Source organism: Afifella sp. IM 167, assembly GCF_020144925.1.
Taxonomy (GTDB): Bacteria; Pseudomonadota; Alphaproteobacteria; order Rhizobiales; family Afifellaceae; genus Afifella.
Map to the genome: position 1 here is coordinate 221,839 of NZ_NSLC01000003.1, position 57,157 is coordinate 278,995.

49 protein-coding genes, 1 tRNA gene and 1 pseudogene (2 of these 51 running past the window's edge) are annotated in these 57,157 nt (G+C 66.4%); 18 read left to right on the forward strand and 33 right to left on the reverse strand.

The window, feature by feature from the left end; translation table 11 throughout:
- Window positions 1–29 carry the 3' end of a pyridoxal phosphate-dependent aminotransferase gene (locus tag CLD20_RS06295; RefSeq protein ID WP_224405747.1) on the forward strand. 1,147 nt of this gene lie to the left of the window's left edge, so the window shows 29 of its 1,176 coding nt (coding positions 1,148–1,176); its start codon lies off the left edge, out of view; the stop codon is at window positions 27–29.
- Here the strand turns inward: CLD20_RS06295 and CLD20_RS06300 are convergent.
- From CLD20_RS06300 to CLD20_RS06330, 7 genes are all read right to left on the reverse strand, one after another.
- On the reverse strand, window positions 16–1,617 hold the full coding sequence (locus CLD20_RS06300) for a TRAP transporter large permease (protein WP_224405748.1): 1,602 nt from the start codon (window positions 1,615–1,617) through the stop codon (window positions 16–18). The genes CLD20_RS06295 and CLD20_RS06300 overlap by 14 nt on opposite strands.
- Window positions 1,618–1,638: 21 nt before the next feature.
- Window positions 1,639–2,385, reverse strand: coding sequence for a TRAP transporter small permease (locus CLD20_RS06305; protein WP_370636818.1), 747 nt, complete (start codon window positions 2,383–2,385; stop codon window positions 1,639–1,641).
- A 138-nt stretch (window positions 2,386–2,523) separates the two neighbouring features.
- Window positions 2,524–3,528, reverse strand: coding sequence for a DctP family TRAP transporter solute-binding subunit (locus CLD20_RS06310; protein WP_224405749.1), 1,005 nt, complete (start codon window positions 3,526–3,528; stop codon window positions 2,524–2,526).
- Between the two features lie 192 nt (window positions 3,529–3,720).
- Window positions 3,721–4,848: a molybdenum ABC transporter ATP-binding protein gene (gene modC / locus CLD20_RS06315; protein WP_224405750.1), complete on the reverse strand. Its 1,128-nt coding sequence runs from the start codon at window positions 4,846–4,848 to the stop codon at window positions 3,721–3,723.
- Between the two features lie 7 nt (window positions 4,849–4,855).
- Window positions 4,856–5,542 carry a molybdate ABC transporter permease subunit gene (gene modB, locus CLD20_RS06320; RefSeq protein ID WP_224405969.1) on the reverse strand — a complete coding sequence of 229 codons (687 nt, stop codon included), beginning with the start codon at window positions 5,540–5,542 and terminating at the stop codon, window positions 4,856–4,858.
- A gap of 6 nt (window positions 5,543–5,548) precedes the next feature.
- Entirely contained in the window at window positions 5,549–6,307 is a 759-nt protein-coding gene (gene modA, locus CLD20_RS06325) for a molybdate ABC transporter substrate-binding protein (protein ID WP_224405751.1), read from the reverse strand.
- 16 nt (window positions 6,308–6,323) lie between these two features.
- Window positions 6,324–7,115, reverse strand: a complete 792-nt coding sequence (locus tag CLD20_RS06330) for a TOBE domain-containing protein (RefSeq protein ID WP_370636836.1) — start codon at window positions 7,113–7,115, stop codon at window positions 6,324–6,326.
- Window positions 7,116–7,199: 84 nt separating this feature from the next.
- On the opposite strand from CLD20_RS06330, the gene CLD20_RS06335 reads away from it, so the two are divergent.
- The gene (locus CLD20_RS06335) at window positions 7,200–7,415 is read left to right on the forward strand and encodes a molybdopterin-binding protein (protein ID WP_224405753.1); all 216 of its coding nucleotides are present in this window, start codon (window positions 7,200–7,202) and stop codon (window positions 7,413–7,415) included.
- A gap of 62 nt (window positions 7,416–7,477) precedes the next feature.
- Here CLD20_RS06335 and CLD20_RS06340 read toward each other — a convergent pair whose 3' ends face one another.
- The 5 genes from CLD20_RS06340 to aroA form a co-directional block, all read right to left on the reverse strand.
- Entirely contained in the window at window positions 7,478–8,971 is a 1,494-nt protein-coding gene (locus tag CLD20_RS06340; protein WP_255599507.1) for a trehalose-6-phosphate synthase, read from the reverse strand.
- Between the two features lie 172 nt (window positions 8,972–9,143).
- Window positions 9,144–9,857, reverse strand: a complete 714-nt coding sequence (otsB, locus tag CLD20_RS06345) for a trehalose-phosphatase (protein ID WP_224405755.1) — start codon at window positions 9,855–9,857, stop codon at window positions 9,144–9,146.
- A 203-nt stretch (window positions 9,858–10,060) separates the two neighbouring features.
- Window positions 10,061–11,791 (reverse strand): 30S ribosomal protein S1, encoded by a 1,731-nt coding sequence (rpsA, locus tag CLD20_RS06350; protein WP_224405756.1) that lies wholly within the window; start codon window positions 11,789–11,791, stop codon window positions 10,061–10,063.
- Between the two features lie 183 nt (window positions 11,792–11,974).
- Window positions 11,975–12,634, reverse strand: coding sequence for a (d)CMP kinase (gene cmk / locus CLD20_RS06355; RefSeq protein ID WP_224405757.1), 660 nt, complete (start codon window positions 12,632–12,634; stop codon window positions 11,975–11,977).
- A complete protein-coding gene (gene aroA, locus CLD20_RS06360) occupies window positions 12,631–13,989 on the reverse strand; it encodes a 3-phosphoshikimate 1-carboxyvinyltransferase (RefSeq protein ID WP_224405758.1) in 1,359 nt (452 codons plus the stop codon). The genes cmk and aroA overlap by 4 nt, the downstream gene beginning before the upstream one ends.
- Before the next feature lie 190 nt (window positions 13,990–14,179).
- Between aroA and CLD20_RS06365 the strand changes: the two genes are divergently transcribed.
- The gene (locus CLD20_RS06365; protein WP_224405759.1) at window positions 14,180–14,635 is read left to right on the forward strand and encodes a TIGR02300 family protein; all 456 of its coding nucleotides are present in this window, start codon (window positions 14,180–14,182) and stop codon (window positions 14,633–14,635) included.
- Window positions 14,636–14,818: 183 nt separating this feature from the next.
- Window positions 14,819–14,894, forward strand: a tRNA-Ala gene (locus CLD20_RS06370).
- A gap of 87 nt (window positions 14,895–14,981) precedes the next feature.
- Here CLD20_RS06370 and CLD20_RS06375 read toward each other — a convergent pair.
- Window positions 14,982–16,535, reverse strand: a complete 1,554-nt coding sequence (locus CLD20_RS06375; protein ID WP_224405760.1) for an alpha/beta hydrolase — start codon at window positions 16,533–16,535, stop codon at window positions 14,982–14,984.
- 493 nt (window positions 16,536–17,028) lie between these two features.
- On the opposite strand from CLD20_RS06375, the gene CLD20_RS20360 reads away from it, so the two are divergent.
- The 3 genes from CLD20_RS20360 (at window position 17,029) to CLD20_RS06390 (ending at window position 18,283) form a co-directional block, all read left to right on the forward strand.
- Window positions 17,029–17,304, forward strand: a complete 276-nt coding sequence (locus tag CLD20_RS20360) for a DUF1127 domain-containing protein (RefSeq protein ID WP_224405970.1) — start codon at window positions 17,029–17,031, stop codon at window positions 17,302–17,304.
- Window positions 17,301–17,870, forward strand: a complete 570-nt coding sequence (locus CLD20_RS06385) for a YgjV family protein (RefSeq protein WP_224405761.1) — start codon at window positions 17,301–17,303, stop codon at window positions 17,868–17,870. Before CLD20_RS20360 ends, CLD20_RS06385 begins: the two co-directional genes overlap by 4 nt.
- Window positions 17,871–18,001: 131 nt before the next feature.
- The gene (locus tag CLD20_RS06390; RefSeq protein ID WP_224405762.1) at window positions 18,002–18,283 is read left to right on the forward strand and encodes a DUF1127 domain-containing protein; all 282 of its coding nucleotides are present in this window, start codon (window positions 18,002–18,004) and stop codon (window positions 18,281–18,283) included.
- Between the two features lie 64 nt (window positions 18,284–18,347).
- Here CLD20_RS06390 and hutC read toward each other — a convergent pair whose 3' ends face one another.
- Both hutC and CLD20_RS06400 read right to left on the reverse strand, forming a co-directional pair.
- Window positions 18,348–19,094: a histidine utilization repressor gene (gene hutC, locus CLD20_RS06395; protein WP_224405763.1), complete on the reverse strand. Its 747-nt coding sequence runs from the start codon at window positions 19,092–19,094 to the stop codon at window positions 18,348–18,350.
- Window positions 19,091–20,443 (reverse strand): formimidoylglutamate deiminase, encoded by a 1,353-nt coding sequence (locus CLD20_RS06400; protein ID WP_224405764.1) that lies wholly within the window; start codon window positions 20,441–20,443, stop codon window positions 19,091–19,093. The genes hutC and CLD20_RS06400 overlap by 4 nt, the downstream gene beginning before the upstream one ends.
- A gap of 57 nt (window positions 20,444–20,500) precedes the next feature.
- Here CLD20_RS06400 and hutI point away from each other — a divergent pair, with 57 nt between their 5' ends.
- The 5 genes from hutI to CLD20_RS20365 all read left to right on the forward strand — a co-directional run bounded on the left by hutI (window position 20,501) and on the right by CLD20_RS20365 (window position 26,446).
- A complete protein-coding gene (hutI, locus tag CLD20_RS06405) occupies window positions 20,501–21,751 on the forward strand; it encodes an imidazolonepropionase (RefSeq protein WP_224405971.1) in 1,251 nt (416 codons plus the stop codon).
- Window positions 21,748–23,298 carry a histidine ammonia-lyase gene (hutH, locus tag CLD20_RS06410; RefSeq protein ID WP_224405765.1) on the forward strand — a complete coding sequence of 517 codons (1,551 nt, stop codon included), beginning with the start codon at window positions 21,748–21,750 and terminating at the stop codon, window positions 23,296–23,298. The genes hutI and hutH overlap by 4 nt, the downstream gene beginning before the upstream one ends.
- The gene (hutG, locus tag CLD20_RS06415) at window positions 23,295–24,095 is read left to right on the forward strand and encodes an N-formylglutamate deformylase (protein WP_224405766.1); all 801 of its coding nucleotides are present in this window, start codon (window positions 23,295–23,297) and stop codon (window positions 24,093–24,095) included. The genes hutH and hutG overlap by 4 nt, the downstream gene beginning before the upstream one ends.
- 18 nt (window positions 24,096–24,113) lie before the next feature.
- The gene (gene hutU / locus CLD20_RS06420; RefSeq protein WP_224405767.1) at window positions 24,114–25,781 is read left to right on the forward strand and encodes a urocanate hydratase; all 1,668 of its coding nucleotides are present in this window, start codon (window positions 24,114–24,116) and stop codon (window positions 25,779–25,781) included.
- A 71-nt stretch (window positions 25,782–25,852) separates the two neighbouring features.
- Complete coding sequence (locus CLD20_RS20365) at window positions 25,853–26,446, forward strand: sce7726 family protein (RefSeq protein WP_224405972.1); 594 nt, start codon at window positions 25,853–25,855, stop codon at window positions 26,444–26,446.
- Here CLD20_RS20365 and CLD20_RS06430 read toward each other — a convergent pair.
- From CLD20_RS06430 to CLD20_RS06450, 5 genes are all read right to left on the reverse strand, one after another.
- The gene (locus tag CLD20_RS06430) at window positions 26,409–27,545 is read right to left on the reverse strand and encodes a beta family protein (protein WP_224405768.1); all 1,137 of its coding nucleotides are present in this window, start codon (window positions 27,543–27,545) and stop codon (window positions 26,409–26,411) included. The two genes, CLD20_RS20365 and CLD20_RS06430, sit on opposite strands and share 38 nt — an antisense overlap.
- Before the next feature lie 86 nt (window positions 27,546–27,631).
- A complete protein-coding gene (locus CLD20_RS06435) occupies window positions 27,632–28,423 on the reverse strand; it encodes an ABC transporter ATP-binding protein (RefSeq protein ID WP_224405769.1) in 792 nt (263 codons plus the stop codon).
- A 27-nt stretch (window positions 28,424–28,450) separates the two neighbouring features.
- Complete coding sequence (locus CLD20_RS06440; RefSeq protein WP_224405973.1) at window positions 28,451–29,224, reverse strand: ABC transporter permease; 774 nt, start codon at window positions 29,222–29,224, stop codon at window positions 28,451–28,453.
- Window positions 29,225–29,370: 146 nt separating this feature from the next.
- Window positions 29,371–30,321 (reverse strand): ABC transporter substrate-binding protein, encoded by a 951-nt coding sequence (locus CLD20_RS06445; protein WP_224405770.1) that lies wholly within the window; start codon window positions 30,319–30,321, stop codon window positions 29,371–29,373.
- A gap of 194 nt (window positions 30,322–30,515) precedes the next feature.
- Window positions 30,516–31,007 carry a GFA family protein gene (locus tag CLD20_RS06450; RefSeq protein ID WP_224405771.1) on the reverse strand — a complete coding sequence of 164 codons (492 nt, stop codon included), beginning with the start codon at window positions 31,005–31,007 and terminating at the stop codon, window positions 30,516–30,518.
- A gap of 321 nt (window positions 31,008–31,328) precedes the next feature.
- Between CLD20_RS06450 and CLD20_RS06455 the strand changes: the two genes are divergently transcribed.
- The 3 genes from CLD20_RS06455 to CLD20_RS06465 all read left to right on the forward strand — a co-directional run bounded on the left by CLD20_RS06455 (window position 31,329) and on the right by CLD20_RS06465 (window position 34,395).
- Window positions 31,329–32,111, forward strand: a complete 783-nt coding sequence (locus CLD20_RS06455; protein WP_224405772.1) for a response regulator — start codon at window positions 31,329–31,331, stop codon at window positions 32,109–32,111.
- 515 nt (window positions 32,112–32,626) lie between these two features.
- Entirely contained in the window at window positions 32,627–33,661 is a 1,035-nt protein-coding gene (locus tag CLD20_RS06460) for an HWE histidine kinase domain-containing protein (protein ID WP_224405773.1), read from the forward strand.
- Window positions 33,662–33,870: 209 nt separating this feature from the next.
- Window positions 33,871–34,395 (forward strand): flavin reductase family protein, encoded by a 525-nt coding sequence (locus CLD20_RS06465; protein ID WP_224405774.1) that lies wholly within the window; start codon window positions 33,871–33,873, stop codon window positions 34,393–34,395.
- Here CLD20_RS06465 and CLD20_RS06470 read toward each other — a convergent pair.
- Window positions 34,330–36,381, reverse strand: coding sequence for a tetratricopeptide repeat protein (locus CLD20_RS06470; RefSeq protein WP_224405775.1), 2,052 nt, complete (start codon window positions 36,379–36,381; stop codon window positions 34,330–34,332). The genes CLD20_RS06465 and CLD20_RS06470 overlap by 66 nt on opposite strands.
- Before the next feature lie 388 nt (window positions 36,382–36,769).
- On the opposite strand from CLD20_RS06470, the gene CLD20_RS06475 reads away from it, so the two are divergent.
- On the forward strand, window positions 36,770–38,209 hold the full coding sequence (locus CLD20_RS06475) for a homospermidine synthase (RefSeq protein WP_224405776.1): 1,440 nt from the start codon (window positions 36,770–36,772) through the stop codon (window positions 38,207–38,209).
- Between the two features lie 24 nt (window positions 38,210–38,233).
- Here the strand turns inward: CLD20_RS06475 and CLD20_RS06480 are convergent, their stop codons facing one another.
- The 4 genes from CLD20_RS06480 to CLD20_RS06495 form a co-directional block, all read right to left on the reverse strand.
- On the reverse strand, window positions 38,234–38,812 hold the full coding sequence (locus CLD20_RS06480) for an HD domain-containing protein (RefSeq protein WP_224405777.1): 579 nt from the start codon (window positions 38,810–38,812) through the stop codon (window positions 38,234–38,236).
- A gap of 33 nt (window positions 38,813–38,845) precedes the next feature.
- A complete protein-coding gene (gene pbpC, locus CLD20_RS06485; protein WP_224405778.1) occupies window positions 38,846–40,939 on the reverse strand; it encodes a penicillin-binding protein 1C in 2,094 nt (697 codons plus the stop codon).
- Window positions 40,940–40,961: 22 nt separating this feature from the next.
- Window positions 40,962–46,430, reverse strand: a complete 5,469-nt coding sequence (locus tag CLD20_RS06490; protein ID WP_224405779.1) for an alpha-2-macroglobulin family protein — start codon at window positions 46,428–46,430, stop codon at window positions 40,962–40,964.
- A gap of 104 nt (window positions 46,431–46,534) precedes the next feature.
- Window positions 46,535–47,203: a 5'-methylthioadenosine/S-adenosylhomocysteine nucleosidase gene (locus CLD20_RS06495; protein ID WP_224405780.1), complete on the reverse strand. Its 669-nt coding sequence runs from the start codon at window positions 47,201–47,203 to the stop codon at window positions 46,535–46,537.
- A gap of 127 nt (window positions 47,204–47,330) precedes the next feature.
- Between CLD20_RS06495 and CLD20_RS06500 the strand changes: the two genes are divergently transcribed.
- Window positions 47,331–49,508, forward strand: coding sequence for a malate synthase G (locus tag CLD20_RS06500; protein WP_224405781.1), 2,178 nt, complete (start codon window positions 47,331–47,333; stop codon window positions 49,506–49,508).
- 109 nt (window positions 49,509–49,617) lie between these two features.
- Window positions 49,618–50,124 (forward strand): MgtC/SapB family protein, encoded by a 507-nt coding sequence (locus CLD20_RS06505; protein WP_224405974.1) that lies wholly within the window; start codon window positions 49,618–49,620, stop codon window positions 50,122–50,124.
- 69 nt (window positions 50,125–50,193) lie between these two features.
- On the opposite strand, the gene CLD20_RS06510 is transcribed toward CLD20_RS06505, so the two are convergent.
- The 8 genes and pseudogenes from CLD20_RS06510 to CLD20_RS06545 all read right to left on the reverse strand — a co-directional run.
- Window positions 50,194–51,183 (reverse strand): ABC transporter substrate-binding protein, encoded by a 990-nt coding sequence (locus tag CLD20_RS06510; RefSeq protein ID WP_224405782.1) that lies wholly within the window; start codon window positions 51,181–51,183, stop codon window positions 50,194–50,196.
- 31 nt (window positions 51,184–51,214) lie between these two features.
- Window positions 51,215–52,351 carry an ABC transporter permease gene (locus CLD20_RS06515; protein ID WP_370636837.1) on the reverse strand — a complete coding sequence of 379 codons (1,137 nt, stop codon included), beginning with the start codon at window positions 52,349–52,351 and terminating at the stop codon, window positions 51,215–51,217.
- 17 nt (window positions 52,352–52,368) lie between these two features.
- Window positions 52,369–53,310, reverse strand: a complete 942-nt coding sequence (locus CLD20_RS06520; RefSeq protein WP_224405784.1) for an ABC transporter permease — start codon at window positions 53,308–53,310, stop codon at window positions 52,369–52,371.
- Between the two features lie 18 nt (window positions 53,311–53,328).
- A complete protein-coding gene (locus CLD20_RS06525) occupies window positions 53,329–54,123 on the reverse strand; it encodes an ABC transporter ATP-binding protein (RefSeq protein WP_224405975.1) in 795 nt (264 codons plus the stop codon).
- A 169-nt stretch (window positions 54,124–54,292) separates the two neighbouring features.
- A complete protein-coding gene (locus CLD20_RS06530) occupies window positions 54,293–54,643 on the reverse strand; it encodes a hypothetical protein (protein ID WP_224405785.1) in 351 nt (116 codons plus the stop codon).
- A 3-nt stretch (window positions 54,644–54,646) separates the two neighbouring features.
- Complete coding sequence (gene hydA / locus CLD20_RS06535; RefSeq protein ID WP_224405786.1) at window positions 54,647–56,101, reverse strand: dihydropyrimidinase; 1,455 nt, start codon at window positions 56,099–56,101, stop codon at window positions 54,647–54,649.
- Window positions 56,102–56,332: 231 nt separating this feature from the next.
- Window positions 56,333–57,004, reverse strand: a pseudogene (locus CLD20_RS20370) (endonuclease domain-containing protein).
- Window positions 56,938–57,157, reverse strand: the 3' end of a protein-coding gene (locus CLD20_RS06545; protein WP_224405787.1) for a Zn-dependent hydrolase. Its footprint extends 1,022 nt past the window's final position; 220 of the gene's 1,242 nt are visible here — the last part of the coding sequence; its start codon lies beyond the right edge, outside the window; it ends in the stop codon at window positions 56,938–56,940. Before CLD20_RS06545 ends, CLD20_RS20370 begins: the two are co-directional and overlap by 67 nt.

The following is a 57,157-nucleotide window of genomic DNA, read 5'->3' on the forward strand; positions in this document are numbered from 1 at the left end:
GGATCGGCGCCTTCCTCAGCGCGTCGTGACGATCTCCGGCCCCATCAGGGATGTCGGCAGCCAGGTGGAGATCCACGGCACGTAGGTGACGATCACCAGGAAGAGGAGAAGGATGCCCGTGAAGGGCATGGCCGCCTTCACCACCCGTATCAGGTCCATCCCGGTGATGCCGGAGGTGACGAAGAGGTTGAGCCCGATCGGCGGCGTGATCATGCCGATCTCCATGTTGACGATCATGATGATGCCGAGATGGATCGGGTCGATGCCCAACTGGATGGCGATCGGGAAGACGACCGGCGCCACGATGAGCAGAAGGCCCGACGGCTCCATGAACTGGCCGCCGAGAAGCAGCAGAAGGTTCACCGCGATCAGGAAGGTGAACCAGTTGAAGCCGGCGCCGAGCATCCAGTCGGTGATTGCCTGCGGGATGCGCTCGGAGGTGAGCACATGGGCAAAGAGCAGCGCGTTGACGATGATGAACATCAGCATGATCGTCGTCTTGCTGCTGTCGACGAGCACCTTTCGCGTGTCCGGGTGAAAGCAGGCGGCCGGAAAGCGGACGAGCATGTCCTTGAGGCCGCGACCCCAGATCGGGATGCTCGCCAGAAGCGCGCGCGGCGCCCCAGCGCCTTCGCGCCAAGCGAGGTAGGCGACGAGGGCGAGACCGGAGGCGCCGAGCGCCACGAGCTGGCGCTCCTCCAGAGGCGTGTCGGGAGCGAGGAAGAAGCCGAAGATCAGGATGAGGGCGCAAAGCGTCAGCGCGTAGACGAGGCCGAAGAAGCCATTGCGCGCCGCGTGCCCGTCTTCCTCCGTCACCCAGTCCCGACCCTTCAGGGGACCCATGTCGCGGTAGATGAAGAGGGCGACGAAGAAGGCATAGACCGCGGCCACGGCCGCCGCCTCGGTGGGCGTGAAGGCACCCCCATAGATGCCGCCAAGTATGACGACGATGAGGAAGAGGCCGGCGGCCGCATCCTTGCCGGCATGCATGAACTCTCCGAAGCCCGGGAAGGGCTGCGGCTGCAATTTGCGTATGCGGGCGTTGATGTAGATGCCGATCATCAGCATCACGCCGGCGAGAATGCCGGGCAGGACGCCGGCCAGGAACATGCGGCCGACCGAGACATCCGTCGCGGCGGCATAGACGACCATGACGATGGAGGGCGGGATCAGAATGCCGAGCGTGCCGGCATTGGCGATGATGCCGGCGGCGAATTCCTTCGAATAACCGCTCTGGCGCATCGCCGCGATGGCGATGGAGCCGATGGCGACGACGGTCGCCGGCGAGGAACCGGAGAGCGCGGCGAACAGCATGCAGGCAAGCACCGAGGCCATCGCGAGGCCGCCGCGCAGATGCCCGACCGTGGCGACGGCGAAGCGGATGATGCGCCGCGCTACGCCGCCCGTCGACAGGAAGGCGGAAGCGAGGATGAAGAAGGGGATCGCCAGCAGCGTGTAGTTCTGCGAGGCGGTGAAGAGCTGCAGCGCCACCGAGGACATGGAATCGCTGGAGAAGAACGCGATGACGATGACGCTCGACAGGCCGAGCGATATCGCGATCGGAACTCCCAGAAAAAGGAAGGCGATGACGAGGATAAAGAGGATGCCTGATTCCATCGGGATGTGCTCGTTGGGGCTTTAGCGCCGGTGGTGCCAGTGCAGCCTGTGGGAATCCTCGATCGATTCCTCAAAGGGCTCCAGGTGTTCGTAGTCGTCGTCTTCGGGGTCCGGTGGATCGTCGCCGGGCGGATCGTCATCGGGCGGGTCGTCGTCCGCGGCGATGCCTTCGTGCTCGGCAACGAGCTCCTCGGCCTCGTGAGCGGCGACGATGAGGTCGCGCCGCCCGGTGATGATGGCGAACATCGCCTGCACCGAGCGCAGCGCCAGCAGGAAAAGGCCGACGGGCAGGATGAGATAGGCGATCCAGCGCTGGACGCGCTCGGGCGCGCCGAAGCTCTCCTGCACCCAGACGGGATAGCGTAGGTCGTCGAGGCCGAGCGGCAGCTTGTAGAAGCGGATCCAGTAATCGACGGCGCCGCCTCGGGAATTGGCGCCGAGATACTGCAGCCAGTCCGATTCCAGCAGGATGACGGCGTAAAGGACGGTGGCCAGCGCGCCGAAGACGGCGGCGACGCGGAAAAGCGGGCGCGGGAACATGCGGATGAAGGCGTCGACGCCGAGATGGGAGCCGATCTTCACGCCATAGGCCATGCCGAAGAGGATGAGCCAGGCAAACAGGATGCGGGTGAATTCCAGAGCCCCGGTCCAGCCCGAATGGAAGATGTAGCGGGCGACCACCTGGGTGAACTGGGTCAAGGTCATCGCGGCCAGCAACAGCGCGATGAAGCCCTCCTCAAGCGATGTGACCCAGCTCTTCTTGCGCATCAGAGCCCTCCCCAGGCCCTTTCCGGATAACAGAGAACCGCGGGGCCGCAAGCATTCTGCGATACTTGCGGTCCCGCGGAAATCTTTCTGTCAGGCATATCCCGCGCCTTCCGAGAAAGGCGCGGGCAAAGTCGCCGATCAGCTGTTGCCGGCAGCAACCGCCGCGTCGATCACGTCCTGGCCGACATCGTCGCGGAACTGGTCCCAGACCGGCTTCATGGCATCGACCCAGGCCTGACGCTGCTCGGGCGTGAGCTCACGCACCGTGCCACCGGCCGTGATGATCTTCTGCTTGGCCTCTTCGTTGATCTCCTCGGCGCGCGCATTGTACTCGTCGCTGACCTCCTTGAAGATCGACAGGAACTGCTCGCGCACGTCAGGATCGAGACCGTCGAGCCATTCCGTCGAGGTGACCGCCAGATAGGTCAGAAGCTGGTGGTTGGTCTCGGTGATGCCGTCCTGCACCTCGAAGAACTTTTGGGTGTAGATGTTGGACCAGGAATTCTCCTGACCGTCGACGACACCCGTCTGCAGGGCGCCGTAGACTTCCGAGAAGGCCAGCTTCTGGGCATTGGCGCCGAGCGCCTCGATCATCGCCTCGGCGACGTCGGAGGTCTGGATACGGAACTTCAGACCCTTGGCGTCGGTCGGCGCGATCAGCGGCTTGTTGGCGGAAAACTGCTTCAGGCCGTTGTAGATGTAGCCGAGGCCGATGAAGCCCTTGTCCTCGATGGCGTGGAGCAGCTCCTCACCCTTTTCGGAGTTGGAGAAGTTGTTCACGGCCTTCATGCTCGGGAACAGGAACGGAAAGTCCCAGATGCGGAATTTCTTGGTGTAGGCCTCGAACTTCGACAGCGACGGCGCGGCAAGCTGCACATCGCCGAGAAGCAGGGCTTCCATCACCTTGTCGTCGTCGAAAAGCTGGGAGTTCGGGAAAACCTGCATGCAGGCCTTTCCGTCCATCTCCTTGTTGACGCGCTCGGCGAGCGCGGCGGCCATTTCACCCTTCGGATGGCCCTGTGCCGCGACGACGTGGCTGAACTTGATGACCATCTCGCCGTCGTCGCAGCCTTCCTGCGCGAAGGCAGGCGCGGCGCCGACGAGCAACGCTGCAGCGGCAATACCGCCGATAAACTTCTTCATTGGATTCCTCCCTCAGGACCAACTCAAACACAAAGCGTAAAAGCGAGGCCCGGGGCAAGTCTCCCTGCCCGCGGGCCTCTCCCCTTCGCCCTAAGTACTTATACGACTGGGGATTGTGGATTGGCCAGCCCGGTTGTCGCAGCCCTACTAACGTCTCATACGCTTGGGGATGGACGAAAGGTGGAGCCCTTTTCAGGCCGGGGTTGTGCGCTCGGGGGTTGCGGCGGAGGGGGCGAGGGCGACACCCTTCACCTGCGCGTAGACGAGCATGCCCTCGGCAAGCGCCAGATGGTCGAAGGAGCGCAGGGTGACGCGCGAGAGGAGCCGCGCACCGCTTCCATCCTCGCCGAGGCCGAGCACGATCAACCTCTCGTGCGGTCCGACCGGCCGATGGGCGAGGATGCGGGCCGGCAGGATGTTGATGATCGTGGTGCTTTCCGGCGGCTTGCGCGCGAGGCTGACGTCGCCCGCGCCGACCCTGAGGCGCCGTGGCGTGCCGGGCCGGCCCGCCGGGGAGGGGATGACGATCTCGCCGCCGTCTACAGCAAGCGTCGCGATGCCATAGGCGGGGTCGTAGCCGGTGACGATCGCATCGAGACTGACGGCCGCCTCGCGCGAGGTGGCGAGCGGCAGGGCGGGATCGCTCTGCAGCTCGGAGAGCTTTCCCGAGGCGATCACGCGGCCCTCCTCCATCAGGACGAGATGGTCGGCGAGGCGCTCCAGCTCGCCGATGTCGTGGCTGACATAAAGCACGGGGATGGCGAGCCGCTCGTGCAGCCGCTCCAGAAAGGGCAGGATTCCGTCCTTGGTCTGCCGGTCGAGGGCGGAGAGGGGCTCGTCCATGAGGAGAAGCCTGGGCTGGGAGAGGAGAGCCCGGCCGATGGCGACGCGCTGGCGCTCGCCGCCCGAGAGCCTGGCGGGCGAGCGATCCAGAAGATGCCCGATGCCGAGGAGTTCGACGACCTCTTCAAGGCCCGTGCCCTCGCCTGGACGGGGAGGGCGGCGGCGCGGGGCGCCGTAGAGAATGTTGCGGCGGACGGAAAGGTGCGGAAAGAGGCTCGCTTCCTGGAAGACGTAGCCAATCGGGCGGCGATGTGCCGGGCGAAAGGTCGCAGCGTCCTGCCAGACCTCGCCGGCAAGCGATAAGTACCCTTCCAGGCGCTGGAGCCCCGCCGCGCAGCGCAGCACCGAGGTCTTGCCGCAGCCGGATGGCCCGAAGATGCCGATGACGCCCCGCGCCGGGACGCAGAATGCGGCATTAAGCGCGAAGCCGCCGAAACGGCCGGTGAAGGCGAGGTCGATGGTGCCGGGTTCTTCCATGCCGCCCTCAATCGCCCGAGCGGGCGACGCGCTTTTCGACGATCGTCATGGTCAGGATGACGATGAAGGCGAAGGCCGCCATGCCTGCGGCAAGAAGGTTCGCCTCGCCCCATCTCAGCGTTTCCACATAATCGTAGATGGCAACCGAGAGCACCTTGGTCTCGCCCGGAATATTGCCGCCGATCATCAGGACGACGCCGAACTCTCCAACGGTATGGGCGAAGCCGAGAACGGCGCCGGTCAGGAAGCCGGGGCGGGCGAGCGGCAGGGCGACGCTCCAGAAGGCGCGGGCGGGCGAGGCGCGCAGCGTCGCCGCCACTTCCATCGGCCTTTCGCCCATCGCCTCGAAGGCGTTGCGGATCGGCTGCACGACGAAGGGCATGGAATAGATGACGGAGCCGATGACGAGCCCCTCGAAGGTGAAGGCGAGAGTGCGCCCGCCCCAGAGGCCGGCGAGCGCCCCGCCCGGCCCGGAAGGGCCGAGCGCCACGAGGAGGTAGAAGCCGAGAACCGTCGGCGGCAGGACGAGCGGCAGTGCGACGACGGTCGCGACCGCCTCCTTCCACCAGGCCCGCGAGCGGGCAAGCCACCAGGCGATCGGTGTGCCGATGAAGAGCAGGATCGCCGTCGTGATGGCCGCCAGCTCGACGGTGAGGCGGATCGCCGAGACCGTCTCGGAGGAAAGGACCGGCACGGGCAATCAGCTTCCGGCGGCGGTGCCGTAGCCGTATTTCTCGATGATGGCGCCGGCTTCCGGGCCCCTCAGGAAATCCAGAAAGGCCTTCGCGCCGCTGCTTTCCTCACCCTTCTTCAACAGGACGGCATCCTGGCGGATCGGGGTATAGAGATCGGCGGGCACTTCCCAGCGCGAGCCTTCGCTCTTGCCTGCGATTTGCGACAGGGCCACGAAGCCGAGCTCTGCATTGCCGGTCTGCACAAACTGGAACGTCTGGGCGATGTTGTTGCCCTGGACGATCTTCGGCTCCAGGGCGGCGTAGACGCCGATCGCCTTCATGGCCTCGACGGCGGCTGCGCCGTAAGGCGCGGTCTGCGGATTGGCGATGGCGAGCTTGTCGAAATCGCCCGCCTTCAGCGTCTCCTCCCCCGCGATGAGGCCCGCGTCGGTGCTCCACAGGACGATCTTGCCGATCGCGTAGGTGAACTCGGTTCCCTCCACCCCGTAGCCTTCCTTCACGGCCTTGACCGGGCGCGCATCGTCGGCGGCAAGAAAGATCTCGAAGGGCGCTCCCTGGCTGATCTGGGTGTAGAGCTGGCCGGTGGAGCCGAAGGACAGGATCGCCGCCTCGCCGGTCTTCTCCTTGAAAGCGGCGGCGATCTCCTTGGCGGCCTCGGTGAAGTTGGCGGCGACGGCGATATTCGTGTCCGCCGCGAGCGCGGCCTGCGCGCCGGAAAGGACAAGGGCGGCAAGGCCTGCCGCGAGCATTCTCAAAGGCTTCATTTGGTCCCCCAGATGGTCAGTCGATTGCAAGGATGACATGTGCCGCGTCGAACAGGGCGCAGGCGGGCTTTCCAGGCTCAAGTCCCAGCTTGGTCGCGCTCTCGGCGGTGATGGTGGCGGCCAGGCTCTTGCCGCTGCCGATATCGAGAACGACCTCGGCGGTGACCTCCGAGCGTGTCATGCGCCGGATCGTGCCGGGCACGCAGTTGCGCACCGAGATGCTCGGCCCTTCCAGGCCGGGCGCGATGATGACAAAGGGCGCCTTGATGAGCGCAATCGCCTCGCGCCCGACGCAAAGGCCGAGCTCCCTCACGCTCTCCTGCGTGACGAGAGCGTGGATCGTCGTTCCCTCGCCAAGCGCAAGCGCCACCTCGGCGGAGAGTTTGTCGGAGCGGATGTCGGCTATGGTGCCGCGGAGCGCGTTGCGGGCGCTGGTCTTCATGAGCATTCCCGAGACGAGGTTGAGCGGCGAGATGCCGGTGCCGGAAAGATGCGGCTCGAGCGAGCGCACGACGCGCGCCATCTCGGCCTCAAGGCGGTGATAGGCCTCGATGACCTTGACGCCCGTCTCGGTGAGGCTCGCCCCGCCGCCCGCCTTGCCGCCAGTACGCTTTTCGAGAAGCGGCTGGCCGAAGAGGTTCGCCATGGCGTCGAGCGCGTCCCAGGCGGCCTTGTAGGTGAGACCCGCCGCCTTGGCCCCGGCGGTGATGGAGCCCTCTCGCGCCACTGCCTCCAGAAGTCGAATCCGCTCGCGCCCCACGGCCGGGGAATCCACGCTCCGCAGCGTCACGAGGGCTTCGATCTCCATCGTCTCGGGCCTCATCTAACGTCGTATAGTCAGGCTATATAGCGAGCAGATAGAGAAGGCCAGTACGACGAACGGGGGAGAGCGATGAAGCTCAGTGCACGCAACCAGCTGAAGGGAAGGATCGTGGCAATCGTGAAGGGCGCCACCACCACGCATGTTCGGATCGACACCGGCGGGGCGATCGTCACTTCGGCGATCACCAACGAGGCGGTGGAGGAACTCGGCCTTGCCGAGGGGCAGGAGGCCTATGCGGTGATCAAGGCTTCCGACGTGATGATCGGCATTGCCGATCCGGCCTGACATGAAAAAGGGCGAGGCCGCCGGCCTCGCCCTTCAATTCAACGCGATAAGGCGCCGGCATTCTACAACATGAAGAAGCTGCGCAGGGAGTGCAGCGCTCCCCGGCGCTCCTCGCTGCGGCGAGCGGGGGCAGAGGTGGTGCCCGGCAGCTTGGTGGTGACCATCGCCTCCTTCTCCGGTCGCTTCGGCGCCACCGCATTGGGCGGCTTGCCGCTCGCCGTCGGGGCGGAGGAACGGCCAAGTCCCTTGTCCGCGCGCTCTTCCAGAGCGTGAAGGATGGCTTCGCACCAGGCCTGCGCCGTGCCCTTCTTGAGGCGGGCGAACATCGCGTCCCAGCGCTGCTTGCGCTCCTCCAGCGGCATGTTGAGCGCCTGCTGCAGGGCGCGGGCCAGCGAGGCCGTGTCGTAGGGATTGACGATGAGCGCCTCGGGCAGCTCCTTCACCGCGCCGGCAAAGCGCGAGAGGACGAGGACGCCCGGATCCTCCGGATCCTGCGCGGCGACGTATTCCTTGGCGACGAGGTTCATGCCGTCGCGCAGCGGCGTCACGAGGCCGACGCGGCTCGCCCGGTAGATGCCGGCAAGGGCCCGGCGGGTGAAGCCCCGCGTCATGATGCGGATCGGCACCCAGTCGAGCGCCGAATAGGCGCCGTTGATGTGGCCGGCGAGCTCCTCCAGCTCGCTCCTGAGGTCGGAATAGGCCTCAAGGTCGGAGCGAGACAGCGGCGCCACCTGCATCAGGCTGACGCGCCCGCGGTTCTCCGGATAATCCTGCAGGAGCCGCTCGAAGCCGCGGAAGCGCTCCGGGATGCCCTTGGAATAGTCCAGCCGGTCGACGCCGATGATCTGCTCACGGCCGCGCAGCAGGACCTTCAGCTGCGCCTCGTGCTCCTTCGCCTCGTCGGAGACGGCGAATTCGGCGAAGCTCTCGGTGTCGATGCCGATCGGGAAGGTGGAAGCGCGGAAGATGCGGCCATAGGCCGTCAGCTCGTCGTTCTCGCCCTCGCTGCCGCCGAGCTCCTCGACGACGTAGCGGGCGAAATTGCGCCGGTCATTGTCCGTCTGAAAGCCGATCACGTCATAGGCGGTGAGGGCGCGAATGAGCGAATGCGAGTTCGGCAGCGCCGTCATGATTTCCGGGCTCGGGAACGGCACGTGAAGGAAATAGGCCATCGGCCCGTCAAAGCCGGATTCGCGCAGGCGCTCGCCGAGGGGAATGTAGTGGTAGTCGTGAACCCAGACCATGTCGCCGGGCTGGGTCTGCGGCATCAGCCTTGCCGCCATGCGCTCGTTCACCCTGCGATAGGCGTTCTCGTAACGCTGGTCGAACTCGGCGAGATCGAGACGGTAATGCAGAAGGGGCCAGAGGGTGCGGTTGGCGTAACCGGCGTAGAACTCCTCGACGTCCTCTGCGGTCAGATCGATGGTGGCGAGGCGTACCTTGCCATGCTCCTCGACCTTCATCTCGCCGAAGGTGCCCTCCGAGCTCTTGTCGCCGGACCAGCCAAACCAGATGCCGCCACGCGAGCGCAAAGCATCGCCGAGGCCAACTGCCAAACCGCCGGCCTTGCCGCCGTCTGTCAGCGGGCCCACGCGATTTGATACAACGATCAGTCGCCTCATGTGACTGGTGCTCCCTCCCCGAGATTCGGTGTCTCGATCTTCGACTTCTTTTCGTCTGGCAAAACCCGGAAGGCATCCTCCCGGTTCCTCGGCCAGTCACGAATCTTCACTTCGCCACCTCCTCGAGCCAATGGTGCACCGCCGGCACATCGGCCAGTCTGTAAGCCGCTTCCGTTTCCCCGCTTCCAACCTTCACGCCGAAGCCGCCACGGCCCGCGGCAAAGCGAAATCCGTCTTCATCCGTGGTGTCGTCGCCCAGGAAGACGGGAGCACGCCCCGCAAAGGGCGGACGGGCCATGAGGCGCTCGATCGCTTTTCCCTTGTCGACATTATCGGGCCTGATCTCGACGATAGCATGACCCTTGACGAGGCGAAGACCGCCAAGGCCGGCAATCGCCGCCTCGCCGAGCTCTCCGGCGCGGGTCTCCGCTTCGGGTGCGGTGCGATAGTGGATGACGAGGGCGGCGCCCTTGTCCTCCACCTTCAGCCGGTCGCCCTCGCCGATCTCCTTCGACAGCCTCTCGCGCGCCACCGCCATCGCCTCGGGCGGCGGCGCGGCCTCGATCCCTTCTCCGGGATGGAAACGGATCTCCTGGCCGTGCACGCCCGCGGCGGGGAAGGCGAGGGGGGCCAGAAAGCGGTCGATGGAGGAAAGTGCCCGACCGCTGACGAGGGCGACGGCGCCATCCTGGCGCACTTCCAGCGCCTTCAGGCGCTCCACGGTTCCCGGCTCCAGGCGGATGCCGTCTGGGTCGTCGGCAAAGCCGACCAGCGTGCCATCGAAATCGAGGAAGAGGGCGTGTCGGGACTTATCGAGCAACGGCGGTTCGGTAAGATCACGCATGGAGAAGGTGTAGGCCGATTCCGAAATTGCGTCAAACTTCGCTGCGGTGCAGCACAGTCGGCGCGCTCCCTCCCACAGCAAGGCGCAAACAAAAAGCCCGCGGGAGGAAAATCCCGCGGGCTTGTGTCTCAGCCTAGCTAAACTTCTACGAGCGCGACGGCTCGCAGAGGCAGGATCGACTATTCGTCGCCCTTGTCCTTCTCGTCGGCGTTGCGCTTCTTCAGCGCGGCACCCAGGATATCGCCGAGCGAAGCGCCGCTGTCGGTCGAACCGTACTGAGCGACAGCCTCCTTCTCCTCGGCGATCTCCAGCGCCTTGATCGACAGGGTGATGCGACGCGCCTTCTTGTCGATATTGGTGACGCGGGCATCGACCTTCTCGCCGGCCGCGTAGCGCTCGGGGCGCTGCTCAGAGCGATCGCGCGACAGCTCGGCGCGGCGGATGAAGGCCGTCATCTCGGTGTCGGCGAGCTTCACCTCGATGCCGCTGTCCTTCACCTCGACAACCTCGCCGGTGACGATGGCGCCCTTGCGGATGCCTTCGACGGCCTCGGCGAAGGGATCGCCCTGCACCTGCTTGATGCCGAGCGAAATCCGCTCCTTGTCGACGTCGACCTCAAGGACGACGGCCTTGACCATCTCGCCCTTCTTGTACTCCTCCATCGCCTCTTCGCCCTGGCGGTCCCAGGAGAGGTCGGAGAGGTGCACCATGCCGTCGACGTCGTTGTCGAGGCCGAGGAAGAGACCGAACTCGGTCTTGTTCTTGACCTCGCCTTCGACGGGCGTGCCCACCGGATGGTTCTCGGCGAACTCTTCCCACGGATTGCGCATGGCCTGCTTGAGGCCGAGCGAGATGCGGCGCTTCTGCGGATCGACCTCGAGCACCATCACCTCGACCTCCTGGGAGGTGGAGACGATCTTGCCGGGATGGATGTTCTTCTTCGTCCAGCTCATCTCGGAGACGTGGATCAGGCCCTCGATGCCCGGCTCCAGCTCCACGAAGGCGCCGTAATCGGTGATGTTGGTGACACGGCCGGTGAACTTGGCACTGACCGGGTACTTCGCCTCGATGCCTTCCCAGGGATCGGCTTCCAGCTGCTTCATGCCGAGCGAGATGCGGAACGTCTCCGGATTGATCCGGATGATCTGCACCTTCACGGTCTCGCCGATGGAGAGGATCTCGGAAGGATGGTTGACGCGCCTCCAGGCCATGTCGGTGACATGCAGGAGACCGTCGATGCCGCCGAGATCGACGAAGGCGCCGTACTCGGTGATGTTCTTGACCACGCCGTCGACGACCTGGCCTTCCTTCAGCTTGGCGACCAGCTCGGAGCGCTGCTCGGCGAGCGTGTCCTCGAGCACGGAACGGCGGGAAACGACGATGTTGCCGCGGCGCTTGTCCATCTTCAGGATGCGGAAGGGCTGCGGCGTCTGCATCAGCGGGCCGACATCCTTCACCGGGCGCACATCGACCTGGCTGCGCGGCAGGAAGGCCACGGCGCCGTCGAGGTCGACCGTGAAGCCGCCCTTCACCTGGTTGAAGATCTGTCCGGTGACGGTGTCGTTCTTCTCGAAGGATTCTTCCAGACGAATCCAGCTCTCCTCGCGCCGCGCCTTCTCGCGCGACAGCATGGCCTCGCCGAGCGCGTTTTCCACGCGCTCAAGATAGACCTCGACCTTGTCGCCGGGCTTCAGCTCGCCGTCGCGGCCGCGCACGCCGAATTCCTTCAGCGGCACCCTGCCTTCGACCTTGAGACCGACATCGACGAGGGCGACGTCTTTTTCGATCGCCACCACCGTACCTTCGACAACCGTGCCCTCCTGGACGTCGCTGTCGGCAAAGGATTCTTCGAGAAGGGCCGCGAAATCCTCGCGGGTCGGCTGCGGAACAGCCTGCTGCATACTGGCCATCAATGCTCCTGTTGGGGCCCCGGGCGGCGCGCTTTTCGTCAAACCGCTCGCGGGATCAACGCCGTGGTTCGTGTTTCAACCGGCCGTCCCGGCCCCCGCTGCATCAGCGGTCGGCGTTTGGGGCAAGGAACGGCTCTGCTCGCTCCGCGAGGCTTTTGGGATACGCCAGAAGGGCGCAACCCTTCAGGAAGGGCTCGCCCGGTTCTCGGCCGAAACGGCTCGATCGACGATCGCGACAGCTGCGCGGAATGCCGCTTCTATAGTCATTGCGCTGGTATCGATCAAGTGTGCGTCGTCGGCGGGGCGGAGCGGCGAATCGGCCCGCTCCATGTCGCGGGCGTCGCGGCGCTTCAGGTCGGCAAGCACGGCATCGAAGTCCACCGCCTGTCCGCGGCCGACAAGTTCGTCGGTGCGGCGGCGGGCGCGCTCCTCCGGCGAGGCGGTGACGAAGAGCTTCGCCGGTGCGTCGGGAAAGACCACCGTTCCGATGTCGCGCCCGTCGAGAACCGCCCCCGGAGGGCTGGCCGCGAAGTCGCGCTGGCGGGCGACGAGGGCGCGGCGAAGCTCGGGAATGACGGCAATCCTGGAGGCCGCCTCGCCGATCTCGTGGGCGGCGAGCCGGTCGCGGTCCATGGCGCCGAGGTCGAGCCTCTCGGCGGCCGCGACCGCCCTTGCGCCGTTCTCGCCAAGGCCGCCTTCCTCCAGGAGAAGCGCGGCGACAGCGCGGTAGGTGAGCCCGGTGTCGAGATGCTTCAGCCCGTAATGGGCGGCGAGCCTTCGCGCCAGCGTGCCCTTGCCGGAAGCGGCCGGACCATCGATGGCGATGACGAGGGAGCGGCTCATTTCGTGTCCCCCGCGGTGAGCTCTGCCCCGCCGATCGTGCCGCCGAGCCCGGCGAGAAGCTCGGCAAAGCCCGGAAAGGACGTGGCGATCATCGCCGCATCGTCGACGGTGACCGGCTTTTCGGCGGCAAGGCCCATCACGAGGAAGCTCATGGCAATGCGGTGGTCCATGTGGGTGACTACGGTGCCGCCGCCGGGCACGCGCCCGCCGGTGACGGCGAGGCTGGCGGCGCCCTCCTTGCAGGCAACGCCGTTCGCGGTGAGCCCGGCGGCGACGGCGGCGAGGCGATCGGATTCCTTCACGCGCAATTCCTCAAGCCCGTACATCAGCGTGACGCCCTCGGCAAAGGAGGCGGCGACAGCGAGCACCGGGTATTCGTCGATCATCGCCGGAGCGCGCTCCGGCGGCACCTCCACGGCCTTCAGCCGCGAGGCGCGGGCGCGGATGTCGCCGAGGCGCTCGCCTCCGGTCTCGCGCTCGTTCTCGATCGAGATGTCCGCCCCCATCTCGGCCAGCACTTCCAGGAGGCCGGTGCGGCGCTCGTTGAGGAGAACGCCTTCGACGGTGATGTCGCTTTCCGGCACGATGAGTCCGGCGACGATGAGGAAGGCGGCAGAACTTGGATCGGCCGGCACCTCGACCTCTTGCGGCGTCAGCTCCGGCAGGCCCTTCAGGCGGATGACGGTTTCGCCGTCCTCGCCCCGCGCGACATCGATCTCGGCGCCGAAGCCGGCGAGCATCTTCTCGGTGTGGTCACGGGTCGGCACCGGCTCGATCACCGTGGTCGTGCCGGCGATGTTGAGGCCGGCCAGAAGCACGGCCGACTTCACCTGTGCCGAAGGGACAGGCACGCGATAGGCGATCGGCGCCATCGGATCGGCGCCGCGCAGCGAAAGCGGCATGCGATCGCCCGAACGGGCGATCACTTCCGCGCCCATTTCGCGCAGGGGATCGAGGACCCGTCCCATCGGGCGGCGGCAAAGGGAGGCGTCGCCGAAAAAGGTGGAGGCGAAGGGATGGGCCGCGGCCATGCCCATCGTCAGGCGGGCACCGGTACCGGCATTGCCGAAATCGAGAGGCGCCTCCGGTTCCAGCAGGCCGCCCGTACCGAGTCCGCTAACCGACCAGAGGCCCTCGCCCCTGCGCTCCACGCTCGCCCCGAAGGCCCGCATGGCAGCGGCCGTGGAAAGCACGTCGGCGGCTTCCAGAAGCCCGGAAATGCGCGTTTCGCCGATCGCCAGCGCGCCGAGCATCAGAGCCCGGTGGGAGATCGATTTGTCGCCAGGCACCCGGATGCGGCCACGGAGCGCGGAGGAGGGGCGCGCAGTCATCGGGCGGGCTGGAAGGTCGGACATCGGCATGGTTCCCAGGGGGCGCCGGCCCGCCTCCTGCCGGCCGATCGCGGCGCTTCGGTTAGCATCCTGTCCGGCCGCGGTCATCCCCGTGCCGCGCGGCAAGTGGGACAATCCAAGAGAAGCCGTTTGACAGGGGGCGGGCCGGCGGCTATCGGGACCGGCGATTTTCTGACAGGCAAGGATTTGCGAAGTGGCCAAGCCGGAACTTGGAACCAAACGCGTTTGCCCGGAATGCGGCACGAAATATTACGATCTCAACCGCGATCCGATCATCTGCCCGCATTGCGGCGTCGTCTATGAACGGACGGCCCGCGAGAAGGCGGCCGAGGCTGCCGCCGCCGAGGCGGAAGAGGAGGAAGTGGAAGACGTCGTCGAGGATGATGACGAGGAGGAAGAGGATATCGACATCGAGGTCGTGTCCCTTGAGGATGCGGACGACGATGACGAGGATTCCGACACCGAGAAGGGTGCAGGTCCCGATACCGCCGACGACGACAGCGAAGACGACGACGTTCCCGAGATCGATGAAAGCGACATCGAGATCGAGGAAGAGGATGACGACGACACCTTCCTCGACGAAGACGAGGACGGGGATGACGACGTTTCCGACATCCTCGGAGATGTGGACGACGACGAGGAGCGCTGAGCGGCCGCAGAAGGCCGTTCGAAAGACGCGCATCGCGGGACTTGCAAAAGGCAAAAGTCGCGCCTAGTTTCCGCCCGCTTCGGCCGGAGGGCACATGTCCCCGGCCGATCCAACTGCTCCCGCAGGCTACAGGCTGCGAGAGCCGAAGAGGCCGGCCCTTCTGGGCCGCCCATCCCAAGATCAGGGGCCGTAGCTCAGTTGGGAGAGCGCGTGAATGGCATTCACGAGGTCAGGGGTTCGATTCCCCTCGGCTCCACCATCTTTCCTCCCGGATACCGGCGGAGACCGCCTGACGCCCGCAACGTGAAGCACCGCCGGCGGTCGCGCCCGACGCGATGTTCTGCCGTCAGATCCCCTTCTCGCGCATGAAGCGGCCGACGGTCTCGAAGCAGACCTGCCAGGCCGGCTCGTCGTCGACAAGGATGTGGTTGCGGCTTTCCAGCGGCACGAAATGGGCGTCCGCAATGCCAGAAGCGACGGCGCGGCCCAACTCAAGCGGGATGCGCTGATCGTATTTGGCGTGCAGGACGATCGTCGGGGCCTTCACCTGTGCCAGCCGGTGGCGGACGTCGATACGGCCGAAGGCGTCCTGGAAGCGCGCCGCATTGGCGGGCGATGTCGTCTGGCGCTGGAACTCGTCGAACCAGGCGAGATCTTCCGCGCTCGCCTCCGGCATGAAGGTCTGGGAGAAAATGTGCCGGTAGGCGGGGTTGTCCGTGCCCCAGCCGACCTCCGTCAGCGTCAGTACCGCCTCGCGCCGCGCCTGCTCCTCCGGGCTCGCCAGATGTCGCCAGCCGGCCGCATAGCCGCCGAGAAGGACAAGGCCGGTGACGCGCTCGGGATGGCGCACGGCATATTCGATCGACACCGCGCAGCCCTGTGAGATCCCAAGGAGCGGGAAGCGCTCCAGGCCGAGCTTGTCGACCACTGCCTCCAGATCCTCCACGAAGGCGTCGAAACTGAGGTTTGCCACATCCCAGTCGGAGAGGCCGCAGCCGCGCTCGTCGTAGCGCACGAAAGTGCGATGGCGGGCGATCTCGGCGAAGCTGCGACCCCAGATCGGGCTCGACCAGTCGAATTCGAGGTGATTGAGCCAGTTGGCCGCCTTCAGGATGGGCGGGCCCGTGCCGAGGGTGGCATAAGCGATCTTGGTCCCGTCCGCGACCTCGCAGAAGCCGATCCTTTGCGCCTGCAGGGCGCGCGCACGTGCCTTGGCGGCGGGCGGATCCCTGTGCCGGAGCCCGGATCGTTCTGCGACGGCAATTGCGGCTCCGCCGCCTGACAGGCGTTTCTTGTCTGCGGCAGCCGGGTGGCCTGGCCATGCCTCGGCGCCTTCCGGATCGGCGTTGCGCCAGAGCCGCTCCCATTTCTGCGCGGCCGGAGGCGTCAGATCGGCATGGGTCGCCAACTGGCGAAGGAGGGAGATCCTCGCCAGCCTCGCATCCTCGCGTTCGGCCGTCAGCCATGATTCGAAGGCGTCGTCGCCTGCACCGTCGAGCCCGTCGAGAAACACCGGGTCGAGCCGGTGGACCATCGCTTCGAGTTCCTCGACCGGAAGCGGTATGTCGCGCTGGCGCAGCCGCGCACGGATATCCCTGATGTCGATGTGGACGTCGGCGGTGTCGAAGCAGACCCGCTCGCGATCGGCGACGATGCGGTGACGTTCATCCGTGTCGACCACCCGGCGCAGCTTGCTCAGCGCCCAGCGCAAAGCCGCCTTGGGGTCGTCCGGCAAGTCCCAGAAGAGCTCGCAGAGGCGCTCGCGCCGATGCGGCCGGCCGGTGGCGACGAGGAAGGCGAGGAGTGCGCGGGCCTTCCTGGAGGCGGGAAGCGGAACTTCCTTTCCCAACGAGACGACACGCAACTCGCCCAGGAGGGAGATTTCGAGATCTCGGCGCATCCGCGGTCCTGACCCTCGAAAAACAACGCCCCGTCCAACGCAATACCACTGGCCCGACAACGCTGACAACAACGGGCGAGGCAGACACCGCCCCCAGTAAAGGAACGCCACCAGCCCTCGGCCCAATGACCGAGCGAATGTGGCGTTGCCGGCATCCACATGTTTCGGAGAGCAAGATGAACCAGCACGTCGCTGTCGAGGGGCGAAGTTCTGCCGTCGTTCCGCCGACACGGCTGGATGGGGCGGATGAGAAGCTCGCCGCTCGGCAGCGACGTGGCGCGATTCCCCAGGGTCTTTGTGGGATCCGACAGATCACCCCGGTGCCGGTTCGCATCCGGTGAAGTGAGCAGTGGCGCTGGAACGCAAGTTCGGACGCCATCCAAACCAAGCAAGACAAGCAAGAACAGTTCGAAACGCCGGTCCGTCCGTGCGGCTTCCGCCGCGCAATCTGGCCCGGAGAAAGCAACGATTCTCGAAAGGAAACGTCATGCAGATGCACACTCTTCAATCCCTTGAACGCGTTCATGGGCTCGGTGCGGCCACGAGATCCCGCCGTTCGCCTGCGACGGGCGTGTTCCCAGCCTTGCGCCCGGTCGGTGGTTGGCTCGGCCGCGCCTTCGATCGATGGCAGGCGATCGGGCAAGCGAGACAGGACTATCGGCATCTCCTGTCCCTTCCGGATTATCTGCTGCGCGACGTTGGCCTCACGCGCGACGATGTCGCCGAGGCTCTTGATCGGCAGGGTCCGTATCTGAGGCCGTGGTCATGATCTCCGCTCTGCTTTCCCCGGAAGCGCCGGCGATCTTGACGGGTCTGGCGGCGGCCACGTGCCTGTCGGCTGCTCCCGCATTCCGAAGCCGCCAGCTTGTGCTGATCGCACAGCTCGGCGCTGCGTTGTGTTTTGCAGCGCATTATCTGTGTCTTGGCATCACCGTCGCCGCCGCCGTCAATCTGCTGGCATCGGTGCAGACCTTTGCGGCGATCTTTTCGGCGCGAAGCGCGACCCTGAACCGCCTGGGCTACGCACTGATCTGCCTGATGGCCCTGGTCTGCCTCGCACTGTGGCAGGGGCCAGTCTCTGCGCTGAGTGCCATTGCAACGATCCTCCTCGCGCTCGCCCGCATGCAGATCGACGAGGTGCGGCTGCGAGTTCTTCTCCTGGCCGGCGGGGTCTTCTGGGTTGCGCACGATCTCATCGGCGAGGCGTGGATCGCGCTTGCCGCCGATATCGGCGCCATCTCGACGGGCGCGGTGATGCTGGCCTCGCTCTTTATCCGGGTCAGGATCGAGTGGCGCCCGCCAGCCCTGCCAGCGCCCACGGCAAGCGCCGTCTGAGCGGCCCTACCCGGAGCCGGTGAACCGCCCGTCAGAGCCTCGCCGGCTCCTGACAGAGAAAACTCCGTGACGTTACCGTCTTGCCGGTTGCGGCGTGCCCGGCCGGCGGATTCTCCCCGAGAGGAAAAACCATGCAGATGCAGCGAGCCCAGACCTTCGAACGCGTCCATGTGCTCGGCGTGATTTCCCATCCGTACCTCTTGCTCGCCGAGAGCGGCATTTCGTCCGTGAGCGAGGTGGGCGGATGGCTCGGCCGCGCCTTCGATCGCTGGCAGACGGCGAGGCGAGCGAGACGGGACTATCGGCTGCTCCTGTCGATGCCACACTATCTCCTGCGCGATATCGGCGTGATGCGTGCCGATGTCGCTGAAGCGCTTGACCGCCAGCGGCTTTTGGGCGGGCCTTGGTCGTGATCTCGGCCATTCGCCGGCCGCCGGCCGCCGGCGCCGACGATTCGGCGCCTCGCCAAGCACGCGCCTAGCTGCGGCTGGAGAACTTGCCCGACAGAACGTGGCTGGAGCCCGGATAGACGAAGCTTGCGAAGGTGATCATCTCCTTGCCGCGCCAGGTCCGGCGCTCGACCGAAAGGCAGGGCTCGTCGGGCCGCATCGCGAGGAGGCGGGCGGCCGTCGCACCGGCGCGAATGGCTGCGATGCGGTGCTCGCCCTCGGTGAAGGGCACGTTCGCCAGCAGCCAGGGACCGGGCGGGTCGTGGTCGAAAGGGCCGTGAAGCGCTTCGGGAACGACGGCAAGATTGATCCAGCGATCCTCCAGGACGGCGGGCCGCCCGGCGGCCAGATGGCGGCAATTGAGATGCAGGACCGGCGTGCCGGCTGAAACGCCGCTCGCAAGGCTCATCATCGCCGAGACCCGGCTTTCGCGCCTCAGGAGGAGTTCGTAGCCGTAGGTCTCGCCGCGCGCTTCCGTCTCGCGGCGAATGTCGCCGATGGAGGTCACGGCATGTTCGCCGGCCCGGATGGCGACGAAGCTGCCGGCGCGGCGGCGGCGGGCGATGAGCCCCTGATCGGCGAGTGCCCGCAGCGCCCGGTTCACCGTCATCCGGGACGCCCCGAAGACCTCCATCAGTTCCATCTCGGGCGGCACGCGCTCGCCCGGCTTCCAGACGCCCGAGAGGATCGGGGCGGCGACGGCGCGGCGGATCTGGTCGTGGAGGGGCCCAGTGCCGTCGAGCTTCAGCGGGGCCCTGCCCACCGGCGGGTTCATGACACGAGCCTTTCCATCGTTGCGGAGAAGCGGGCGCGCACTTTCTGACGGTCGCGGTGGCGGCCGGCCTCCACCAGCTTCTCGCCGCCGACATAGACGTCGGCGATGCATTCACGCCCGCCGGCGAAAAGGAAGGAATCGAGGGCGGCGTCGCCCGCCTTTCCGGCCAGGGCCGGATGCGCCGCGTCGAGCACCACGATGTCGGCGCGCATGCCGGGCTCGATCCGGCCGATGGCGCGCGAAAGAGCCGCGGCGCCGCCGGCGCAGGCGCCTTCGTAGAGGATGCGGCCGGTGGAGCTTGCGGCTCTGCCGAGGACGTTGCGCTCCCGGTCCCTGAGGCGCTGGCCGTATTCGAGGGTGCGCAGTTCCTCGGCCGCGTCGATCCGCACATTGGAATCGGAGCCGATGCCGAAGGCGCCGCCGGCGGCGAGAAAGCTGCGTCCGTCGAAGAGCCCGTCGCCGAGATTGGCCTCCGTCACCGGGCAGAGCCCGGCGACGGCGCCGGAACGGGCGAGCGCTTCCGTTTCGGCGGGGCTCATATGGGTGGCGTGGACGAGGCACCAGCCGAGGCCGACCGGCGCATTGGCGAGGAGCCATTCGACCGGCCGCGCGCCGGACCAGGCGAGGCAGTCGGCGACCTCCTTTTCCTGCTCGGCGGCGTGGATATGAATGGGCCCGCCTTCCGCGAGGGGAAGCACTTCGGCGAGCGTTTCGGGTGTGATGGCGCGCAGCGAATGCGGCGCGATGCCGAGCCGCGCATCGGGGAGGGAGGCAAGGTGCGCGCGGGAGGCATCGAGGAGGGCGGCGAAGCGCTCCGGGTCGTTGCCAAAACGCTGCTGCGCGGGTCCGAGCGGGGCGCCGCCGAAGCCGCCATGCATATAGAAGACCGGCAGGAGCGTGAGACCCATCCCCGTCTCTGAGGCCGCGGCGGCGATACGGCCCGCCATCTCGGCAAGGTCGTCATAGGGTGCGCCGCCCGGCGCGTGGTGGAGATAATGGAACTCGCCGAGCGCGGTGAAGCCGGCCTCCAGCATTTCCACGAAGGCCTCTCGCGCGATCGCCTCCACGTCGTCGGGGGTCAGCCGTTCCAGGAAGGCGTACATGACTTCGCGCCATGTCCAGAAACTGTCGGCCGCCTCGCCGCGCCGTTCCGCAAGGCCGGCCATGCCGCGCTGGAAGGCGTGGCTGTGGAGATTGGGAAGGCCGGGCAGTGCCATGCCGGCATAGGTCGCGCCATCCTCGCCCCCCGCTTCTACGGAGGCGATCGTTCCGTCCGGCGCGGTTTCCACCGTGACGTTTTCCACCCATCCGGCGGAGGTCAGCGCCTGTCCGAAACGGAGCTTGCCCATTGGCCGCATCCTCGCTTACTCTCATTTGTATAGACAAATGCCGCGAGCGAGGAAAGGCTGTTGGCCGACAGGGTCGATCTCATCGTGCGCAATGCACGAATCGCGACGCTCGATCCGCGAATCGGCGTGGGCACGCTCGGCATTCTGGAGCGGGGCGCTATCGCCGCGCAAGACGGACGGATCGTGCATGTCGGGCCGCAAAGCGAGATGCAGGCGCTCGAAGCCGAAACGCTGATCGACGCCGAAGGCCGCTGGGTGACACCCGGTCTCATCGACTGCCACACGCATATCGTCCACGGCGGCAACCGCGCCGGCGAATGGGAGATGCGGCTTGAAGGCGCGAGCTACGAGGAGGTGGCGCGCGCCGGCGGCGGCATCGTCTCCACGGTCCGGGCGACGCGCGCGGCGAGCGAGGAAGAGCTCGCGGCCTCGGCGCTGTCCCGCCTTGATGCGCTCCTAGCCGAGGGCGTGACCACCGTCGAGGTGAAGTCCGGCTACGGGCTCGATACGGAGAACGAGGCGAAGATGCTGCGCGCCGCCGGCCGGCTTGGCGCGCTGCGCGATGTTGCCATCGTGCGCACCTTCCTCGGTGCGCATGCGCTGCCGCCGGAAGCGGAGGGCAATACATCCGCCTATATCGACGCGGTCTGCGGCGAGCAGCTGCCGCGTGTCGCGGGCGAAGGGCTCGCCGACGCGGTCGACGGGTTTTGCGAGGGGATCGCCTTTTCGCCGGAAGAGATCGCGCGGGTCTTCGAAGCCGCGAAGGCGCATTCGCTGCCTATTCGGCTGCATGCCGAGCAGCTCTCCGATCTCGGCGGCGCGGCGCTCGCCGCCCGTCATGGCGCGCTCTCGGCCGACCACCTGGAATATCTCGGCGAGGACGGCATCGCCGCAATGGCGAAGGCGGGCACGGTCGCCGTCCTTCTTCCCGGCGCCTTCTATTTTCTCGGCGAGACGCAGAAGCCGCCGGTCGCAAAGCTGCGCGACGCGGGCGTGGCAATCGCCGTGGCGACCGACTGCAATCCCGGCACCTCGCCGATGACCTCGCTGCTCCTTGCCATGAACATGGCATCCACCCTCTTCCGGCTGACGCCCGAGGAAGCGCTCGCCGGGGCGACGCGCGAGGCGGCGAAGGCGCTCGGCCGTGGCGAGCGGATCGGCACCATCACGGCCGGCAAGGATTGCGACCTCGCGATCTTCGATATCGAGAGGCCGGCCGAGCTCGCCTACCGGATCGGCTTCAACCCCTTGCATCTTGCGATCCGCGGCGGCGCAATGCGTGGCGGCCGCGTGCCGGGGGCGGCATGAGCGCGGCATTGACGCTTCACCCCGGCCGCGTCCGCCTTGCCGAGCTGGAGGCGATCTACCGGGACGGCGTCGCGTCAAGGCTGTCGGAGGAATGCCGGGCGGCGGTGGAACGCTCCGCCGCAATCGTTGCGGATGCCGCTGCCGGCGGTGCGGCCGTCTACGGCATCAATACCGGCTTCGGCAAGCTCGCCTCCACGCGCATCGCGCCGGAGGACACGGCCCATCTTCAAAGAAACCTGATCCTCTCGCATGCCTCCGGTGTCGGCTCGCCGCTGCCCGACAACATCGTGCGCCTGATGATGGCGCTGAAGCTCGTCTCGCTGGGGCGTGGCGCCTCGGGCGTGACCTGGTCGATCGTGGAATGCCTGCAGGCGATGCTGGAAAAGGGCGTGACGCCGATGGTGCCGCGGCAGGGCTCCGTCGGCGCTTCCGGCGACCTTGCGCCGCTTGCCCATATGGCTGCCGCGATGATCGGCGAGGGCGAGGCCTTCTACGGGGGTGAGCTTCTCCCCGGCGGCGAGGCGATGCGGGCGGCCGGAATTGCGCCAGTCGTTCTCGGCGCCAAGGAGGGCCTTGCCCTCATCAACGGCACGCAATGCTCCACCGCGCTGGCGCTCGCCGGCCTTTTTGATGGCTGGCGGATCGGTCTTTCCTCGCTCGTCACCGGGGCGCTGACGACGGATGCGGCGATGGGCTCGGGCGCGCCCTTCCGTCCGGAGATGCATGCCCTGCGCGGCCAGCCCGGGCAGATCGCGGCGGCGGCGTGCCTGCGCGCCCTGATGGCGGGGTCGGAGATCCGCGAATCGCACCGCGAGGGCGACGAGCGGGTGCAGGATCCCTATTGCCTGCGGTGCCAGCCGCAGGTGGCCGGCGCCTGCCTCGACCTGCTGCGACAGGCCGCGAAGACGCTCGTCATCGAGGCCAACGCCGCCACCGACAACCCGCTGGTCATGGTGGAGACCGGCGACATCGTCTCCGGCGGCAATTTCCACGCCGAGCCGGTCGCCTTCGCCGCCGACCAGATCGCGCTCGCCATCGCCGAGCTTGGCTCGATCGCGCAGCGGCGCATCGCCATGCTGGTCAATCCGGCGCTCTCCTACGGCCTGCCGCCCTTCCTGACGCCGAGGCCGGGACTCAATTCCGGCTTCATGATCGCCGAGGTCACCTCCGCCGCGCTGATGAGCGAGAACAAGCAGCGGGCTAATCCCTGCTCGACCGATTCGACGCCCACCAGCGCCGATCAGGAGGACCACGTTTCCATGGCGGCGCATGCGGCCTGGCGGCTTATCCCGATGAACCGCAACCTTGCCCGCATCGTCGCGATCGAATGGCTGGTCGCCGCGCAGGGCGTGGAGTTTCGCGCCCCGCTCGCCACCTCGCCGGTCCTGCAGAGGGCCCTCGCCCGCCTGCGCGCGGCGGTGCCTGCCCTTGACGCCGACCGCTATCTTGCGCCCGACTTGGCGCTGGCCGCAGAACTCATCGGCGACGGCGCGGCGCTGACCGCCTGTGGCGAGGCACAATTTCCCGCGCTGGAGGAAGGCCCTTGAGCGATTTCGTGAGCGTCGGTCGCGGCAGCTCGCCCCTCATCCTTTCCATGCCGCATTCGGGTACGGCGATGCCGGCGGGGCTGGAGTCGCGGCTCGTCAGCCGCGAGCGCGGCATCGAGGACACCGACTGGTGGATCGACAAGCTCTACCAGCCGATCGCCCGCGATCTCGATGCGAGCATCGTGCATACCGCCATGTCGCGCACCGTGATCGACGTGAACCGCGACCCTTCCGGCGCCTCGCTCTATCCGGGCAAGGCGACGACCGGGCTGGTGCCGCTGGAGACCTTCGACGGAAGGCCGCTCTACCTTTCCGGCGAGGAGCCGGACCCGATGGAGATCGAGACGCGGCGCGAGCATTATTTCGCCCCCTACCATACGGCGCTCGCCAGCGAGATCGGCCGTGTGAAGCGGCGGCACGGCTTCGCGCTCCTTTACGATTGCCATTCCATCCGCTCGCGCGTGCCGCGCCTCTTCGAGGGGCTGCTGCCGGTGTTCAACATCGGCAGCAACGACGGCGCGAGCTGCACGCCGGAGGTGTCGCAGGCGATCGGCGATATCTGCCGCGCCTCCGGTTTCGAAACGGTGGTGAACGGCCGTTTCAAGGGTGGCTGGATCACCCGCCATTACGGCGCGCCAGAGGCAGGCGTGCAGGCCGTTCAGATGGAGATCGCCTGCCGCGGCTACATGGATGAGGATCCCCCCGCCTGGAACGCCAACAAGATCGAGCGCATGCGCACCATCCTGACGGAGGTCCTCTCCGCCTTCCTTGCTGCTGCGGCGCCCGCCCATACCTGAACCGATCGGCAGAGCAAGATGACCCGCCTCGACAACGCCAGAAAGATCCGCGCCCCGCGCGGCCCGGAGATCACCGCCAAGTCCTGGCTGACCGAGGCGCCGATGCGCATGCTGATGAACAATCTCGACGAGGAGGTTGCCGAAAGGCCCCAGGAGCTCGTCGTCTATGGGGGGATCGGCAGGGCGGCGCGCGACTGGGAGAGCTTCGACCGGATCGTGGCGGCGCTGCGGGAGCTGGAAGAGGACGAGACGCTTCTCGTCCAGTCCGGCAAGCCGGTCGGCGTCTTCCGCACCTTCCCCGATGCGCCGCGCGTGCTGATCGCCAATTCCAACCTCGTCCCGGCCTTCGCGAACTGGGAGCATTTCCACAAGCTCGATCGGGCCGGGCTGATGATGTACGGCCAGATGACCGCCGGTTCGTGGATCTATATCGGCTCGCAGGGCATCGTTCAGGGTACCTACGAGACCTTCGTGGAGGTCGGCCGCCAGCATTTCGGCGGCGAGCTTGCCGGCCGCTGGATCCTTACCGGCGGGCTTGGCGGCATGGGCGGGGCGCAGCCGCTCGCCGCCACCATGGCCGGGGCTTCCATGCTCGCCGTCGAATGTCAGGAGAGCCGTATCGAAGCGCGCCTGCGCACCGGTTATCTCGACGAGAAGGCGGCAAGCATCGAGGAAGCGCTGTCGATCCTGGAAAAGGCGAAAGCGGAAGGACGCGCCGTCTCCGTCGGCCTTCTCGGCAACGCCGCCGAGGTCTTTCCCGAACTCTTTTCGCGCGGCGTCATGCCGGATGCGGTGACCGACCAGACCTCCGCGCATGATCCGCTCAACGGCTATCTTCCTGCCGGCTGGTCGATCGCCGAATGGGAGGAAAGACGCGAGCGCGAGCCCGAGGCAGTGGAAAAGGCGGCGAAGCAGTCGATGCGCCGGCAGGTGGAGGCCATGCTCGGCTGGTGGGACAAGGGCGTGCCCGTCCTCGACTACGGCAACAACATCCGCCAGATGGCGAAGGAGGAGGGGCTTTCGCGCGCCTTCGACTTTCCGGGTTTCGTGCCGGCCTATATCCGCCCGCTCTTCTGCCGAGGCGTCGGCCCGTTCCGCTGGGCGGCGCTATCGGGCGATCCGGAGGATATCTTCGCCACGGATGCCAGGGTGAAGGAGCTGATGCCGGATGACCGGCACCTTCACAACTGGCTCGACATGGCGAGGGAGCGCATCCATTTCCAGGGCCTTCCCTCGCGCATCTGCTGGGTGGGGCTCGGGGACCGGCACCGGCTCGGCCTCGCCTTCAACGAAATGGTGGCATCGGGAGAACTGAAGGCGCCGGTGGTGATCGGGCGCGATCATCTGGATTCCGGCTCCGTCGCCTCGCCGAACCGCGAGACGGAGGCAATGGCCGACGGCTCGGACGCGGTTTCCGACTGGTCGCTCCTCAACGCCCTCCTCAACTGCGCCTCGGGCGCGACCTGGGTGTCGATCCACCATGGCGGCGGCGTCGGCATGGGCTGGTCGCAACATGCCGGCCAGGTGATCGTCTGCGACGGCACGCCCGAAGCCGCGCGGCGCATCGAGCGCGTCCTCTGGAACGACCCGGCGACGGGCGTCATGCGCCACGCGGACGCCGGCTACGAGGACGCGATCGAATGCGCGCGCGAAAAGGGCCTGAAGCTGCCGGGGATTTTGGGGTAGTTGGTGAAGCGCCGTCTTCAACAAGCCCGAATGAGAATGTTTTTTTACCAGCTGCCACGATCCTAGTGCACATGAACTCTCAGCCAGCTACCCATCCTATCACACGTGATGCGTGTATTCGCGCCCCGCTAGTTGCGTGGCTGCGCTCTCAACATCCAGATGATGGCTCTACCGAACTCCTTCAGGAGCTGAAGATGCCACGCCCGTCAGCGCGGATCGACCTAGCGATGGTGAACGGTGAGCTCGTCGGCTTCGAGATAAAGAGCGATGCTGACACTCTCGGACGCTTGAATGTTCAGGTGCCTGCTTTTTCGCGCTTTTTTGATCGCGTAAGCATTGTTACAACTCGAAAGCACCTTCGTGCAACACGCACAAGAATACCGCATTGGTGGGGAATAATTCTTTACGAAGGGAATTGCGGTGGTGAGTTCCGGGTTAAGCGATTGGCAAAACGTAACCGACGGGTTGATGTTCGCTCCCTGCTGTACGCATTATCCAAGCAAGAAATCGCTGAAGTGGGGAGGCGCGCCGGTTCTCCTATCGTGCACTCAATTACCAAGGATGCTATGGTCGAGTGTACGATTAGAGTGATATCTGAAAGAGATATTTGTGCTCATGTCCGCGACGTCATTCGCTGCCGCCCATCACTTCCTCGGCATACCTAATCTGGCGATGTATATGCATATTTATTTTTGCACCATGCCAGAACCGCGCAGACGAAGCGCCTTCGATATTCCCACTTTCGGCTGCCTCAAGTAGTTGGCTTCCCCAGCAGTCATTCTCTTTGTCACAGTTGGAGTCGCCTAGCACTTTCTTCGCTCCCTCGATCCAGCCCTGTGGATCTTGAGCATTTGGATGTTTGTAAGTGATCCACCCCTCGCGTAGGGAGTAAACAACTTGCGCTCTCCAATCGCCGGGCATGTAGGTGCTAGCTTTCTTTAGCCGGTAGTGCGCGCCGTAGTCGCCGAATAAAAAGGGAAACGTTTCGCTCGCTTGGCGCCAAAGCTCCCAGGAGTGAGATTCGTACAATCTGGGGGTTCCGTCGGGCGGCTGGGTGTAGGAGTCGCTCACGCAGACGGCATTCAATTGAAGAGTTTGGGAGGGCTCCATTTCCTCCATTACGCGAGCGATCGCGAGTTTAGCAAACTCTGCACGCTCGGCAATTCGTTGGCGTCCTTGTCCGCAATCAATAATCAGCAGCAATTGGAGAGGGGAGTCGAGAATCGCCGCAACCTGCCCCGCAGTGGCAAATACCGCCTCGTTGGTCTCTTGAGTTATCCTTAGCGCTAGATGCTCAAACCCCGCCTTGGCGAGTTGTGATGCTTGACGCAGTACCTGTTTGTCTTGGCTCTCAAGGTCCGTGAACTGCAAGACCGGCACGGCCTTCGGAAATTTTTCAACCAGTTGCCGCCAGTTGGCGAAGCCATCGTCCGGCGCCAGTAGGGAAGTAAGTGCCTGATTGTAAAGGTTTTGCGCTTCTTGAACTCTCTCAATCTTCGCATAATCCGGGTTTTGTTTCGGAACAAACGCTGGTGGCGCTCGGTCCTTCGATAGGTCGAGAACGAACGAGAGATCGCCAATCATAGATGTGGTTGCGCTCAACGTGTCATCGAAGGAGGCTTCGTTCTTTACTTGGCTTAGTTCGATGATCGGAAGGATGGCGTCTTTATCTTCGTCACTCAAATTGGAGTAGCCGATCTGCTCGGGCTCAGAGAGTTGTAGGCAAGGTAGATAGTGATATCGGGTGAGATCGACCTTCAGCATCACCGCTTCCTGGCATTATAGGAATCGTTTGTGATGATTATACTGAAGAAAAGTGCATTCTGTCGATGGAGGCAGTCCAAACCGCGTTAGCCCGCCTTGATCGCCTCGGCGCGGATTTCCTCCACCAGCCGCGCCTTCATCTCCATGAAGTCCGGGCTGGTCTTCATCGTGTAGTGGCGCGGATGCGGCAAGTCGATCGCAAGGTCCGCCTTGATGCGGCCCGGCCGCGCGCTCATGACCACGCAGCGGCTCCCCAGAAAGATCGCCTCCTCGATGTCGTGGGTGACGAAAAGGACGGTCTTCCTGTCCGCCTCCCAGATGCCGAGAAGAAGCTCCTGCATCAGGCCGCGGGTCTGGTTGTCGAGCGCCCCGAAGGGCTCGTCGAGCAGAAGAATGCGCGGATCGTTGGCGAGGGCCCTTGCGATCGCCGTGCGCTGCTGCATGCCGCCCGACAGCATCTTCGGATAGTGGTTCTGGAAGCCGCGCAGGCCGACCTTGTCGACGAAGGCCTCGACGATCTCGTGGCGTTCCTTCGCGCGCATGCCTTTCTGGCGCAGGCCGAAGCCGATGTTCTCGGCGACCGTCAGCCAGGGAAAGAGCGTGTAGGACTGGAAGACCATGCCGCGATCGCGGCCGGGCCCGTGCACTTCCTGACCGTCGAGCGTGACGCGGCCGAGGCTCGGGAAATCGAGGCCGGCGACGATCCTCAGAAGCGTCGATTTCCCGCAGCCGGAAGGGCCGAGGATGGTGATGAAGGAATTGTCCGGCGCATCGAGGGAGACGGGCTCCAGCGCGCGGGTCGGCGCGCCGCCGCGCATGCCTGGAAAGGTGCGCGAGACCTGCTCGACCCGAAGGGCCGCGTGTGGTCGCGGGTTCATGACCTGCTCCCCGTCATGAGAGGCTCGTCATGACAGGCTCCATGGGAAAAGGGCGCGGTTCGCCGCCTTGAAGGCGAAGTCGGAGACGAGGCCGATCACGCCGATGACGATAATGCCGAAGATGATCTGGCCGGTGTTCAGGAGCGCCTGGCTGTCGACGATCATGTGACCGATGCCCGACGATGAGCCGATCAGCTCGGCGACGATAACGTAGGTCCAGGCCCAGCCGAGGACGAGGCGCAGGATCTCGGCGATCTGCGGCGCGGCGGAGGGAATGAGGACGCGGCGCACGATGCCGGTATCGGTGGCGCCCAGCGTATAGGCCGCTTCCACGAGATCGCGGCGCGTGCCGCCGACGGTGACGGCGACCATCAGCACGATCTGGAAAAAGGAGCCGATGAAGATGACGAGGAGCTTCTGCGTCTCGCCGATGCCCGCCCACAGGATGAGGAGCGGGATGAAGGCGGAGGCCGGCAGGTAGCGGGCGAAGGAGACGAAGGGCTCGAAGAAAGCCTCGATTGGCTTCCAGGCGCCCATGGCGATGCCTAGCGGCACGGCGAGAACGGCGGCGAGGATGAAGCCGCCGAGGACGCGCCAGACCGTCATGCCGATATCGTAGGCGAAGCCGAATTCGGTCATCAGCCGCCAGCCTTCCACCACCATGGTGAAGGGATCGGCGAGGAAGGTGCGCGAGACGAAGCCGCCGAAGGTGGCGAAGGACCACAGAGCGACGAAGAAGGCGAAGAAGGCGATGCCGAGCAAGACGCGCATGCCCGGCCCGACGGGCTGGAGCGGGCGCATGGCGCGGCGCGTGCGCCGGGCGAGGCTCAGCGTGGCGGGGGCCGGGATGTCTGGGCTGGAAGAGGCCGCGCCGGGGGAGGCTGCCTGACGCTCCCCCGGCGCGGTTTCAATGCTTGAACGCGGCATGAAAGATCAGCTTTCCGCCGCTATTGGGTGACGAAGCTCGGATCGACCAGGTCCTCGATCGGCGGAATCTCCTTGATGACGCCGATCTTCAGGAGAAGCGGGCCGGCCTTTTCGTTGAATTCCTGGATGCCGCCGTCGAAGAAGGCCTTGTTGGCCGCCGCATCCTGCCATTCGAGGTAGGAGGCCGAGTTCTTGAACTCCTCGCCGGACTGCTTCACGTTCTTGCCCATGATCTCGTAGGCCTTGTCGGGCTCCGACTTGATGATCTCGAGGGCGGCGTAATAGCTCTGCACCAGTGCCTTGCCGGCCTCGGGGTACTCCTTGAGAAAGTCCGGCGTGCAGCCGAGGGTGTCGGTCACAACCGGATAATCCAGCGTGGTGGCGATGATCTTGCCGGCATCCGGATTGTTGCGGACCGTGGAGAGGTAGGGCTCGTAGGTCATCGCGGCGTCGTTCTGACCGGCGACGAAGGCCTGCGCTGCCGCGGCCGGCTCCAGATTGGCGATGGTCACGTCGTCGAGGGTGAGGCCGTTCTCGTTCAGCATCCAGGCGAGGACGAAATAGGGCGATGTGCCGGGCGCGGAGGCCGCGACGGTCTTGCCCTTCAGATCGGCGATCTTCTCGATGTCGTTGCGGACCACCATGCCGTCGGCGCCGTGCGACATGTCGAGCTGGACGATCTGCTTGATCGGCACGCCGTTGGCGTTCCAGATCAGGAAAGTCTCCACCGTCGTCGCCGCGCACTGGATATCGCCGGAAGCGATCGCCAGATGCCGGTCCTTCTGCGGGATCATCTTGATGTCGACGTCGAGGCCGTTCTTCTCAAAGAGCCCGGCTTCCTTGGCGAGCGTCAGCGGCGCGAAGCCGGTCCAGCCGGACATGCCGATCGCCACCTTGGTTGCGGCGGCCGCGGGTCCGGCGGCGATGAGAGCGGCTGTGAGCGCCGCGGCTGCGAAGCAATTTCCCTGCATGTTCCACCTCCGTCTTTTTCTATGCGCGCAAGCAACGGCCATAGCCCGTGCCCAGCAGGGAGGCCAGCCGCATTTTTGTGCGCCTCGGCAAACTCTTGCTTAATTGAATAGACAATTCAAGCCGAGCTTCGCTCCCCTCCTTGGCGGCCGCGCAAGAGGCCGGCCCGGCGCGCCGATTGGCCGCTCCTCGCGCTCTATTCGATCCACAGACCCCGCTTCCTGTGCCAGTCCTCGAGGGAGGCTTCCGGATAGTGTTCGAAGCAGGCATCTTCCGGGCCGACCTGCGGGACGACCCAGTCGGGCTTGAAGGCGAGCATCAGGTGGACGCTTTGCGGCGGGGTCGGCAGTTCCGTGTCGATGGCCGAAGCGAAGGGGTGAACGAGTTCCGGCCAGGTCGGGTCGTAGAGCCAGAGTGCGGTCCCGCAGCGTCGGCAGAAATTGCGCTCGCCCGTGGAAAGCTCGCAGGCTCCGTCTCGCTCGATCTCCGCCCGGTAGACGGAGACCGCGTCGTGGCCCGATACCTCCAGGGAGGCCGCCAGACCGCCGAGATTGATGGCATAGCCGCCGCCTCCCGCCGTCTTGCGGCAGATGGAGCAGTAGCAGCGCTGGTAGGGCACCGGCGTATGGCTGTGGAGCCGAAAGTGCACGGCCCCGCAGCGGCAGGAACCTTCAAGCTTCATCGGCATGTTCATTCTCTCCTTTTCTTCTCGCTTCGAGAGCCTGTCCGGGTGGGCGCAGGGCGCGGGACGGCGTTCCAAATCGCGCGATCGCCGCCAGAGCGTGTCGCCGAAGTTGAGCCGGCACAGCATAGCCGCTGTCTCAAAGCTTGACGGAATGGCCCGGGATGCCTTTATTTCCGCCGCATTTCGCTCTCTGTCGCCTTGCAAGTGCTGCCGCAATCATTTCATAACGGTAGCGTTGCACCACCCCCCAAAGGGCGTAACGGGACGGCCGAGGTCGGCGAGTGATGCGCCCGATCGCCCGTTTGTCTCATTCAGGATGACCCCATGTCCCTCGTCGCCAATACCGCTCCGCACCTTCCCTATCTGAGGCGCTTCGCCCGCGCCCTCACCGGGGGGCAGAAGAGCGGGGACGCCTATGTCGTTTCGGTGCTGGAGGCCCTGGTCGCCGATCCCGACTCCTTCGATTCGGAGAACGATCCCCGCGTCGAGCTGTTCAAGGCTTTCTGCCGCTACTGGAACTCGGTCGACATCAACCTCAAGGAAGAGACGATCGATCCGGAAGGCGATCCTTCCGTGCGCCGGCTGGAGGCGATCACGCCGCTGCCGCGCCAGGCCTTCCTGTTGATGTCGGTGGAAGACTTTTCCGCCGGCGAGACCGCCGAGGTCCTCGGCATCTCAGAAGATGAGGTCTCGCGGCTCGTCGACCAGGCCGGCCAGGAGATCGCGGCACAGGTGGCGACCGATGTCCTCATCATTGAGGACGAGCCCCTGATCGCCATGGATATCGAGACGCTGGTGCGCACGCTCGGCCACCGCGTGACCGGGGTGGCGCGCACCCATTCGGAAGCCATCCAGGCCGTGAAGGAGCGTCAGCCGGGTCTCGTCCTTGCCGATATCCAGCTCGCCGACGGTTCCTCGGGGCTCGATGCGGTGAACGAGATGCTGCAATCCTTCTCGGTGCCCGTCGTCTTCATCACCGCCTATCCGGAGCGTCTGCTGACGGGTGAGCGCCCTGAGCCGGCCTTCCTCATCACCAAGCCGTTCCAGCCGGATACGGTGAAGGCGGTGATCAGCCAGGCGCTCTTCTTCGAGCGCCGCGCCGGCTAACGCCCGCCCGTTTTCCAATTCTGTTTCAGCGCACGCCGGGCCTGAAGTCCGGCGTTTCGCTTTTTGGGAGAGACTTATCTCCAAAAAGGCCAGCCGATTCAGTCGGTTCTGGCTTGGCTCCAAAAAAATATCGTTCCCGCCAACTTTTTTCGGAACCTTCGCGGAGCCCCACCGTTATCGGGGACAAGCGAAAGTTACGGAAACGGCGGGCGCGCCTCCTCTTCCCCCCCTTTGCCCCAGCGTCCGCCGTTTCCGTCAACTGCCGCGCCGCCCGGCAACTCCGGGGCGACAGTGGCAAAGGCGGCCTCCCACCCCGGGAGGCCTTCTTTTTTGTGCGGATCGATCTGCCATCCGCTTCAGAAATATTCCCCCATGATCAAAAAAGGCCTTTCGCGCCGCGCAGCTGCGCGGCAAAACTTCACGCCTGCAGTCGGGAACCGGCGTTCCCGGCTCACGTTGTGCCAGCGATACTCGCTCGCTAAAGATCACTCCATGGTTTTCCGGTGCCACTGTCCGTGACGACACCCCCGCGTGACAACGCTCAGCGCGACAAGGCAGGCAAGGCGGTCGGGGTCAGCCATGTCGCCAAGGCCGCGCTCTGGGAGCGCTGCTCGAAGGTGCTGCGCGGCTCTCAGATCTCGCTCTTCTCCCAGGATGCCGACGGCCTGTTCAACTGGGTGTTCAACGCGCCGGAGGGCCTCAGCCCATCGGCGATCCTCGGCAAGGGCGACGCGGATGTCTTTCCGGCCGAAACGGTGGAGAGCGTCGTCGCCGCCAAGCACGAGGCGAGGAAGACCGGGGAACTGCAGCAGCTCGAAATTTCCCTTCCGCTCGATCCCGACACGCCCCGCTGGTACGACATGCTTCTCGTGCCCGAATTCGGCGAGGACGGGACCGTCGCGGCGACGATCGGCGCCTTCATCGACATCACCGAGCGCAAGATCCAGGAAGAGCATCTCCGCATCGTCATGCGCGAGCTCGCGCATCGCTCGAAAAACCTGCTCGCCGTCATCCAGGGCATCGCCCGGCAGACGGCTGAGAATGCGAGTTCCACCGACCAGTTCGTCTCGCGCTTCAATGGCCGCATCTTCTCGCTGTCGCGCGCGCATGACGTGCTGACGGAGGCCGACTGGCGGGGGGCGCGCATTTTCGATCTCGTGCGCTCGCAGATCGCGCTCTATGCGGAGACGCGCCTCAGCCAGGTGGAGCTTTCGGGCGTCAATGGGTTCCTCCGGCCCAATGCGGCGCAGTATCTCGGCCTTGCTCTGCACGAGCTGACCACCAACGCCATCAAGTACGGGGCGCTGGGCTCCGACGAGGGACGGGTTGAGGTCGCCTTCGAGAAGGTGGAGGGCGATCATGGCCGCTATCGCTTCTCCTGGTGCGAGCGCAACGGCCCGCCGGTGAAACAGCCGAAGGCGAAGAGTTTCGGCGTCGTCATGCTGTGCGAGGTGGTGCCGACGACGGTCGGCGGCGCGGCGGATCTCGAATTCGAGCAGGACGGGCTCTGCTACGAGCTGACGCTCGCCAGGACTCAGCTTATTTCCTAGGACGCCGCTTGCGCCTTGAGGCCTTGAACCTCTCCCGGATCGGGGGAGGCGGCGAACGGCGCGGCAAGCCTTGCGCGGCTCGGCGGAGGCGGACCGAACAGGCCGCAGGGCGGGCCGATTGAGGCGGCGGCCCTTAATGGCCTAGACAGAGGGCCCTAGATAGGCTCCGAGCGGCCCGGCTGCCGGGCGCTTCCAGCAAAGGACCGGAAATGGACCAGACGGCGCTTCCCGCCATCGACCCGAAGCTTTTCCGCTCCGTCATGTCGCGCTTTGCCAGCGGCGTCACGGTTATCGCGGCCGAGACGGATGCGGGCGTGCGCGCCATGACGGCGAACGCTTTCCTGTCGGGCTCGATGAACCCGCCGCTTGCCGTCGTCGCCGTCGCCAGAAAGGCGCGCATGCACGCCGTCATGGAAGCGGCCGGCCGCTATACGATCAGTTTCCTTTCCCGCGAGCAGGAACCACTCAGCAATCTCTTCGCCGGCCGGCCGGCGGAAGACGTGACGAGCGAGTTCATCGATTTCCACGGCGCGAAGGTGCTGAAGGGCGCGATCGCCCATATCCTCGCCGATCCATACGACCGGCACGATTGCGGCGACCATTCGCTCTTCCTCGGCCATATCCGAGCCATGGAGGCGTTCGAGGGCGAGCCGCTCCTCTACTACGCATCAGCCTACCACCACCTTGCGACCGAGCCGGAGGGCGCGGCGCACAAGGTGGCGGATTTCTGGTAGGAGCCGGCCAGGCAGCGATCCACCGGCGGCCGCCCTCGCTTCCAGCCTTTCCAGCTCGACGCGGATCTCTTCCAGCATCCGGTCGCAGGCTGCCTCGTGACGATATGCGCCGGCCAGCCGGTAGGCTTTCGCGGCCGTCTCGAAGGCCTTCTGCGCCTCGGAAAACTCGGCGATGCCGTGCTTCATCCTGGCGAGCGAAAGGAGACACGTGGCCAGCCGCCATTGCTCCTGTGCCCAGTCATAGGGCGACTTGTCCGGATCGTGGATTTCGAGAACCGCGCGATAGGCCGCCACGGCGTCCGTTAGTTTCTGCGGGCTCTTCTCGATTTCTCCGATGGCGCGCAGGCCTTTGGCGATGCTGCCTTGGCTCTCCGCCCATTCCACGGGCATTTCCTCGCGCGGCCGCTCCTCCAGCGAGCGATAGAAGGCCGCGATTCCCTCTCGCACAAGGCGCGTGCTGCGCCTCTGCTGGCCGAGGACGCAAAGTGCGACGCCGAGGTTCATCTCCGCCATTGCCCAGTCGAGCGGAACGCGATCGCGCGTCCACTCTTCCTGGGCGCGGCGATAGGCGGAGATTGCTGCCTTCAGATGCCGCCGGCTCCGCTTCTTCTCGCCGAGAAGACGCAATGCAAGGCCGAGGCTGTTCTGGGTCGCAGCCCAGGAAAGCGGGTGCGTTCCGCGCCGCTGGACCCGCAGCGCTTCGCGGTAACAGGCGATCGCGAGGTGGAGCGTCTCCGGATCGTCCTTCCATTCGGCGAGCCGGCACAGCACGTTGCCGACATTGGCGTGCGTCGCGGCCCAGCGCAGGGGCAGCCGTGAGCGCGGCCATTTCTTCAACGCCTGGCCATAGACCTCGACCGCCTCGACAAGAAGGAGGGGGTCGCCCTTCCTTTCGGCGAGGTGCTCGAGCGCGTGACCGAGTGTGGTGTTCGCCTGCGCCCAGGCGAAGGGGGCCCGCTCCGGTGGCAGATCGGCGAGGACCTTCCGAGCGATCCTGACGGCTTCCTCGATCGGCTCGGCGGTCGGTGTGTTCCTGCCGAGCCGCTGGAGGATGTGGGCGAGCGCGATCTGCGCCGTTGCCCATCGGACGGGAGCCCGTTCGGGGCGATACTCCTCCAGCGCCTCGCGAACAGATGCTGCCGCTTCCTCCAGCCGCGCTGGTCCTTCGAGCTCCGCCATCAGCGCAAGGGCCGTGCCGCATTCCAGCTTCGTCTCGGCCCAGTCGAAGGGGACGAGGTCGCGTCGTCGTTCTTCGAGCGCCCGGCCGAAGGTCGCGACAGCTTCCTCCAGAAGCGCCGGGTCGTTCTCGTCCTGGCCGAGGTGCCGAAGGGCGATGGCGAGGGCATTGAGCGTGCCCGCTCGCTGGAGAGGAACGGCTTCAGGGTCGAGCCCGTCGAGCGCGTGGCGGTACGAGGCGAGGGCCAGGTGATGGCCGTTGATGTCGTCCGTCAGGCGCGCGACCAGCGCGGCCGACTGACCAACGGCATGCAGAAGGCCGGCGCGCTGCGGGTTGGAGAGCGATCCCGGCATCGCCTCGCATAGCGCCTTCAGCTGGAGTGTCTGCGGCAACAGCCAGTCGAGGAGGAGGGGAACGTCGTCCTGTCCGGCGAGGGTAACGCGGGTCAGAGCCATGTTGACGAGGAAGGGCGCGAGGCCGGCGTCGAAACCGGTCGGCAACTCGACCGTGCCAAGCTCGTAGCGATCCATTCCGAAGTCGCGCCCGAGGAAGTTGATGGAGAGGCATCCCGCGGCCCGCTCCACCCGGCCGAAGACGAGGACGTCTGCCTTTCGCGCACGCAGAAGCTCCTGCGCCTGCCTCTCCATCTCGATGCGGCCAGCGAACTTCCACCCCGCCGGGGCGGAGATTCGTGCGACTTTCAGCACGGGTATCGATGAAAGGGCCTCGGCGACCAGAGCGGTCTGCCCACCCTCCGTATCCCCGGCGAGATCGGCAAGGATCAGCCTGAAGCCCCGTCGGCGCCGCATTGTCCGGCCAATCGCGGCCTTCGAGGTGTCGAACAGACGCTCCAGCCACGGCCTTAGCCGGGCGAAGACCCACGAAAGCAAACGCGCGGCGATCGACCACGCGAAGCTGAGAATGAGAAAACCCGAGAAGAAGAAAACCCCAAGATGCGTTATCGCGCTTGCGGGATCGAAAGCAGGAGTGTCCACAACCACGCCCCCCGGCTGTTGCAATAGCCGGAACAATAAGAGAACAAATTGGCGGGGGCAAGTGAAAATGCGCGGCAGGGTTGCATCCTTCGCGCAGCCTGCCTGCGGCGCCTTTTCTCTCCTGCCTGCTTGCCTCTTGCCGCGGTTTCGTGAAAACGGAGGCCTGCAATTTTGCTCGCCATTGCCCGCAAGGAGCGCACCCATGTCCGTCTGGCCCGTCCACGGCACCATCACCGGCCCCGTCGTCATGATCGGCTTCGGCTCGATCGGCCGCGGCACGCTGCCCCTGATCGAGCGGCACTTCGAATTCGACAAGGATCGCTTCACGGTCATCGATCCGGACGATGCCGACCGCCGCCTCCTCGACGAGCGCGGCGTCACCTTCCTCCAGCAGGAGGTGACGCGCGAGAATTATCGCGAGCTGCTGACGCCGCTCCTCACCGAGGGCGAGGGGCAGGGGTTTTGCGTCAACCTTTCGGTCGACACCTCGTCGCTCGACATCATGAAGCTCTGCCGCGAACTCGGTGTCCTCTACATCGACACCGTCGTGGAGCCGTGGCCGGGCTTTTATTTCGACCGCGGCATGGACCAGGCGATGCGCACGAACCACGCGCTGCGCCAGACCGTGCGCGACGAGAAGGCGAACAACCCGGGTGGCACCACGGCCGTCTCCTGCTGCGGCGCCAATCCCGGCATGGTCTCCTGGTTCGTCAAGAAGGCGCTCACCGACATCGCCGAGGCGACCGGCCATGCCTATAGCGAGCCTTCCCAGGACGACCGGATCGGCTGGGCGAAGCTGATGCGCGATGTCGGCGTGAAGGGCGTGCATATCGCCGAGCGCGACACGCAGCGCGCCAAGCATCCCAAGCCCCTCAACGTCTTCTGGAACACCTGGTCGGTGGAAGGCTTCATTTCCGAAGGCATGCAGCCGGCCGAACTCGGCTGGGGCACGCACGAGACGTGGCAGCCGGCGAATATGCGCCACCAGAAGACGGGCTGCCAGTCGGCGCGCTTCATGCTCCAGCCGGGGGCGAACACCCGCGTACGCACCTGGTGCCCGACGCCCGGCTCCCAGTACGGCTTCCTCGTCACCCACAATGAGAGCGTCTCCATCGCCGACTACTTTTCGGTCGGCGAGGGGCTTGAGCCGGAATTCCGGCCGACCGTGCACTACGCCTACCATCCGGCGAACGATGCGGTGCTGTCGCTGCACGAGATGTTCGGCCAGGCCGGAACCGCGCAGCCGGCGCATCACATCCTCGACGAGAACGAGATCGAGGACGGCATCGACGAGCTCGGCGTCCTTCTCTACGGCCACGCCAAGAATGCCTACTGGTACGGTTCGCGGCTTTCCATCGAGGAGACGCGTGACCTCGCCCCCTACCAGAACGCCACCGGCCTGCAGGTGACTTCGGCGGTGCTCGCCGGCATGGCCTGGGCGCTGGAGAACCCGCAGGCGGGAATCGTGGAGACCGACGAGATGGATTTCCGGCGGTGCCTGGAAGTCCAGCTTCCCTATCTCGGACCGGTCGAAGGCCACTACACCGACTGGACGCCCTTGAGCGACCGGCCGGGGCTCTTTCCGGAGGATATCGACGAGAGCGACCCCTGGCAGTTCCGCAACGTGCTGGTGCACGACTGAGCGGACGCCTCTCGACGTAGGGATCTAGGCGCCGCGCGCCTCCTTGCCGAGGCGTATGGCGGTCTCGCGGGCCGCCGCGAGCGCCTCGTCGAAGCGTGCCTCGAGCCCTTCGTCGATGCCGCGGCAATGGTTGGCGACCTCCGCGCCCCATTCGACATATTCGGCAAACCGCTCCGCCGACCAGCCTTCTGGAGGAGAAGCGGCGACTTCGGCGAGGTTGCTTGTCTTGTCGGCAAGCTCGATCAGGCGGACGGGGCGGGAGGCCGTGGCAACGTGCTCCACCTGGCGGCGCATCCGTTCGGCGCGCGGCAGGCTCTCGTCGTCGGTCATCTCGTCCACCCAGCCGGCGACGCGCTCGCCGAAGAGATCGGCTATCTCCTCGCGGCTGGCGCCGCCCTTTTCCACCGTGCCGTGCAGGATCGCCGCCACGATCACGTCGGCGGCGGCGCCCTCGATGTTCTCGGCGAGAAGCGCGGCGACCTCGGCGACATGGTCGATATAGGGCGCGCCGACAAAGCCCTTGCGCGTGGCGCCGCTATGGCAACGCGTGGCATAGGCGAAGGCGCGGGCAAGAAAGAGCGTGTCGGAGGATGGGCGCGGCATGGGACTTGAAGCGAGGTACTCCGGCCTGCCCCTCTATTCAAGGAAGATGCGCACGCGGGCGGCCTTGCCCGCCCGGTCGAGCACCATCAGATCGGCAAAGCCGGGCCCCTGGGGGCGGAGGGTGATCTCGCGGCGAAAGGCGGTGCGCTGCACGGGCCTGCCGTCGAGGAACCAGGTGAAAGGCGGGGCGCCGTCGCGCAGCTTGATCGCCAGCGGCTGCGGCGCGCCGCCGGAAAGGCCGAGATCGATGCGCGCTCCGTCCGGCGGATAGGCGATTTCGGGGGCGGGCGTGGCGGCCTCCTCCCCGCGGCCGGCAAAGCGCAGCGGTGGCGGCAGGGCAGCGCTCCGCGCCTGAAGGATGCCGGCGGGCGGCGGCGGCATGCGCCGCGTCGGCCCGAGCCGCGAGAAGGCTTCCAGCATGATCGGAGCGGCGGCCTCGATGCCGACCAGGCCCGGCACCGGGGTGGCGTCGGCGCGGCCCGCCCAGACGCCGACGACATGGCGGCCGTCGAAGCCGACGGCCCAGGCGTCGCGATAGCCCCAGGAGGTGCCGGTCTTGAAGGCGATGTTGTCGGCCCTGGCGCCGAGCGGCGTCGGGGCGCCGGACAGGATGTCGGCGACCTGCCAGGCAGCGGCGGGGGAAAGGATGCGGCCGAGCTCCTGTCTCGGCGCGGCCGGATCTAGGCGGAGCTTCACCGCCTCGCCGCCGCGGGCGATCGCCGCCGACAGGGTGACGAGATCCTCCAGCGTGACGCCGAGCCCGCCGAGGCCGATGGCAAGCCCCGGCGGGGAGATGCCGGAAAGGGCAGGGCGCACGCCAGCGCGGCGCATGCGGGCGAGAAGCCGCGTCGGACCCACCTCTTCCAGGAGCGTCACCGCCGGCACGTTGAGGGAGAGCTGCAGGGCGCGGCGGACGGTGACGGTGCCGCGGTATTCGCCGTCGAAGCTCGCCGGGGCATAGCCGGCATAGGCAGTCGGCCGGTCCTCGATGAGGCTTTCCGGATGCGCGAGGCCGAGCTCGAAGGAAAGCCCGTAGATGAGCGGCTTCAGGCTCGATCCCGGCGAGCGCTCGGCCCTGGTCATGTCGATGAAGCCGGCGCGGGCAAAGCCGAGCGGATCGGCCGAGCCGACGGAGGCGAGGATCTCGCCGGTGCCGTGGTCGGCGGCGAGGATCGCCACGCTGACGCGGGGGCCGAGGCTCTTTGCGGCTCTCGCCGCCAGACGTTCCAGACGCTGCTGCAGGCCGGCATCGATGGAAAGGCGGATTTCCTCCGCCGCGCCCGGCGCCGAAGCGGCGCTTTCGTGGGCTCTTTCAGCGGCTTCAGCGGCGACGTGAGCGGCGAGCATGGGGAAAGGTTTTCGCGCCGAGGGGGCGGGCGAGCCGATCGCCTCCTTGGCCACCTCGATGCGCAGCGCGCCGGCCCTTGCGGCGCGGGCGAGCACCCGGTCGCGCGCCTCGCGGGCCTCTTCGGCGTGCCGGTCCGGCCGGCGCGCCTCCGGCGACTGGGGAATGGCGACGAGGAGGGCGGCCTCGGCGGCAGTGAGGCGGCCCGGCTCCTTGCCGAAATAGGCGAGCGAGGCGGCCCTGACGCCCTCGATATTGCCGCCATAGGGCGCGGCGAGGAGATAGAGGCCGACGATCTCGTCCTTGGAGAGACGGTTCTCCAGCGCCCGCGCCAGCAGGATCTGACGGAGCTTGCCGGCGAGGCTGCGCGTGTTCTCGCCGGAAAGGAGACGCGCCACCTGCATGGTCAGCGTCGAGCCGCCGGAAACGATGCCGACGCTCGTCACGGCCTGCCAGCCGGCGCGGGCGAGGGCGCGAAGATCGACGCCGTGGTGCTCGTCGAAGCGCCGGTCCTCGTAGGTCTTGAGAAGCCGGAAGAAGACCGGATCGACCTGGTCTCTTCCGACCTTCAGCCGCCAGATGCCGGTCCCGATCGGAAAGGGGCGCAGCAGCGTGCCGTTCCGGTCGACCACCAGCGTCGAGGTCGCAAGGTCGAGGTCGGGCAGATCCACGGAAACGACGGCAAGACGGAGCCCGGCCGGCGCGGCGAGAGACATCGCGCAGGCCAGCGCAATCCCCGCCATGGCCGGTCGTGCGAGGCCCCGCCTGATCGCGCGCCTCATCGCGCGTCTCTCTGGGCCCGGCTCAGCGCAGCGGCCCCTCCACATGGACGCGGCCGCTGTTGGTGCGGGCCCTCAGCTCCGGCCGGTACATGTCCTCGATGGTGGCGGCCGGATGGGCGAAATCTCCCGGCGAGACGGCCCGCACCACATAGGCGAGGCTGAAGCGCGTGGCGTTGCTCTGCGAGCGCTCCATTGCCGCGATGAAGCGGTCGGCACGGAACTCGGTATGCGCCGGCTCGGTGGAGAGATCGAGCCAGTCGAGCGCGCCGACATCGCCGCCGCGCAGGATGTTCGGATTGTCGATCTCAAAGCCCGCCGGCAGCGGGTCGTCGAGGATGAGGTTGCCGGAGCCGGCGGCATCGGCGGTGACGGTGAGAACCACGACCAGCCGATCGCCCTGCGCCACATTGGCGGGATCTACCGGCTCGCCCTGAAGCGTGTAGGTGGCGCGCTCGATCATGTAGCCGTTGCCGGAAGCCGGCTCGGAGGTGAGCGAGCGCCCGGTGGCGCTGATGGCCACATCGACCGGCGCTGCGCCGCGGTTCTCGACCGAAAGGCCGGCGCGGATGGCAGCTTCGTCCACTTTCTTCGACATCGGCCCGTCGAAGCGCTCGCCGCCGACGGAAAGCTCCGGCCGCACGGCCCCCTTCATCAGGGCGTTGGCGGCAAGCAGCGACCAGGCATCCTCCTGCGTGGAAGTGCGGCTCTGGGCCTGGCGCTCGTCGGCGACAAAGCTCGCCAGAAGCGGCAGGTCGACGCTGTCGATATCGCTTTCGGAGGCGAGCGTCAGGATCGCCGCCCCATCGCGCAGCCGTGAGCCGTAATCGAAGCGGAAGCCCTCGTCGTTGACGCCGCGCAGGTCTGAAACCGCGCGGCTGAAGATCGAACTCGACAGCGAGCGGTCGCCGTAGAGCGCCAGCGCGGCACCGATCTGCGCCTTTGCCAGCGGCGTGACGAAATCGTCGAGTTTGGTCTCGGCGTAGTAGCGCAGGTCGCCGATCGCCGCCCTGCCATTCTCGGCGAGCACGTAGAGGGCATAGGCGATGTCCTCGCCGGCATCGGAGAAGTCCGGAGCATAGGCGATGCGGTTCTTCAGGTTGTCGAGGGCGATGGAAAAGGCCGTCTCCGGGACGGTGTAGCCGGCACGGCGGGCGCGGCTCAGGAAGTCGGTGACGTAGGAATCGAGCCAGAGATCGTCCGATCCCGGCCGCCAGAGGCCGAAGCTGCCGGACGAGCTCTGATAGGCGAGGACGCCCTCGATCGCCTTCTCGATGCGCTCGTCCGCCGCCTTGTCGCGGGCCATGCCGAGCGCGTCGGAGACCTCGTTGAGGTAGACGAGCGGCAGGGCCCGGCTCGTCAGCTGCTCGGCGCAGCCATAGGGGTAGCGGTCGAGCTTTCGAAGGATCGCCGGCACGTCGAGCCGGCCGGCGCCGTAGGCGGAGACGCGAAGCCCGGCCGAGCCCGGCTTCAGCCCGTCGAGGATCGATCCGTCGAGATCGACCGAGCTGCCGGGCGCAAGGCTGATGAAGGAGGTGCGCAGGATCTCCGGCTCGCCGTCGCGGACGGTGAGGGCAAGGCTCTTTTCAAGAACCTCGCCGGCCGGCGTCGTCAGCGCCACGGAGAGCGTCGCATCGCCCTCGGCGATCGCGTCCAGAGGGACGAGAAGCTGCTCGCGGCCGCCTTCGGCGAGCTCGGTCGTCAGCGGAGCGGAAGCGGGCCGCACGACGTTTTCGTCGCTGCTCGTCACCGTCACCGAGACCTCGCCGGCGGGACCTTCCGCATGGGCGATATCGAGGGCGATGCGCGAGGTGTCGCCCGGCGCCATGAAGCGGGGAAGGGCGGCGGAGACGACCACCGGATCGCGGACGAGAACGTCCTTCTCGCCATGGCCGACGCCCTTCTCGCTCCAGGCGAGGGCCATCAGCCGCACGGTGCCGTTGAAGTCGCCGACGGGCACGTCGAAGCTCGCCTTGCCGTCCGGGCCAAGGCGGACGACGCTGGAATGCCAGGCAACGAGCTCCTCTGTCGGGGCGGGGCCCTCGAAGCGGGCGAGGGCTGCGTCGCCGCCGGTGCGCACGCGGCCCGGCGCGCCGGCAAAGCGGTCGATCAGCGCCGAATAGACGTCGCGGATCTCCATGCCGAGCCGGCGCTGGCCGAGATAGAAGGCCTCCGGATCCGGCGTTTCGAAGCCGGTGAGGTTGAGGATGCCGAGATCGACGGCAGCTAGCGTGACATAGGCTTCGTCGCCTTCGGCGAGGCCGGCGATCGAGATGCTCGCCGCAAAGGTGCCGCGAGGCTTTGCCTCGGAAGGCGCCTCAAGAGAAACGTTGAGGCGCTGCGCCTCGTTTTCGACGCTCGCCCAGGAAAGGCCGAGGGCGCGGGCCGGCATGCGTTTTTCGGCGATATCCATCGGCCGGTAGAGGGCGGCCGTCACATAGGCGCCGGGCCCCCAATCCTCGGTGACGGGCAGCTCGATCTCGGCCGAGCCTTCGGAAACCTCGACGGATTTCGTCGCGATCAGCCGGTCGTCGATCACCATCACCTGGGCGATGCCGGCAAAGCGCGGCTCAAGATGCACCACCGCCGTCTCGCCGATGCGGTAGCGCTCCTTGTCGAGCGAGAGTTTCAGAAATTCCGGCGTTTCCAGCGTCTTCGGCGCGGCATACCAGCCTGCCTCGAAGGTGAAGCTTGCCGGTAGGAGGTCGCCGCTCTTCGAGGCCACTTCGATCTCGTATTTGCCCCATTCGACCGGGGCGGAGATGGCGGCCGGCGCCTCGACGCCGACGCGCGCCGTGCCGTCCGAGACATGGCGGCGCGTTTCCAGGACCTCGTAGTTCCATTCGCCGTTGGAGCGGTACCATTGATAGTCGCGGTCGACCTTCGACAGCGTCCAGGTCAGATCCTCTGCGGCGATGCGCTCGCCCTCAGGCGAGATGGCTATGACGCTGAAGGCCGCGTCGGAGTTATCGTCCACCTCGCCCTGGAAAGCTGGCCTGATGCCAATGCGCGGGGCGTTGCCCTCGACGGGGAGCTTCAGGCTGCGCTCGACGGGGCGGCCACTGGTGTCGACAACCCGGATATTGATCGCCGCCTCAAGGGGCCTGGATGAGACCATTCCGTCGGGCAATGTCGGGCGGAAATCGAGCCGGCCCTCCCCGTCGGTGACGAGGCCGCCCTGCGGCTCGCGCAGCGTCTGGAATTCCTCGTCGGCTAGCCCGAAGCGGTAGCCGGGGAAGGCCTCGATCGTGTCGCTGGCGGAAACGATCGCCTCGCCCTCGGCGTCGAGACCGGAGGCGGGCGCGCCGTAGAGGAAGCGCGCCTCGGCCGTGATCTCGGGCGGGCTTGCCGGATCGATCGCCTGCGCTGCGGTCTGAAGCTCGAAGTCTAGGCGCTCCGGCTCGAAATCCTCCACGAAGAAGCTCGTCTCGGCCACCGAAGCGCCCTTCGGGTCGGTGTAGATGGCGGCCCGCCACTGTCCGCGCATGGCGTTCGCCGACAGATCGATTTCGGCAAGCGCCCCGCCGAGGCCTTCATCCTCCAGGAGGATACTTCGATCCTCCTTGCCGTCCGGTCGGAAGAGCTTTGCCGTCAGCGGCAGGTTCGCGATCGCCTCGGAGCGGCCGTTGCGGGCGAGCGTCGTCAGATAGACCGTTTCGCCGGCGCGGTAGATGCCGCGCTCCGTCGTGGCGAAGACATCGACCGGGCCCGGCGCGGCGCGGCCTTCGACGCCGCGGTCGGTGAGGTCGAAGGCGGGTTTCGACAGGTCGAGGAAATTGTAGTCGCCCGCATCCGTCTCGGCGACGAGGATCGCCGGCGCCATGCCGCCGGTGCCGCGCACGAGGCCCGGGGCGAAGCTTGCCTGGCCGGAAGCGTCGGTCGCGGCTTCGGCCAGAACCTCGTTGTTCTTCGCTACGAGGCGGAGCTTCGCGCCTTCCACGGGCGCGGCCGTACCGAGGGCGCGCAGGCTCGCATGCAGGCCGTCATTGCCCGAGAGCGTGGCGATGCCGAGATCGCTTGCCAGAAACCACTGGGTCGCCTCGGGAGTCCAGCTCTCCTGCTCGTTCCGGGCGGAGGCGCGGAGGACGTAGATGCCCGGCTGAAGCGTGGAGACGAGCTCGCCGATCGGGATCGCCGTGACGACCTCCCGGTTCAGCGTGTTCTCGACCTCGACGGCGCCTTTCCAGATCTTCTCGCCCTTGGCGTTCTCGATCTCCTCGGCCTGCCAGTCGCGCAGCTGACTGAGGAAGAGGTCGTCGCGCATCGTGCCGGCGATGCCGCGGTCGGGGATGAAGTAGAGCTCTGCCTCGATCTGGTCCGTATTGACCGTGGTGACGGGAAGCGTGGCGCTGCCGCCGGCGGGCACGACATAGGCGTTGCCGGAAAAGCGCGCCGAGGGGGAGCGGTCGCGCACGTAGATGCCGAGCTCGGCGGTCTTCTGCAGTTCCTCGCCATCGGCGGAGGGCAGGCCGGCGCGGGCACGGATATGGTAGCGGCGGCCATGGGCAACGCCGGAGATGCAGATCTGCGAACCGGAGGCCTCGACGGAGAGGTTGTCGCCGTTCTCCACGAAGATGAAATCGGCGAGGTCCGTGCGGATCGCGGGCAGGGCGTCGGAGAAATTGAGGCAGATGCGCGGATTGGCGGCGTCCGAATCGACCTGATGGTCGACAATGCGGAAGCCGTGCTGGGCGAGCGCCTGCTCATAGGCGGCGCGCACATCCGGCAATTCTTCCAGGGCAAGGCTGCCGCGATAAGCCTTGATCGCCGGCTTCCACTGATCGCGCGCGCCGAGCGAGCGGGCGAGAAGGGCGAGGGCGGCGGCGCGCTCGCGTGGCGCATCGGCATTGAGATAGGCGTTGACGGCGGCGGCGGTGCGCTCCTCCTCGAGCCGCTGGCGGACCTGCCAGTCGTCGGAATTCGCCTGTGCGGCGAAGGCGGCCAGCCGCAGCCACAGGTCGGGGCGATCGGGCGCGATGCGCAGTCCCGCCTTCATCCGCTCGGTGGCGAGGAGATAATTGCCGCCGGCGGCGGCGTTCTCCGCCTCCGCGAGCGTCTGGTCGAGCGAGAAGCCGGAGGGGCCCTCCTTCAGGCTGCCGACGAGCCGGCGCGCCTCGTCGAGGAAGCCGGCGGGCAGGAAGGAGAGCTCGGCGGTGCGCATTTCCGCCAGCGAGCGGGCATTGACGGCGCTTTCCACGACACGGCCGGAAATGGCGCTGCCGACGGCGCGCAGCTCGCCGACGCCCTCCTTCAGGAAGCACCAGCCGGCGGAGGTGTTGTAGGTGAAGGCCTTGCAGCGATCATCGGCGAGGCAGGCGGACTTGCAGGCCGCAAGCCCGACATCCTTCACGACGTCGTAATCGGCGCCGAAATAATCGGCGCCCTCCGTGACGAGAAGGTTCTTTTCGGCCGCGGCGGGCGGGGAGAAGAAGGCGGCGGAAAGGGCGAGGATGCCGGCGCATGCCGCCGACAGAATGGACGTTCCGGTGCGCATCTGACGCTCCCAGTTGAACCGCCCCACCCCGGCGCGGACCATACTGGGCGAGGCGGGGGCGGTAAAGGCGGATCGGGTTTCGGGCGGCGAAAGGCGGGTTGGGCTCAGGCGCGGGCGCCGTCGGGCAGCTGCGTCCAGTAGTCGCGATCCATATGGGCGACGCCGTCCTCCAGGCGGTCGATGACCTCGGCGAGCGAGACGTCGACGGCATGCAGGTAATCCGCCCAGTCGCGGAAATGCTGCAGCTCGGCCTTGCCGTCGCTGATTCCCTTGAGCGCGATGGTGGGGATGGCGAAGAGGTGGCCGGCGCGCATCACGGCAAAGCCCTCCATGTCGACCATCTCGGCGTCGATGGCGTCGTAGGCCGCGCCGGAGACGATGTTGGAGCCGGTGGAAAGGCGTGCCGCCTCGACCCCCGATATCTGCTGGGGGATCGCCACCTCGGCCGGCAGATTGAGGAACGGCGTGCGGCCCTTCTCGAAGCCGAGCGGCGAGGCGTCCATGTCGCGGAAGGAGATGGCGCTCGCCTGGTAGACCTCGCCCTGTTCCAGGAGCCGGGAGCCGGCGCTGCCGATCGAGACGAGAAGGTCGGGCTTGTCTTCCGCGCCGAGCCGCGAAAGCCAGGCGGCGGTGCCGATACCCGCCTCGACGGGGCCGACGCCGGTGATCAGCGGGTGGATGCGCGCCTTCAGTTCGGGCCCGTATTCCTGCACCGTGGCCATGACAAAGAGGAGGCGAAAGCCCCCCACGGTCTCGATCCTGGCGTCTGCCACCCTATGTCCCCCGTCTCCGTTAGCCTTTCCGACAGTTTGACAGGAAAGGCGTTTCCCTTAATCACGGCTCCAACATTATGCACCCCGGCATGGCAATCTGCCACGGGGACCAACGAGGGGAAGCGTCATGAGCGATCGCGTCGATGCCGGCGGCCTGAAGGTGGCCCGCCCGCTCCACGATTTCATCAACAATGAAGCACTGCCGGGCACGGGTATCCGTCCCGAGCATTTCTGGGAGGCGTTTGCCGGGATCGTTCGGGACCTGACGCCGAAGAACCGCCAGCTCCTCGCCGTCCGCGAGGACATGCAGGAAAAGATCGACGAATGGCACCGCGCCCGGCGCGGCAAGGGCTTCTCGCTGGAGGCGTACAAGGAGTTTCTCTCCCAGATCGGCTACATCGTGCCGGCGGGCGAGGTCTTCTCCGTGGAGACCGACAACGTCGATCCGGAGATCACCACGATCGCCGGCCCGCAGCTCGTCGTTCCCGTGTCCAATGCGCGCTACGCACTCAATGCGGCGAATGCCCGCTGGGGCTCGCTCTACGACGCGCTCTACGGCACCGACGTCATTCCCGACAACGATGGTGCCGAGCGCGGCTCGAGCTACAATCCGAAGCGCGGCGAGAAGGTGATCGCCTGGGGCCGCGATTTCCTCGACGAGAACTTTCCGCTCAACGGCGACAGCTGGCGCCATGTCGCCTCCTTCGCGGTGGAGGAGGGGCGCCTGCGCGTCGCCGGCCATCACGGCAGCAATGCCTGGCTGAAGATCGCCGACCAGTTCGAGGGCTTTCGCGGCCCGGCCGACAAGCCGGAGGCGATCCTCCTCGTCAACCACCACATGCATGCCGAGATCGTCATCGACCGGGCGCATCCGATCGGGCGCACCGACACGGCCGGCATTGCCGACATCGTGCTGGAATCGGCCGTCACCACCATCCAGGACTGCGAGGATTCCGTCGCCGCCGTCGACGGCGAGGACAAGACGCTCGTCTATCGCAACTGGCTCGGGCTGATGGACGGCACCCTCACCGCCACCTTCCAGAAGGGCGGCGAGCAGGTGGAGCGCCGGCTGGAGGAAGACCGGCACTACACCGCGCCGGACGGTTCCGGCTTCAGCCTGCCCGGCCGGGCGCTGATGCTGGTGCGCAATGTCGGGCATCTGATGACCACGCCGGCGATCCTCGACGAGAGCGGCGAGGAGGTCTTCGAGGGCCTTCTCGACGCCATGGTCACCTCCATGATCGCCCTTCACGATGTCGGCCCGAACGGGCGCGGCGCCAACAGCCGCACGGGCTCGGTCTACATCGTCAAGCCGAAGATGCACGGGCCGGACGAGGTCGCCTTCTCCAACGAGATTTTCGGCCGCGTCGAAGATGCGCTCGGCATGCCCCGCTACACGCTGAAGATGGGCATCATGGACGAGGAGCGCCGTACCACGGTCAACCTCAAGGAATGCATCCGCGCCGCCAAGAACCGCGTCGTCTTCATCAATACGGGCTTCCTCGACCGCACCGGCGACGAGATCCACACCTCGATGGAAGCCGGACCGATGATCCGCAAGGGCGACATGAAGGAAGCGGCCTGGATCAAGGCCTATGAGGACTGGAACGTCGATGCGGGCCTTGCCTGCGGGCTGCGCGGCAAGGCGCAGATCGGCAAGGGCATGTGGGCGATGCCCGACCTGATGGCCGACATGCTGAAGCAGAAGATCGGCCACCCGATGGCCGGCGCCAACTGCGCCTGGGTGCCTTCGCCGACGGCGGCGACGCTGCACGCCATCCACTACCACAAGGTGGACGTGCTGGAGCGCCAGGAGGCGCTGAAGAAGCGCGCCAAGGCGAAGCTGGAGGACATCCTTTCGATCCCGCTCGCCGAGCGGCCGAACTGGACGCCCGAGCAGATCCAGGCCGAGCTCGACAACAACGCCCAGGGCATCCTCGGCTACGTCGTGCGCTGGATCGACCAGGGGGTGGGCTGCTCCAAGGTGCCGGACATCAACGATGTCGGACTGATGGAGGACCGGGCGACGCTGCGCATTTCCTCCCAGCACATGGCGAACTGGCTCTATCATGGCGTCGTCAGCGAGGAGCAGGTCGAAGAGACCTTCGAGCGCATGGCCAAGGTCGTCGACCGCCAGAACGAGGGGGACCCGTCCTACCGGCCGATGTCGGAAGACTATACGGCGAGCGTCGCCTTCCAGGGCGCCAAGGATCTGGTGTTCAAGGGACGCGAGCAGCCCTCGGGCTATACCGAGCCCATCCTGCACCGGCGCCGGGCCGAGGCGAAGGCGAAGCACGCCGGCTAGGCCGTCCCGCATTCAAGCAGGCACGCCGGTTCGCCGATGAAACCGGCGTGCATTTGAAGTGTTCGATCTGCCTGAGTAAGAGGGCAGGGAGAATTCCGGCTTGGAAGGCATGCTCGAGGGGCTCTGGCAAGTCGCGGAGCCGACGCATCTGCCGATGAGCGCGATCGCCGGCCGGCTGGCGCTTGCCGCGCTCCTCGGCTCGCTGCTCGGCTTCGAGCGGGAATGGCGCGACAAGCCGGCGGGCCTTCGCACCCATATGGTGACTGCGCTCGCAGCGGCGACGTTTGCCGTCCTATCCTGCGAACTGATCGAAGCCTACCGCGATGCGAGCGACGTCGTGCGCTCCGATCCGATTCGCCTCATCGAGGCGGTCACGAGCGGCGTGGCCTTTCTTGCCGCCGGCGTCATCCTGCATGCGCGCGGCCATGTGAGCGGGCTGACGACCGGAGCCGGCATGTGGCTCGCCGGCGCGATCGGCACGGCGGTGGGGCTTGGCCATGGCCTGATCGCGGCGCTCGCCACCGCCATCGGCCTGTTCATCATCATTGTGCTTCGGAATGTCTCGGCGGCCGTGTCGGAGGAGAACGGCGGCAAGGGTCGGGACGGGGTGTCCTGAGGCCTCACGAAAAAGGGGAGGCCGGAGCCTCCCCTTCGATTTCCGGCAAGGGGACGGAAGCCTTTCGGCTCACATCTCCTTCATCTTGTCGGTGACGGCCGTGGTCGTGGCGCCTTCCGGCTCCTTGGTGATGACCGGGTCGGAGCCGCCTTCCAGCAGCGTCTTCACGGTGCGCTGGTAATCGTCCATGTCGAGCGTGCCGTCGGAGCCTTCCGTCAGCTTGTTGATCTCGCCCATCATGCGCTTCTGGTGCTTTTCGGTCTGGGCGCCGGTCTCGTCGTTCTCCAGAACGATCTCGGCGGCCTCGTCCGGGTGCTCGCGGGCATAGTCCCAGCCCTGCATGGAGGCCTTCACGAAGCGGGCCATCTTGTCGACGAAGGCCTCGTCCTTGAGGCTGTCTTCGAGGACATAGAGGCCGTCCTCCAGCGTGGCGACGCCCTGATCCTCGTATTTGAAGACGACGAGCTCGTCCTCCGGGATGCCGGCGTCGATGACCTGCCAGTATTCGTTGTAGGTCATCGTGGAGATGCAGTCGGCCTGCTTCTGCAGCAGCGGATCGACGTTGAAGCCCTGCTTGATGACCGTGACGCCGTCATCGCCGCCGGTGGTCGGGATGCCGAGATGGCTCATCCAGGACAGGAACGGATATTCGTTGCCGAAGAACCAGACGCCGAGAGTCTTGCCCTTGAAGTCCTCCGGGCTCTCGATGCCCGTCTCCTTGCGGCAGGTCAGCATCATGCCCGACTTGGCGAAGGGCTGGGCGATGTTGACGAGCGCCAGCCCCTTCTCGCGGGCGGCGAGCGCGGCCGGCATCCAGTCGACGATGACATCGGCGCCGCCGCCGGCGATCACCTGCTCGGGGGCGATGTCCGGGCCGCCGGGCTTGATCTCCACGTCGAGACCGGCCTCGTCGTAGAAGCCCTTTTCCTGGGCGACGTAATAGCCGGCGAACTGGGCCTGCGTGACCCATTTCAGCTGCAGGACGACCTCGTCCGCGGCCGCGGCCGGTCCCGCGGCAAGGCCCGCCGAAAGCGCCAGAGCTGCCAATACCTTCTTCATACCGTTCTCCCTCTCTTTTGGGGCGCCCGCCTCAATGTCGATAGGACGGGTGCCAGAATGTGAAGGCGCGCTCGATCATGGCGACGATGCCGTAGAAGAGCGAGCCGGCGATGGCCGCGACGGTGATCTCGGCCCAGACCATGCCGATGTTCATCCGTCCGACTTCGGTGGAAATCCTGAAGCCCATGCCGACGATGGGCGTGCCGAAGAACTCGGCCACGATCGCGCCGATCAGGGCGAGGGTCGAGTTGATCTTCAGCGCGTTGAAGATGAAGGGGAGCGCTGCCGGCAGGCGCAGCTTGACCAGCGACTGGGCATGGGTGGCGGCGTAGGTGCGCATCAGGTCGCGCTCCATTCCGCCGGCCGCCGAGAGCCCGGAGACCGTGTTCACCAGCATCGGGAAGAAGGTCATGACGACGACGACCGCGGCCTTGGACGGCCAGTCGAAGCCGAACCACATGACCATGATCGGGGCGATGCCGATGATCGGCAGGGCCGAGACCATGTTGCCGACCGGCAGGAGGCCGCGCCTGAGGAAGGGCACCCGGTCGACGAGAAGCGCCACGAGGAAGCCGGAACCGCAGCCCATGACATAGCCGGCGATGACGGCCTTCAGGAAGGTCTGGCGGAAATCGGCCCAGAGGATGTCGAGCGAGGAGGCGAAGCGCACCGCGATGTCGCTCGGCGGCGGCAGGAGCACCGTCGGCACGCCGGCGCCGCGCACGATGCATTCCCAAAGGATGAGGAGCCACAGACCGAAGACGACCGGCACGGAGAGCGAAATGAGACGGGCGCGCAAAGACCCGCTGCCGGCGCGATGGGCGAGGCCGCGCATCATCTGCACGGCCATCACGCCGGCGGAGGCGAGCAGCAGCCAGTAGCCGAGGCTCGCTTTTCCCTCGACGGGGGACAGATTGGCCAGGATCAGCAGGAAGGCGGCGATGGTGACCGCGCCGACCAGGACAAGGCGCAGCGCGGGCGGGCGCGGAATGCCGAGCGCCGGAATGATGAGAAGGAGCGCCGCGGCAAGGAGCGAGGAGCCGGCGACGATGCTGCCGCCGGTCGCCACGGGCATTGGAATGGCCGTGAAGGCGAGGAGCGCCGCCGGATAGGCGAGGACCGGCGCGCGCGCCGGCGTCAGCGGACCGGTGCTGGAGCCTGTCGCCATGTCGGCCGCCGCCCCGTTCATTCGGCGATCCCCATGCGCTTCAGCACCAGACGGTCGGCGAAGCCGACGATGGTGACGAGGATCGCGGCCATGAAGGCGGCGACGAGGAGCGCCGACCAGATCTGCACGGTCTGGCCATAGTAGGAGCCGGCGAGGAGCCGGGCCCCGAGCCCGGCCCTGGCGCCGGTCGGCAGTTCGCCGACGATGGCGCCGACGAGCGATATGGCAATCGCGACCTTCAGCGAGGCGAAGAGGAAGGGCATGGCCGAGGGCAGGCGCAGCTTGACGAGCGTCTGCCAGTTGCTCGCCGAATAGGTGCGCATCAGGTCGAGGAGCATCGGATCGGGGGAACGCAGCCCCTTCACCATGCCGACCGCGACCGGGAAGAAGGCGAGATAGGCCGAAACCGTGCCCTTGGCGAAGATCGGTGCGACATCGAGCGAGCCGAGCACGACGACGATCATCGGCGCGATCGCCAGGATAGGGATCGTCTGCGAGGTGATGATCCAGGGCATCAGGCTGCGGTCGAGGGTCCTGGAATAGACGATGCCGACGGCGAGCACGATGCCGAGAAGGACGCCGATGCCGAAGCCGGTCAGCGTCGAGGAGAGGGTGACCCAGCCATGATAGACGAGGCTCCGCTTGGAGGTCGGGTTCATGGCGAAGGTGGTCTTCCAGATCTCCGCCGCGACCTGATGGGGGGCGGGCAGGACCGGCCGCTCCTGCGCCCAGGTGGCGCCCATGAAATCCGTGACCGAGCGCTCGATTTCGGCGCGCCGGTCGCGGTCGATCTGTTGCGGGGCGTTGAGGTAGACCGCGCCCGCGTACCAGAGGATGACAAGCGCGGCGAGGACGGTGAGCACCGGGCCCGTCTTTCCTGCAAAGATGCGCTGGACGAATATGCGCGGCGACAGGCCGACGCCGCCGCCGGGCTCCGCGATGGGCGCAGTGGAGCTCATTTGCGCACCCCGCCCATCTCAATCCTCATAGGAATGGCCTGCCCGAAGACCCTCGCGCACGCGGTGGGCGAGGGCGAGGAATTCCGGCGTTTCGCGGATGTCGAGACCGCGATCCTTCGGCAGGCCGGTCTCGATGACGTCGTAGATGCGGCCGGGGCGCGGCGACATGACGACGATCCTCGTCGACAGGAACACGGCCTCGGGAATGGAATGGGTGACGAAGACGATGGTCTTGTTGGTCTTGGCCCAGAGCTGCAGGAGCTGTTCGTTGAGGTGATCGCGGACGATCTCGTCGAGGGCGCCGAAAGGCTCGTCCATCAGCAGGAGGTCCGGCTCGACGGCGAGGGCTCTGGCGATGGAGGCGCGCTGCTGCATGCCGCCGGAGAGCTGCCAGGGAAACTTGCGCTCGAAGCCCGTCAGGTTGACGAGTTCCATGTTGCGCTTCACCCGCTTTGCCCGCTCCGCCTTGGGCAGGCCCATGATCTCCAGCGGCAGGGCGATGTTGCTGGCGATCGTGCGCCAAGGATAGAGGGCGGCCGCCTGGAAGACATAGCCGTAGGAGCGGTCGCGGCGGGCGGCGTCCGGCGTCTCGCCGTTGACGGAGATGAGGCCGGAGGTCGGCTGTTCCAGATCGGCGATGACGCGCAGCAGCGTGGTCTTGCCGCAGCCCGACGGGCCGATCAGCGAGACGAACTCGCCGCGGCGGATCGCAAGATCGATGCCCGACAGCGCCTGGACCGGCCCATCCGCCGTCTGGAAGGTGAGCGACAGGTCCTCGATGGCGATGACGGAACCGGTCGCGGAGGCCGGCATCTGCGGCCGCGCGGCGGCCTGACTGGTCACCTGTTCGCTCATTTACCCTTGCTCTCCCCGGCGGCTCTCAGTCGCCCCTGAAACCAATGTCAGGCCGTCTCTTCAACCCTTCCGCACTCCTGCAAGAAAGAGGCCGCGCGCGAGGCGCCGCCCGGATCCAGACGAAGCCTTACCGCGAGAAAACCGCCAAGTCCGATACGTGTGTGCTGCTGTAGGGCCAGTGTACCGTACGGCTGGCTTTTCCGTCCCAATCCCAACCGTGGACTTCCATTTCGAGTGCTGCCATGTGGCCGAATGCGTTCATCAGGCGATCATCTGCCTGCAAAGCAGCCTCAAGATCGTCGTCTAGCAGAGGCAGCAAGGGGGCGAGCGCAGGCTTGCCCTTCTCGCTCGCGAGGATCATCGCCGCGAAATTGCATTCGATGAGCAGCGCTAGGCGACGGCCTTCAGGAGAAGTGCAGGCCTTTGCGTATAATGAGTTGAAGGCGTCTGCCGCCCTCTGACTGATTCCTGAAGCCATTTTTCAAACCCCCGCCGGAATGCCCGAGCGCTCCACCTTGCGCGGAGCGACGAGCTCCTTCCAGGTCGACAGCGCCTTGTTCGTCGGCGGATTGGCCGGGCGCTCGACGAAGCGGCCGTCGCCCGTCTCGGCCTTCACCTCGCCCTCCTCGAAGGCGACGCGGCCGCGCGACAGCGTCATCTTCGGCAGGCCGGTGACTTCCAGCCCCTCGAAGACGTTGTAGTCGATCGCCGAGGCCTGGGTCCTGGCCGAAATGGTCTTCGTCGCTTCGGGATCCCAGATGACGATGTCGGCGTCGGCGCCCTCCAGGATGGCGCCTTTCCTCGGATAGATGTTGAGGATCTTGGCGATGTTGGTGGAGGTGACGGCGACGAATTCGTTCATCGTCAGCCGGCCGGTCCGGACGCCGCGGCTCCACAGGAGCGGCATCCGGTCTTCCAGGCCGCCGGTGCCGTTCGGGATCTTGGTGAAATCACCGACGCCCATGCGCTTCTGCTCGGTGGTGAAGGCGCAATGGTCGGTGGCGACCACCTGCAGCGAGCCCGCGGCAAGGCCGGCCCAGAGCGAATCCTGGTGCAGCTTGTTTCTGAAGGGCGGCGACATGACCCGGCGGGCGGAATAATCCCAGTCGGCGTTCTGGTATTCGCTCTCGTCGAGGACGAGGTGCTGGATCAGCGGCTCGCCGAAGACGCGCATGCCCTTCTGGCGGGCGCGCCGGATCGCCTCGTGTGCCTGCTCGCAGGAGACGTGCACGACATAGAGCGGCACGCCGGCCTGGTCGGCAAGCATGATGGCGCGGTTGGCGGCCTCGCCCTCCACCTCCGGCGGGCGCGAATAGCCGTGCGCCTCCGGGCCATTGTTGCCCTCGGCCATGAGCTTTTGTTGCAGGGCGGCGACGATGTCGCCGTTCTCGGCATGGACGAGGGGCATCGCGCCGAGCTCGGCGCAGCGCGAGAAGGAGGCGAACATCTCGTCGTCGTTCACCATCAGCGAGCCCTTGTAGGCCATGAAGTGCTTGAAGGTGTTGATGCCCTCGGCGACCACCTTCGGCATCTCGTCGAAGACCTTCTTGTCCCACCAGGTGATGGCCATGTGGAAGGAGTAGTCGGTGCGTGCCTTGCCGGCCTTCTGGTACCAGGCCTGCAGCGCCTCGATGAGGCCTTCGCCCGGCGAGGGCAGGCAGAAATCGACGGCCATGGTGGTGCCGCCGGCGAGCGCCGCGGCCGTGCCGGAATCGAAGTCGTCGGTGGAGAAGGTGCCCATGAAGGGCATCTCCATATGGGTGTGCGGGTCGATGCCGCCCGGCATGACGTAGCAGCCGGTCGCGTCGATCACATGGTCGGCGTCGTGGGTGAGGTCCGGGCCGATGGCGACGATCTTCTCGTGCTGGATGAAGATGTCGGCCTTGTAGGTCCGGTCGGCGGTGACGATGGTGCCGCCCTTGATGAGTTTGGTCATTGTTGTGCTCCCCTGAAAACCGCGCCCAACGTTACCGCCGGCATAGGCTTTTGCCGTTCCGTCTTCGCGCGTCGTGATGCGTTTTGGCTCGTCCTGCCGACCCCCACCCTCATTCCCTCCCCACAAGGGGGAGGGATGACCGCGCAGCGAAGCCCAGCTCCTTCGGTCGAGGCTGTGCCGGTAGCTCCCCAAGGTAGCGGAGGTTGGTGCGGTATGGCCGGATGTCTTTGATCATGCGATCCCCAGCTCCCGCAGGATTTCCTCCACACATCCATCGAACGCTTCGTCGATCTCCACAGTCGAGAAGCGCAGGATGCGATATCCTTGGGTCTTCAGCCATGCATCTCTCGCCCGGTCCCTGGCTGCGTTGCTGCTTTACAGATGCTGATGGCCGTCCACCTCGATGACAAGCCTTTCGGAGTGGACGGCGAAGTCGGCAATGTACGGGCCTATCGGTGCTTGCCGGCGCACGTGAACGCCATGGAGCCTGCGAAATTCGCGCAGCTCGTTCCATAGCTTCCTCTCGCCGAGCGTCATGTCTCGCCGGAATGCGCGAGCCTGGCCGATCGTCCTTGGTTCGATCGCCGAGGGAGTCATCGGCACGAACCGGCAAGTACGGGTTCCGCGCCACGTCCACGCTTTCCAGGAGACATGCCTGAAGGGTGCGCACGGGCACGGGAGGCAAGCGCGGGAGAAGGATCGACGGGCACGGCACATTCCCCTCCCCCTTGTGGGGAGGGGGTAGGGGTGGGGGTCCCGGATAGTCCGTTCGTGCCTGCAAACTGGATCATCGACGCTCCGTGAGCTCACGCTCGACGATGGTGGAGCAAGGACCGTCAGCTCACGATCTCCGCCGTTTCGACCACTGCATGGAAGAGGACGTTGGCGCCGGCCTCGGCCCATTCCTTGGAGATGTCCTCCGCCTCGTTGTGCGACAGGCCGTCCACGCAGGGGCACATGACCATGGTCGTGGGCGCGACCTTGGCTGCCCAGCAGGCGTCGTGGCCCGCGCCGGAGACGAGGTCCATATGCGAATAGCCGAGGCGTTCGGCTGCC

Coding starts and splice junctions, on each gene's coding strand:
- CLD20_RS06385 (WP_224405761.1), top strand. CDS start 17,301: ATGATCTCCGCTCTGCTTTCCCCGGAAGCGCCGGCGATCTTGACGGGT.
- CLD20_RS06465 (WP_224405774.1), top strand. CDS start 33,871: ATGGACCAGACGGCGCTTCCCGCCATCGACCCGAAGCTTTTCCGCTCC.
- CLD20_RS06480 (WP_224405777.1), bottom strand. CDS start 38,812: ATGCCGCGCCCATCCTCCGACACGCTCTTTCTTGCCCGCGCCTTCGCC.
- CLD20_RS06500 (WP_224405781.1), top strand. CDS start 47,331: ATGAGCGATCGCGTCGATGCCGGCGGCCTGAAGGTGGCCCGCCCGCTC.
- CLD20_RS06505 (WP_224405974.1), top strand. CDS start 49,618: ATGCTCGAGGGGCTCTGGCAAGTCGCGGAGCCGACGCATCTGCCGATG.
- CLD20_RS06525 (WP_224405975.1), bottom strand. CDS start 54,123: ATGCCGGCCTCCGCGACCGGTTCCGTCATCGCCATCGAGGACCTGTCG.
- CLD20_RS06475 (WP_224405776.1), top strand. CDS start 36,770: ATGTCCGTCTGGCCCGTCCACGGCACCATCACCGGCCCCGTCGTCATG.
- CLD20_RS06450 (WP_224405771.1), bottom strand. CDS start 31,007: ATGCCGATGAAGCTTGAAGGTTCCTGCCGCTGCGGGGCCGTGCACTTT.
- CLD20_RS06515 (WP_370636837.1), bottom strand. CDS start 52,351: ATGGCGACAGGCTCCAGCACCGGTCCGCTGACGCCGGCGCGCGCGCCG.
- CLD20_RS06305 (WP_370636818.1), bottom strand. CDS start 2,385: ATGCGCAAGAAGAGCTGGGTCACATCGCTTGAGGAGGGCTTCATCGCG.
- CLD20_RS06510 (WP_224405782.1), bottom strand. CDS start 51,183: ATGAAGAAGGTATTGGCAGCTCTGGCGCTTTCGGCGGGCCTTGCCGCG.
- CLD20_RS06520 (WP_224405784.1), bottom strand. CDS start 53,310: ATGAGCTCCACTGCGCCCATCGCGGAGCCCGGCGGCGGCGTCGGCCTG.
- CLD20_RS06300 (WP_224405748.1), bottom strand. CDS start 1,617: ATGGAATCAGGCATCCTCTTTATCCTCGTCATCGCCTTCCTTTTTCTG.
- CLD20_RS20365 (WP_224405972.1), top strand. CDS start 25,853: ATGAACTCTCAGCCAGCTACCCATCCTATCACACGTGATGCGTGTATT.
- hutH (WP_224405765.1), top strand. CDS start 21,748: ATGAGCGCGGCATTGACGCTTCACCCCGGCCGCGTCCGCCTTGCCGAG.
- pbpC (WP_224405778.1), bottom strand. CDS start 40,939: ATGAGGCGCGCGATCAGGCGGGGCCTCGCACGACCGGCCATGGCGGGG.
- CLD20_RS06390 (WP_224405762.1), top strand. CDS start 18,002: ATGCAGATGCAGCGAGCCCAGACCTTCGAACGCGTCCATGTGCTCGGC.
- CLD20_RS20360 (WP_224405970.1), top strand. CDS start 17,029: ATGCACACTCTTCAATCCCTTGAACGCGTTCATGGGCTCGGTGCGGCC.
- CLD20_RS06310 (WP_224405749.1), bottom strand. CDS start 3,528: ATGAAGAAGTTTATCGGCGGTATTGCCGCTGCAGCGTTGCTCGTCGGC.
- modC (WP_224405750.1), bottom strand. CDS start 4,848: ATGGAAGAACCCGGCACCATCGACCTCGCCTTCACCGGCCGTTTCGGC.
- CLD20_RS06445 (WP_224405770.1), bottom strand. CDS start 30,321: ATGCAGGGAAATTGCTTCGCAGCCGCGGCGCTCACAGCCGCTCTCATC.
- hutU (WP_224405767.1), top strand. CDS start 24,114: ATGACCCGCCTCGACAACGCCAGAAAGATCCGCGCCCCGCGCGGCCCG.
- CLD20_RS06330 (WP_370636836.1), bottom strand. CDS start 7,115: ATGGAGATCGAAGCCCTCGTGACGCTGCGGAGCGTGGATTCCCCGGCC.
- hydA (WP_224405786.1), bottom strand. CDS start 56,101: ATGACCAAACTCATCAAGGGCGGCACCATCGTCACCGCCGACCGGACC.
- hutC (WP_224405763.1), bottom strand. CDS start 19,094: ATGAACCCGCCGGTGGGCAGGGCCCCGCTGAAGCTCGACGGCACTGGG.
- CLD20_RS06530 (WP_224405785.1), bottom strand. CDS start 54,643: ATGGCTTCAGGAATCAGTCAGAGGGCGGCAGACGCCTTCAACTCATTA.
- CLD20_RS06490 (WP_224405779.1), bottom strand. CDS start 46,430: ATGCGCACCGGAACGTCCATTCTGTCGGCGGCATGCGCCGGCATCCTC.
- aroA (WP_224405758.1), bottom strand. CDS start 13,989: ATGTCCGACCTTCCAGCCCGCCCGATGACTGCGCGCCCCTCCTCCGCG.
- CLD20_RS06375 (WP_224405760.1), bottom strand. CDS start 16,535: ATGCGCCGAGATCTCGAAATCTCCCTCCTGGGCGAGTTGCGTGTCGTC.
- CLD20_RS06430 (WP_224405768.1), bottom strand. CDS start 27,545: ATGCTGAAGGTCGATCTCACCCGATATCACTATCTACCTTGCCTACAA.
- CLD20_RS06455 (WP_224405772.1), top strand. CDS start 31,329: ATGTCCCTCGTCGCCAATACCGCTCCGCACCTTCCCTATCTGAGGCGC.
- CLD20_RS06435 (WP_224405769.1), bottom strand. CDS start 28,423: ATGAACCCGCGACCACACGCGGCCCTTCGGGTCGAGCAGGTCTCGCGC.
- CLD20_RS06470 (WP_224405775.1), bottom strand. CDS start 36,381: ATGCGGCGCCGACGGGGCTTCAGGCTGATCCTTGCCGATCTCGCCGGG.
- CLD20_RS06335 (WP_224405753.1), top strand. CDS start 7,200: ATGAAGCTCAGTGCACGCAACCAGCTGAAGGGAAGGATCGTGGCAATC.
- CLD20_RS06440 (WP_224405973.1), bottom strand. CDS start 29,224: ATGCGCCCGCTCCAGCCCGTCGGGCCGGGCATGCGCGTCTTGCTCGGC.
- CLD20_RS06400 (WP_224405764.1), bottom strand. CDS start 20,443: ATGGGCAAGCTCCGTTTCGGACAGGCGCTGACCTCCGCCGGATGGGTG.
- rpsA (WP_224405756.1), bottom strand. CDS start 11,791: ATGGCCAGTATGCAGCAGGCTGTTCCGCAGCCGACCCGCGAGGATTTC.
- cmk (WP_224405757.1), bottom strand. CDS start 12,634: ATGAGCCGCTCCCTCGTCATCGCCATCGATGGTCCGGCCGCTTCCGGC.
- modA (WP_224405751.1), bottom strand. CDS start 6,307: ATGAAGCCTTTGAGAATGCTCGCGGCAGGCCTTGCCGCCCTTGTCCTT.